This is a genomic window from uncultured Tateyamaria sp. (assembly GCF_947497045.1).
GTDB lineage: Bacteria > Pseudomonadota > Alphaproteobacteria > Rhodobacterales > Rhodobacteraceae > Tateyamaria.
Genome location: NZ_CANMEU010000013.1, coordinates 55,705 through 100,775 on the forward strand (window position 1 = coordinate 55,705; position 45,071 = coordinate 100,775).

The 45,071-nt window shown below is 54.4% G+C and carries 46 protein-coding genes and 4 pseudogenes (1 of these 50 running past the window's edge); 22 read left to right on the forward strand and 28 right to left on the reverse strand.

Going from position 1 to position 45,071, the window contains the following annotated elements; all coding sequences use genetic code 11:
* The 4 genes from Q0859_RS18940 to Q0859_RS18955 form a co-directional block, all read right to left on the reverse strand.
* On the reverse strand, nt 1–606 hold the 5' portion of the coding sequence (locus tag Q0859_RS18940; RefSeq protein ID WP_299154185.1) for a GntR family transcriptional regulator. It extends 159 nt beyond the left edge of the window; the window shows 606 of its 765 coding nt (coding positions 1–606); it begins with the start codon at nt 604–606; the stop codon falls past the left edge of the window.
* A 66-nt stretch (nt 607–672) separates the two neighbouring features.
* Complete coding sequence (locus Q0859_RS18945) at nt 673–1,980, reverse strand: TRAP transporter large permease subunit (RefSeq protein ID WP_299154187.1); 1,308 nt, start codon at nt 1,978–1,980, stop codon at nt 673–675.
* Nucleotides 1,981–1,989: 9 nt separating this feature from the next.
* Complete coding sequence (locus Q0859_RS18950) at nt 1,990–2,523, reverse strand: TRAP transporter small permease (protein ID WP_299154189.1); 534 nt, start codon at nt 2,521–2,523, stop codon at nt 1,990–1,992.
* A 50-nt stretch (nt 2,524–2,573) separates the two neighbouring features.
* A complete protein-coding gene (locus Q0859_RS18955; protein WP_299154190.1) occupies nt 2,574–3,554 on the reverse strand; it encodes a TRAP transporter substrate-binding protein in 981 nt (326 codons plus the stop codon).
* A gap of 306 nt (nt 3,555–3,860) precedes the next feature.
* Between Q0859_RS18955 and Q0859_RS18960 the strand changes: the two are divergent.
* The 3 genes and pseudogenes from Q0859_RS18960 to Q0859_RS18970 all read left to right on the forward strand — a co-directional run.
* A pseudogene (locus Q0859_RS18960) lies at nt 3,861–5,996 on the forward strand (type IV secretion system protein B4); the annotation flags it as partial.
* Nucleotides 5,993–6,160 (forward strand): hypothetical protein, encoded by a 168-nt coding sequence (locus Q0859_RS18965; protein WP_299154192.1) that lies wholly within the window; start codon nt 5,993–5,995, stop codon nt 6,158–6,160. The pseudogene Q0859_RS18960 and the gene Q0859_RS18965, both read left to right, overlap by 4 nt.
* A gap of 55 nt (nt 6,161–6,215) precedes the next feature.
* Nucleotides 6,216–6,836 (forward strand): annotated as a pseudogene (locus Q0859_RS18970) (lytic transglycosylase domain-containing protein); the annotation flags it as partial.
* A gap of 466 nt (nt 6,837–7,302) precedes the next feature.
* Here the strand turns inward: Q0859_RS18970 and Q0859_RS18975 are convergent.
* The 3 genes from Q0859_RS18975 to Q0859_RS18985 form a co-directional block, all read right to left on the reverse strand.
* Complete coding sequence (locus tag Q0859_RS18975; protein WP_299154194.1) at nt 7,303–7,920, reverse strand: LysE family translocator; 618 nt, start codon at nt 7,918–7,920, stop codon at nt 7,303–7,305.
* Nucleotides 7,921–8,148: 228 nt separating this feature from the next.
* Nucleotides 8,149–9,033 (reverse strand): DMT family transporter, encoded by an 885-nt coding sequence (locus Q0859_RS18980; RefSeq protein ID WP_299154195.1) that lies wholly within the window; start codon nt 9,031–9,033, stop codon nt 8,149–8,151.
* Entirely contained in the window at nt 9,030–10,487 is a 1,458-nt protein-coding gene (locus tag Q0859_RS18985; protein WP_299154196.1) for a PLP-dependent aminotransferase family protein, read from the reverse strand. The genes Q0859_RS18980 and Q0859_RS18985 overlap by 4 nt, the downstream gene beginning before the upstream one ends.
* A 60-nt stretch (nt 10,488–10,547) precedes the next feature.
* Here Q0859_RS18985 and Q0859_RS18990 point away from each other — a divergent pair, with 60 nt between their 5' ends.
* Nucleotides 10,548–11,213 carry a pyridoxamine 5'-phosphate oxidase family protein gene (locus tag Q0859_RS18990; RefSeq protein WP_299154199.1) on the forward strand — a complete coding sequence of 222 codons (666 nt, stop codon included), beginning with the start codon at nt 10,548–10,550 and terminating at the stop codon, nt 11,211–11,213.
* Nucleotides 11,214–11,233: 20 nt separating this feature from the next.
* Nucleotides 11,234–11,692 carry a GNAT family N-acetyltransferase gene (locus Q0859_RS18995; RefSeq protein ID WP_299154200.1) on the forward strand — a complete coding sequence of 153 codons (459 nt, stop codon included), beginning with the start codon at nt 11,234–11,236 and terminating at the stop codon, nt 11,690–11,692.
* Here the strand turns inward: Q0859_RS18995 and Q0859_RS19000 are convergent.
* A pseudogene (locus Q0859_RS19000) lies at nt 11,689–12,456 on the reverse strand (creatininase family protein). The gene Q0859_RS18995 and the pseudogene Q0859_RS19000 sit on opposite strands and share 4 nt — an antisense overlap.
* 19 nt (nt 12,457–12,475) lie before the next feature.
* Nucleotides 12,476–13,135, reverse strand: coding sequence for an MFS transporter (locus Q0859_RS19005; protein ID WP_366523232.1), 660 nt, complete (start codon nt 13,133–13,135; stop codon nt 12,476–12,478).
* On the opposite strand from Q0859_RS19005, the pseudogene Q0859_RS19010 reads away from it, so the two are divergent.
* Nucleotides 13,064–13,415, forward strand: a pseudogene (locus Q0859_RS19010) (IS30 family transposase); the annotation flags it as partial. The gene Q0859_RS19005 and the pseudogene Q0859_RS19010 sit on opposite strands and share 72 nt — an antisense overlap.
* Before the next feature lie 329 nt (nt 13,416–13,744).
* On the opposite strand, the gene ctlX reads toward Q0859_RS19010, so the two are convergent.
* From ctlX to Q0859_RS21560, 8 genes are all read right to left on the reverse strand, one after another.
* Nucleotides 13,745–14,674: a citrulline utilization hydrolase CtlX gene (gene ctlX, locus Q0859_RS19015; RefSeq protein ID WP_299154203.1), complete on the reverse strand. Its 930-nt coding sequence runs from the start codon at nt 14,672–14,674 to the stop codon at nt 13,745–13,747.
* Nucleotides 14,667–15,731, reverse strand: a complete 1,065-nt coding sequence (locus tag Q0859_RS19020; RefSeq protein ID WP_299154297.1) for an ornithine cyclodeaminase — start codon at nt 15,729–15,731, stop codon at nt 14,667–14,669. Before Q0859_RS19020 ends, ctlX begins: the two co-directional genes overlap by 8 nt.
* Before the next feature lie 173 nt (nt 15,732–15,904).
* A complete protein-coding gene (locus Q0859_RS19025; RefSeq protein WP_299154206.1) occupies nt 15,905–16,348 on the reverse strand; it encodes an Lrp/AsnC family transcriptional regulator in 444 nt (147 codons plus the stop codon).
* 141 nt (nt 16,349–16,489) lie between these two features.
* Nucleotides 16,490–17,170, reverse strand: a complete 681-nt coding sequence (locus Q0859_RS19030; RefSeq protein ID WP_299154208.1) for an ABC transporter permease subunit — start codon at nt 17,168–17,170, stop codon at nt 16,490–16,492.
* A gap of 5 nt (nt 17,171–17,175) precedes the next feature.
* Nucleotides 17,176–17,889 (reverse strand): ABC transporter permease subunit, encoded by a 714-nt coding sequence (locus Q0859_RS19035; RefSeq protein WP_299154300.1) that lies wholly within the window; start codon nt 17,887–17,889, stop codon nt 17,176–17,178.
* Between the two features lie 30 nt (nt 17,890–17,919).
* Nucleotides 17,920–18,708 carry a transporter substrate-binding domain-containing protein gene (locus tag Q0859_RS19040; RefSeq protein ID WP_299154209.1) on the reverse strand — a complete coding sequence of 263 codons (789 nt, stop codon included), beginning with the start codon at nt 18,706–18,708 and terminating at the stop codon, nt 17,920–17,922.
* 25 nt (nt 18,709–18,733) lie between these two features.
* Nucleotides 18,734–19,504 carry an ATP-binding cassette domain-containing protein gene (locus tag Q0859_RS19045; protein WP_299154210.1) on the reverse strand — a complete coding sequence of 257 codons (771 nt, stop codon included), beginning with the start codon at nt 19,502–19,504 and terminating at the stop codon, nt 18,734–18,736.
* A gap of 329 nt (nt 19,505–19,833) precedes the next feature.
* Nucleotides 19,834–20,040 carry a transposase gene (locus Q0859_RS21560; protein WP_366523230.1) on the reverse strand — a complete coding sequence of 69 codons (207 nt, stop codon included), beginning with the start codon at nt 20,038–20,040 and terminating at the stop codon, nt 19,834–19,836.
* Here Q0859_RS21560 and Q0859_RS19050 point away from each other — a divergent pair.
* On the forward strand, nt 20,009–20,371 hold the full coding sequence (locus Q0859_RS19050) for a beta-eliminating lyase-related protein (protein ID WP_299154211.1): 363 nt from the start codon (nt 20,009–20,011) through the stop codon (nt 20,369–20,371). The two genes, Q0859_RS21560 and Q0859_RS19050, sit on opposite strands and share 32 nt — an antisense overlap.
* A 156-nt stretch (nt 20,372–20,527) precedes the next feature.
* Here the strand turns inward: Q0859_RS19050 and Q0859_RS19055 are convergent.
* A protein-coding gene (locus Q0859_RS19055; protein ID WP_299154212.1) for an IS3 family transposase occupies nt 20,528–21,684 on the reverse strand; the annotation gives its coding sequence in 2 pieces (ribosomal slippage) (nt 20,528–21,432 and nt 21,432–21,684; 1,158 coding nt in all).
* Between the two features lie 126 nt (nt 21,685–21,810).
* On the opposite strand from Q0859_RS19055, the gene Q0859_RS19060 reads away from it, so the two are divergent.
* From Q0859_RS19060 to Q0859_RS19105, 10 genes are all read left to right on the forward strand, one after another.
* Nucleotides 21,811–22,338 (forward strand): aldo/keto reductase, encoded by a 528-nt coding sequence (locus tag Q0859_RS19060; protein ID WP_299154302.1) that lies wholly within the window; start codon nt 21,811–21,813, stop codon nt 22,336–22,338.
* Nucleotides 22,335–23,183 carry an amidohydrolase family protein gene (locus Q0859_RS19065; RefSeq protein WP_299154214.1) on the forward strand — a complete coding sequence of 283 codons (849 nt, stop codon included), beginning with the start codon at nt 22,335–22,337 and terminating at the stop codon, nt 23,181–23,183. The genes Q0859_RS19060 and Q0859_RS19065 overlap by 4 nt, the downstream gene beginning before the upstream one ends.
* 86 nt (nt 23,184–23,269) lie before the next feature.
* Nucleotides 23,270–23,647, forward strand: coding sequence for an NAD-dependent epimerase/dehydratase family protein (locus Q0859_RS19070; protein ID WP_299154216.1), 378 nt, complete (start codon nt 23,270–23,272; stop codon nt 23,645–23,647).
* 537 nt (nt 23,648–24,184) lie between these two features.
* Nucleotides 24,185–25,015, forward strand: a complete 831-nt coding sequence (locus Q0859_RS19075) for a hypothetical protein (protein WP_299154217.1) — start codon at nt 24,185–24,187, stop codon at nt 25,013–25,015.
* A gap of 409 nt (nt 25,016–25,424) precedes the next feature.
* Nucleotides 25,425–25,940 carry a hypothetical protein gene (locus tag Q0859_RS19080; RefSeq protein ID WP_299154219.1) on the forward strand — a complete coding sequence of 172 codons (516 nt, stop codon included), beginning with the start codon at nt 25,425–25,427 and terminating at the stop codon, nt 25,938–25,940.
* Between the two features lie 918 nt (nt 25,941–26,858).
* On the forward strand, nt 26,859–28,079 hold the full coding sequence (repA, locus tag Q0859_RS19085; protein WP_299154220.1) for a plasmid partitioning protein RepA: 1,221 nt from the start codon (nt 26,859–26,861) through the stop codon (nt 28,077–28,079).
* Nucleotides 28,076–29,083, forward strand: a complete 1,008-nt coding sequence (gene repB / locus Q0859_RS19090) for a plasmid partitioning protein RepB (RefSeq protein ID WP_299154222.1) — start codon at nt 28,076–28,078, stop codon at nt 29,081–29,083. The genes repA and repB overlap by 4 nt, the downstream gene beginning before the upstream one ends.
* A 256-nt stretch (nt 29,084–29,339) precedes the next feature.
* Nucleotides 29,340–30,656: a plasmid replication protein RepC gene (gene repC / locus Q0859_RS19095; protein ID WP_299154224.1), complete on the forward strand. Its 1,317-nt coding sequence runs from the start codon at nt 29,340–29,342 to the stop codon at nt 30,654–30,656.
* Nucleotides 30,656–31,054: an ankyrin repeat domain-containing protein gene (locus Q0859_RS19100; protein WP_299154226.1), complete on the forward strand. Its 399-nt coding sequence runs from the start codon at nt 30,656–30,658 to the stop codon at nt 31,052–31,054. Before repC ends, Q0859_RS19100 begins: the two co-directional genes overlap by 1 nt.
* Nucleotides 31,055–31,069: 15 nt before the next feature.
* Nucleotides 31,070–31,468 (forward strand): hypothetical protein, encoded by a 399-nt coding sequence (locus tag Q0859_RS19105; RefSeq protein ID WP_299154228.1) that lies wholly within the window; start codon nt 31,070–31,072, stop codon nt 31,466–31,468.
* Between the two features lie 48 nt (nt 31,469–31,516).
* Here the strand turns inward: Q0859_RS19105 and Q0859_RS19110 are convergent, their stop codons facing one another.
* Nucleotides 31,517–32,260 (reverse strand): hypothetical protein, encoded by a 744-nt coding sequence (locus tag Q0859_RS19110; RefSeq protein ID WP_299154230.1) that lies wholly within the window; start codon nt 32,258–32,260, stop codon nt 31,517–31,519.
* 10 nt (nt 32,261–32,270) lie between these two features.
* A complete protein-coding gene (locus Q0859_RS19115) occupies nt 32,271–33,380 on the reverse strand; it encodes a tyrosine-type recombinase/integrase (RefSeq protein ID WP_299154233.1) in 1,110 nt (369 codons plus the stop codon).
* 124 nt (nt 33,381–33,504) lie between these two features.
* Here Q0859_RS19115 and Q0859_RS19120 point away from each other — a divergent pair, with 124 nt between their 5' ends.
* Nucleotides 33,505–34,383 (forward strand): DUF1403 family protein, encoded by an 879-nt coding sequence (locus Q0859_RS19120; protein ID WP_299154235.1) that lies wholly within the window; start codon nt 33,505–33,507, stop codon nt 34,381–34,383.
* Between the two features lie 3 nt (nt 34,384–34,386).
* A complete protein-coding gene (locus Q0859_RS19125; protein ID WP_299154238.1) occupies nt 34,387–35,022 on the forward strand; it encodes an SMC-Scp complex subunit ScpB in 636 nt (211 codons plus the stop codon).
* Between the two features lie 40 nt (nt 35,023–35,062).
* Here the strand turns inward: Q0859_RS19125 and Q0859_RS19130 are convergent, their stop codons facing one another.
* From Q0859_RS19130 to Q0859_RS19140, 3 genes are all read right to left on the reverse strand, one after another.
* Nucleotides 35,063–35,980: a nucleotidyl transferase AbiEii/AbiGii toxin family protein gene (locus tag Q0859_RS19130; protein ID WP_299154241.1), complete on the reverse strand. Its 918-nt coding sequence runs from the start codon at nt 35,978–35,980 to the stop codon at nt 35,063–35,065.
* A complete protein-coding gene (locus Q0859_RS19135; RefSeq protein WP_299154244.1) occupies nt 35,961–36,791 on the reverse strand; it encodes a type IV toxin-antitoxin system AbiEi family antitoxin in 831 nt (276 codons plus the stop codon). The genes Q0859_RS19130 and Q0859_RS19135 overlap by 20 nt, the downstream gene beginning before the upstream one ends.
* A 217-nt stretch (nt 36,792–37,008) precedes the next feature.
* A complete protein-coding gene (locus tag Q0859_RS19140; protein WP_299154246.1) occupies nt 37,009–37,605 on the reverse strand; it encodes a DUF6088 family protein in 597 nt (198 codons plus the stop codon).
* 371 nt (nt 37,606–37,976) lie between these two features.
* Here Q0859_RS19140 and Q0859_RS19145 point away from each other — a divergent pair, with 371 nt between their 5' ends.
* Genes Q0859_RS19145 through Q0859_RS19155 form a run of 3 tightly spaced genes read left to right on the forward strand, consistent with a single transcriptional unit; the run spans nt 37,977 to nt 40,492 of the window.
* Nucleotides 37,977–39,278, forward strand: a complete 1,302-nt coding sequence (locus Q0859_RS19145; protein ID WP_299154276.1) for a nucleotidyltransferase — start codon at nt 37,977–37,979, stop codon at nt 39,276–39,278.
* Nucleotides 39,278–39,835, forward strand: a complete 558-nt coding sequence (locus Q0859_RS19150; RefSeq protein WP_299154279.1) for an SLATT domain-containing protein — start codon at nt 39,278–39,280, stop codon at nt 39,833–39,835. The genes Q0859_RS19145 and Q0859_RS19150 overlap by 1 nt, the downstream gene beginning before the upstream one ends.
* 39 nt (nt 39,836–39,874) lie before the next feature.
* A complete protein-coding gene (locus Q0859_RS19155; protein WP_299154282.1) occupies nt 39,875–40,492 on the forward strand; it encodes a hypothetical protein in 618 nt (205 codons plus the stop codon).
* 23 nt (nt 40,493–40,515) lie between these two features.
* On the opposite strand, the gene Q0859_RS19160 is transcribed toward Q0859_RS19155, so the two are convergent.
* The 5 genes from Q0859_RS19160 to Q0859_RS19180 form a co-directional block, all read right to left on the reverse strand.
* Entirely contained in the window at nt 40,516–41,094 is a 579-nt protein-coding gene (locus Q0859_RS19160) for a plasmid pRiA4b ORF-3 family protein (protein WP_299154285.1), read from the reverse strand.
* On the reverse strand, nt 41,091–42,671 hold the full coding sequence (locus Q0859_RS19165; protein ID WP_299154287.1) for an IS66 family transposase: 1,581 nt from the start codon (nt 42,669–42,671) through the stop codon (nt 41,091–41,093). Before Q0859_RS19165 ends, Q0859_RS19160 begins: the two co-directional genes overlap by 4 nt.
* A 54-nt stretch (nt 42,672–42,725) precedes the next feature.
* The gene (tnpB, locus tag Q0859_RS19170) at nt 42,726–43,058 is read right to left on the reverse strand and encodes an IS66 family insertion sequence element accessory protein TnpB (RefSeq protein WP_299154288.1); all 333 of its coding nucleotides are present in this window, start codon (nt 43,056–43,058) and stop codon (nt 42,726–42,728) included.
* Between the two features lie 17 nt (nt 43,059–43,075).
* A complete protein-coding gene (locus Q0859_RS19175) occupies nt 43,076–43,450 on the reverse strand; it encodes a transposase (protein ID WP_299154290.1) in 375 nt (124 codons plus the stop codon).
* 744 nt (nt 43,451–44,194) lie between these two features.
* The gene (locus Q0859_RS19180; RefSeq protein ID WP_299154291.1) at nt 44,195–44,971 is read right to left on the reverse strand and encodes an IS110 family transposase; all 777 of its coding nucleotides are present in this window, start codon (nt 44,969–44,971) and stop codon (nt 44,195–44,197) included.
* Between the last annotated feature and the right edge of the window lie 100 nt (nt 44,972–45,071).

Below are 45,071 nucleotides of genomic sequence, written 5' to 3' on the forward strand. Positions count from 1 at the left end.
GCGGTGCTGCTCGATATTTGCATCGAATTGCTCGTCATGAACGGAGGGCATGCCGGCCTCAAGTTTGTACATCATGACCAACAGACGCCTGACGTGGCGATGTGTCGATTGGGCAAAATCCATCAGAAATGAGTTGTTGATCGTCTCATACAAGCGCAAGTGAAAACGCTCGTTCAGCTCTGTGATAAGCAGGTAGTTGCGGGCCTTTACTGCTTCTTCGTAGGCGTCTTGGATGCGTTGCAGATCGGCGAGCAGACGTGCCGAGCTAAAGTTGCAAAGCGACGCAAGCATCGTCTCCGCCACTTGATGTGCCATCATGATCTCGCCAACCTCCTGCAAGTCGAGGTCTCGAACGAATTTACCACCACGGTCTGGGATAATCGTCACGAGACCTTCGGCTTGAAGCCTGTTGATGGCTTCACGCGCCGGCGTCCTACCGAGTTTGAACTGTTCTACGAGCATACGTTCGTCGATGCGGCTGCCTTGGGGAAGAGTCAGGTCAATGATCTTCGAACGAATGAGGTCGACCGCTTCGTCCGTCTGAGACGGCTTACGTATGATCTTCTGTGCAACCTGATCACGCGAAGAAGGTGTAATTTCGTTCATAGTTTCCTCAATTCTTAACGCTTGTAGCTAGGGCCGGATGACTATTAGTTCACTTGGGTACATCATTTACCGCTGCCCGGCCATCACCTCGGGCAGCCAAGTCGCAATGTTGGGGAAGGCAATCACTAAAGCGAGGGCCAACACCATCATGAAGAACATTGGCACCGCAGCCTTCGAAATAAATCCAATATCGCGTGAAGCCAGACCCTGTAGGACGAACAGATTGAACCCGATTGGCGGCGTGATCTGAGCCATCTCGACGACGAGTACGATAAAGATGCCGAACCAGATCATGTCGATGCCTGCTATTCTGACCATCGGCTCGATAATTGCCATCGTCAGGACGACCGTGGAAATACCGTCGAGGAAACAACCCAGGACGACATAGAAAAGCGTCAATACCAGGATCAGCGCGAGCGGCGATAAAGACCACGCCTCGATCAACTCAGCGAGTGCCCTCGGTAGCCCAGTGAAGCCCATCGCCAGCGAAAGGACGGCGGAACCGGCGAGTATCAACGCAATCATGCATGACGTTTGGGCAGCACTGACAAGCGAAGTCATGAAGGACTCGCGTGTCAAAGTTCTCTGCGTGAGCGAGATCAGCAAGGCTCCTACGACTCCTAGAACGGCAGCCTCTGTTGCTGTCGCCCAACCTAGATAGATTGACCCCAAAACAAAAACGATAAGACCAATGGCTGGCGACAGTTCGGAGAGACCACGAAGCTTGGAAATGCCTTTTTTGTCCGCGTCAGTATCGTCGAACTCGCTGCGATTAATGAGGCTCCAAACCGCCAGATAACCCATGAATAGGCACGACAGAAGAATGGCTGGAAGAATGCCTGCCATAAAGAGCTTCGTGATGGATTCATTCACGGTGACGCCGTAGATAATGAGGATAATCGATGGCGGCATGAGCAACCCGAGTGTACCGGCGCCTGCAAGCGTTCCAAGGATCATCTTCTCTGGATATTTCCTTTGTCGCAGTTCCGGGATCGACATTTTGCCGACGGTCGCAACTGTGGCTGCCGACGATCCGGAAATTGCGGAGAAGACCGCACAGCCCAGAATGTTGACATGCAACAGGCCGCCGGGAAGCCGCCCAACCCAAGGGCTCAAGCCGGAGAAGAGGTTCTTTGAGATATTTGTGCGGAAAAGGATTTCGCCCATCCAGATGAACATTGGCAGCGCTGTGAGTGTCCATGATGATGCGGAGCTCCAAACGGTCGTTGCCAGAGCATCGCCAACTGGACGTGACGTGAAAATTTCAAGAGTTATTCCCGCTGTGCCCGCGAGCGCAAGACCAACCCAAAGACCGCTTCCAAGGAGCGAAAGCAGTATGACGAGCACAACGATGATGAGGAGAAGAGACTCCATTACTACAACCTATTCTATTGGATCGTCGACCAGTTCACCTACCGAAGCTGATGGCCCTTGAGCGACGGAACGAAGAAGTCCGTGAAAGCAGGCCAGAGCAAAAACGGCGCTACCGACAACGAGCGATGATTGCGGGACCCAAAGCGGGGTGGCGTCAATGCTTTGGCTCTTCTCTCCAAACTCGTATGACAACAGTGTCATCTTCGAAAAAGACAGGGTTGCCCATGTTGCAATGACCGTTGCCGCAGCTAGGCACCAGAGTTCTAACCCGTATCGGACTCTGGGACTTGCAAGGCTTAGGAAGAGAGAAACCCGTATATGTTTCTCATCGGCAAATGTTGATGCCAGCGCGAAAAATGTAGCTGCAGCCATGCAGAACCCAGCATATACGTTCAGACCTGGAATGTAGATCTGCAACGCGCGCGAGCCGATGCTAACCAGCACCAAGATGGCGATAGCAAGTAAGAAAACGGCTGCAACATAGCCCATCAATCGATAGATTGGATTGAAGAGTCGATCAAAGATTTCTACCAGTCTGGTCAAGGACGCCCCCCCTTGTTGTGAGGGGGGGCTTAGCGCCCCCCCAACGGTATTTAGTTGCGGTACGCGTCAATGATAGCGGTGCCGTTTTCGCCCGCACGCTCCAGCCATTCTTGGGTCAGCTGTGTACCAAATTCGGGAAGCGCGGCAGAGAGCTCTTCGGACGGCTGCGCTACCGTCATGCCGTTTTCCGAGAGTGTGCTCTTGGCAGATTCCGCGAGTTCAGTTGCAAGTCTCCAGCCGTTCCTTTCGGCCTCAGCGGCGGCCTCTTCCACTGCCGCCTGCACATCAGATGAAAGATTGTTCCAAACCTCAAGATTGACCACGACGACGTTCTTCGGGATGGCCGCTTGGACGTCGGTGAAGACTGGGATGTACTCCCACATTGAACGGTCAACGCCGGTTGCCGCGGATGTCATCATGCTATTTACAACGCCGGTCGCGAAAGCATTCGACATTTCAGCGGCTTCGATCTTCGTCGGCTGAGCACCCATCAGTTCAGCGAGGCGTGTCGTCATTTGATTGGTTGCTCGGAACCGAGCGCCGTTGAGATCATCCGCCGAATTGATCGGGTCCGCTGAATAGAGACCCTGCGGCGGCCACGGTACGGCATAGAGAAGCTTTACGCCCATGTCTTCGAGCGCGGCTTCAACGGTCGGCCTCGATGCTTCGTATAAGGATCGTGCGTCCTCAAATGAGGTGGCGAGGAATGGAATCGCATCGACCTCAAGCACCGGATTTTCATTTCCCAATGCAGACATGAACCGCTCACCAATGGCAATCTGGTTGGTGCGTACGGCGCGGAAAATCTCATTGCCCTTGTAAAGCGATCCACTCGGGTGGGTCGTAATGGTCAGCGCCCCATCGGTCTTCTCTTCCACGAGGTCGGCGAAGAGTTGAGCGTTTTGTGAATGATAGTTGGAAGCGGAGTAGGCAAGAGCCATGTCCCATGCTTCTTGTGCAGAAGCCAAGCTTGCCGGCGCAGAAAGACACGCGGCTATCGCCGCCGCAGATGCAAAACGTGTAAAATTCATCGGTTCCTCCATGTTGATCTATAGCTCAATATACGTTATGGATATTTTGTCAACACTCGCATCCTTGTTGCGAGCCAGTAGCTAGCGGCTCTGCTGCACAGGAAAAGGAATGGGCCGATTATATATTTAGATTTCAATCACTTCAGAGTTTGCCTCGCAGCAAATAGTAGTTGCAGGTGTTATTGGACCAATCGCAAAGAGCGGCGATCTCAAAACGAGTAAAGCGTCAATTCTAGATTGCGAGTTTTGCCGGGAATGGGACGTCTTTTTCGGGACTGTTAGTTGGATGAAGGTGATAGCGCGGTGAGACTAGGGCCGGAGTTCAGCTACTATGTCCACAAGGTCTCGAAGGCGATCACGCCGGACCTCGAGCCCGTGCGCGAGGACAGTTTCGCGGGAGAGGTGGATCGGCTCTGGCGCTCAAAACTCAAAACCAGCGGTCTGCGCGACAAGACCTTGACGCTCACCGTCATTCACCGACCGCCCCCGAAAAGCGTCCTGCCCTTCCTGAACCACGGCGCGCCGAACCGACTGAAGGAAGCAACCGAGAGGCGTTTGCGTCGTCTAGGCGAAGCTGTGACTGTGTTCCTGTCCGGCCTGACGGAGTTGAACCCGCGCGTCCTAACGGCCGAAAGCGGCGAACTCATCGGCTTTCTGGGGGCCCTCAACACTGGTCAGGAACTGCCGCTGTACCCGGCCAATACTTATGGCTTTCTGTCCTTCAACGTCGCCAACACCCGCGTGACGTTTCAAGGGGATCACTTTGAGCTCTCCGAAGGCGTCGTCGGCCATCGCTACGGCAAGAGCTTCACCATCGGGGAATACTCAGAGGCGACCTCCTGCACCATGTTCGACATGCTGAACCTGCCGGTCGACATGATCGTCACCCATTCCTTCACACCGATCAATTCGAACCTTATGGCGGGTCGGATCAAGCGGCAAAAGCGCCAAATGCAGGCCAGCCAGGACGCGGCGCTGTCGCTCATGGAAGCGCTTGATATCGCCGCCGATGATCTCGAGGCCAAGCGCCAGAGCTTTGGCGAGCACCACATGGTCGTGACGATCTTCTGTGACACGCTGGACGAATTGCAGACACTCAGCGCGGAAATCGTCAACGCGGCCGCCGCCGAAGGCGTGAAGATGATCGGTGAACGGGTCGCGGCCAAAGCCCACTACCTCAGCCAGCATCCCGGCAACCAGCCCAAGCGCGTGCGCGCCAGCGCGATCACCAATCGCAACTTCGCGGATCTCGCGGCGTTTCATCGGACGCAGCTTGGCAAGCCTGCTAAGAAAACGCCCTGGGGTCAGGTCATCACCTACCTGCCCACGCCTGAGCAGAGCGCATACCGGTTTTCCTATCACGAGCAAGGCAGCCCCGAGAAAGAACCGACCAGCGGGCATACCCTGATTATGGGTCGGCCCGGGTCGGGTAAATCGGTCCTCTCAGCCTTTCTCATGACACAGGCCCATCGAGCAGGGGCGCGGATCTTCGTCTTCGATTATCGTCTCGGTATGGAGATGGCGGTCCGCGCCAATGGCGGGCGCTACGCGTCTTTGAAAGCTGGTCAACCCACCGGCCTCAACCCGCTCTGGACCGAGACCGATGCGCGCGGCACGGCTTGGCTCTCGGACTGGCTTGCCACCCTGCTCTACCGTGCTGACAAGCCGCTCACGCCTGCCCAGACCAACCGCATCCAGGAAGTCGTGCGTCAGAACGCACAAGCCACAAACCCCGGCTTGCGCAACTGGCGGGATTTCGCGTCACTGTTCGTGTCCACCGACGATGGCGGCGATCTGCACCAGCGTCTTCTCGAATGGACCGAAGAGGGCCGCTACGGCTGGATCTTCGGACAGACGCTGGAAGACACCTTCTCGCTTGAAGGCGATGTGGTGGGTTTAGATCTGACCGGCATTCTCGACAGTGAGGCCGAGAAAGAACGCATGGCCGTGCTCTCCTATCTCTTCCGCCGGGTCGAGCGCGAGATCGAGGATCGCCGCCCCACGATCATCGTGATCGACGAGGCCTGGAAGGCGCTCGACAACGCGTATTTCGCCGAGCGGCTGTCGAACTGGCTCGTGACCGCGCGCAAGCAGAACACCGTCGCGGTGATGATGACGCAATACGCCAGCCAATTGGAACGCACCCGAACCGGCAAGACCATCGTCGAGGCGGTTCCGACGCAAATCCTCCTTCCGAACATCCGCGCCCATGCGTCCGATTACGCGATGCTGAACCTCTACGAGAAGGAACTCGATGTGCTTCTCAACACCGGCAGCGACAGCCGCCTTGCGCTTATCCGCGATGACCAGGGCTCTATCGTCGTTGACGCCGATCTGAGCGCCCTCGGACCCAATCTCACTATCCTCGGCGGCATGGAGAAAGGCGAGGCCCTCGTTGGCGTCGATTACCGCGACCGCCCGGACTTCTGGAGACTCTCATGATACGCATTTTGTTGCTCATTGCCACGCTCGTCGTTTTGGCCTCTTGCGCCCAGTACCAGGAACCGCAGGCCAATTGCTTCACCTTCCTGGCCTCGACAGCCCCTGCCGCGCCAGATTGCATCTTCACACCCCTTGGCGCGCCGGGGGGCGACATTGAAGTCTAGCCTGCCCCATATCCTGGCCCTTTGCTTGCTGCCCGGTCTCGCCCTGTCCCAAGGTGTGCCAACCAATGACAGCGGGCTGACCGCACGCGATATCATTGAGACTGGTGATCGCGAGGCCGACCTCGCGGTCCAGGCCGACAAGCTCTCTGTGCGCGATCTCATTGCTGAGATGGAACGCGAACAGCTGGAAACCCTTCAGCGCGTTCTCGATGCCCAGACAAGCTTTGGCGGTCAAGGCCTGCCGGCCATGGCCTCGGACCTGGAGAGCGGCAGCGGCGATCCGACCCGCTCCGTCGAGGCCGTCTATGGCAATGCCGAGATTGATCCCAACCCCGGCGGCGCACAGATGTTCGGCGACGCCGCGGAAAACATCGAGCAGCTCATCATCCGCGTGGCCCAGGAGACCAGCGGTTTTGCGGGCGTGGTCCGCGCGGGTCTCTCCCCGGTTCAATGGCGGGCACTGTTACAAGCGCTCATCTGGCAGGAAAGCCGCTTCACCATCGGAGCCCGCTCTCCCGTTGGAGCCTTTGGCCTCACTCAGATCATGCCCGGCACCGCTAGCGATCTCGGCATCAACCCAGAATACTATGACAGCCCCTACCTGCAGGTGCATGGCGGCGCGCGATACCTAGCGGCCCAGCTCAACACATTCGACGGCAATGTCATCAACGCGCTTTGGGCCAATGGGCGCATTGTCGGGCTTGGTCATCTACGGAGCTTACGCGTGGCTGTTTTCAACCGGGATCGCCGTCCGCGGCTACTCTCGCTTTTCGCAATTGTTCGAGGGTGTTTTTGCTGCGGCGTTTGGGGCAATGGGTGCAAGTTTAATTTGGTCGGGAATCTGCGAGGCAAGAAACTAAGCGGTCTTTAACTCAGACCCAGCGAAAGCTGACTCTGTCCTTGGACGGCCTAGCTTGAAGGTCCGTTATGAACGTGATGGTTGAGGGCTGACGAGCAATAGTACGCTGAAAACGCCCATCGTGACGCCCGACACCCTCTGCATGACCGGAAGGTTGTTCGATGAGAAACGTGATGCAAAACGACCCGCCGGAGCGTAGACCAAGATCGCAATCGCTTCCAACTGAAAGAATTTTACGCCTAGCATCGCTTAGCTCTGCCAGTAGGCATCAGACACCTGACCGCTATGAACGCGTCGGTTGGGGACTAACTAACAAAAACACTCCAAAGACCAACATGGTGACTCCCGATACGCGTTGCATCGCTGGCAGCTTTCCAGAAGCAAAGCGGGATGCAAAGTGGCCTGCGGACGCGTAGACGAAGATCGCAACAGCTTCCATGATTAGAAATCCAAAGCCAAGTGCGGCATAACTCTGCCAGTAACTATTAACGTCAACAAACTGCGGGAAAAATGCGGCAAATATCAGGATAGCTTTTGGGTTGCTCAGTGCAACGAGACCTTCTGCTCTGAAAGCTTTGCCGAGCGACGAGGCTGATGCATTCGACATCTCAAAACTTATGCTCTCAGCGCTCCGCCAAAGAGCCACACCCAACCAAATTAGATACGCAGCCCCAATGACCTTCACAAAGGTGAAGAGCGTCGCTGATGCGGTTAAAACAACGCCGAGTCCCAACGCACTGACAAAAATCATCGGAACAAAAACCAAGAGCCTACCAAACGCTGCCTTTTGGGCAAAAAGCGCGCCTGCTCGTGAGCCATGCGCCATCGCAAGCAGGTTATTTGGCCCAAAAGCAAGGTTGAGTGCGAAACAAGCCGGGATGAAGATTAGCCAATCAATCATGTTGGAGTACTACCTTGGCTCTGCATTGGTTCCCATCGGATCAGCTCAAATGGGCTCTTAAAAAAAACGATTGAACCCGCTCTCAGTTCGTCTGTCGATCTCTCCATAACCCAGATGGGGATAGATGGACAGGTTTTCCGCCATCTTTTCATTCGTGTAGAACCTGAACCAGGTCGCTCCAAGGTGCCTGGCTTCGCACTCCCAGATCTAAAAGCGATCCGAGTTCTATCATCGCCGCGTGTTTAGGACCAAGCTGCAAATGATCAGACCGCCACCAACCAAATGGTAGGTCTCAATCGTCTCCCCTAGCATTCCGATGCCAAGTATCCCGCCAAATAGAGGCACAAGATTGTTATAGGGCGCTGCGGTGCTCGGGCCGATCCTCAATGTACCCCAGTTCCACAGAAAGAAAGCGAGGATCGATGGGAAAATAGCGAAGTACACCATTGACCAAGCCATTGATCGGCTTTGAGGCAAGGGCATGGGGTCCCCCGACAACAACGCCAAAGCAATGAGAATTGCGCTCCCCAACACAATGATTGTCGCGAGAAACGGTAGCTCGCCTAGTGCCTTTGGTTTGACGGGCAGTGCAACGCAGTAGCCAGCCCAAGACGCCGCCGACACAATTGCCCAAAGGTCACTTTGCGCCATGCGGAATGTTGTCAGTGCATCGAGGTCTCCACGAAAGACGATAACCACAGCGCCGGAAAGTCCGATTAACACCGCGCACGTTCCAAGCGGGCTCAATCGCTCGCCCCAAAACACACGCGCCAGAAGCATGATCAAAACAGGCGTCACGGCCAAGTAAAGGGATGCGTTGAGGGCAGTGGTATGTGCGACAGCAAGGAACAGACTAGCGGGATAGATGACGACCCCTAATAAGGAAATGAAAGCCAGGCCAACAAAGTGCTGACGTAAATCGGAGAAAACTTGTGCTCTACAGACAGCCAGGTACGCCGCAAAGACAATCGCGCCCGGCCCCCAACGCCAAAGTGTCAGCCAAAGTGCAGACCCTTCGTTCAATCCAAAACGGCCAACGGCATACGACCCCCCCCAAGCAAGGCAGGCCAGCAACAGAAATAGATGCGCCGTCAAATTGGTATTCTGGGTCATTGCATTCCGTTTCGACTGAATGACCAAAGTATATCCATGAGGCCTGACGCTGCATGGCTGAGCGCCGCTTCGTTAAACGCAGCATAGCCTAATAGAAGACCTTCGGGAGGGTCGGGCAGCACACTGAATGACGACAGTGCTTCGACTTGTAGTTTGCCGGATTTAGCGGCTGTGCTGATTTCTATATCGCTTGCCGCCTGAGAGAGTTTTGCGGTCAATGGCGTGCACAGGTGCATCCCGGATGGGTCTGCTTGCAGGTCCAATAGGTCTGAAACAGGTGCCAACTCGGCAAGGAGATGCTTTTGTCGTGCACCATATATACGCCTCATTCGGCGTAAATGGATCGCGAACTCGCCGCTGTGCATGAAAGACGCAAGCGCGGGTTGGGGCACAAGCGACGCTCGCGCACTAACTCTATGAAGGTATGATCGGACAACTGCGAGGCTCTCAAGAGGAACAACAAGGTAGCCGATCCGTAAGCTCGGGCTAATCAGCTTTGAAAAGCTTCCAAGATAGACTGTGTGTCGCAGTCCATCGAGCCCGGATAAAGATGGGAGTGGTTGCCCGCGATATCGAAATTCGCTGTCGTAATCGTCCTCCAGAACAAGTCCATTTTCTTTTCGGGCCCAATCCAGCAGCGCAGCCCGACGCGACAGAGGAAGGCTTGTACCCGTCGGATAGTGGCGTGATGGCGAGACGACAATTGCGGTCGCACAGGCGGGGATACTGTGTGCATCTAGTCCTTCGGGGCCAACTCGTATCGGGTGCGCTGTGCTGCCCGTATCAGATAGCGCGCTGCGCATCTTAGGCCAGCATGGGTCTTCCACGGCCACGTCTCGGCCGCCGCCCAGCAGACCGATAAACACCAACTCAAATGCCTCTCGTGCGCCGGACGTGATGACAATCTGCTCGGGATCGCAAATCATCCCACGCCAAGCATCCAAGTGGTCGGCAATTGCCTCTCTCAGCGGATACCACCCCAAGGGATCAGGTGTCGCCAAAAGCCGGGGCTCCGGGTCATTCCACGCGCGTTCAAGATGCCCCGCCCACTGCTTGTGGGGCATTAGAGAGTGATCAGGCAAGCCGGTTTGAAAGGAACGTATGGGCTGCGGTTCAACCCGTGCTACGGCGCGTTTCGCGCTTAGTGGCCGGGTTGCGAGATGGCTGATCTCATTGGCGACGAAAGTACCACTGCCCTGGCGCGCAATGAAAATGCCTTCGCTAGTCAATTGATCATAGGCGGCTTGCACCGTCGTGCGCGAAATCGACAGTTCTTGCGCCAAGACGCGACTTGCCGGAAGTCGTGCGCCCGCAACAGTGGGTGAGGATGAAATAATCCCCCTCAGCGCTTCTATGAGCTGCGCTTGCAAGGATGACTTTTGGTCCGATTCGAGCGAAAGACCATAAAGGGCACGCTGAAAATTGGCCTTAGAGGAAATCGTTATATTGGACATTTATCTACATCCAATATTGTGGCATCCCCTGAGATGCAAGCCTAAAAGAAAGTGCCCTCCATGACCGACACACTTGCCATTACCGAAAAATCGCGTCTGCGACGGATGCACGAGCGTGGGCATTTTGACCGTCCCACCATCAACACAATCCTGGATGCGCAACCGATGTGCGGCGTCGGATATGTCATTGAAGGCACGCCTTTTGTCACGCCGACGCTGCAATGGCGCGAGGGCAATCACGTGTATTGGCACGGCTCATCTGCCAGCCGCGCTTTGCGCCAATCTCGCAATGCAGATGTGTGTCTTTCGGTTTCTATCCTCGATGGCTTTGTATTGGCGCGCTCAGGCATGCATCATTCGGTAAATTCACGCTCCGTGACGCTCTTTGGTACAGCCTTCAAAGTTGAAGATCCGGACGAGAAGCTGCAAAAGCTCACACATTTCGTGGATGGACTGTTTCCCGGACGCTACGGCTCTCTACGTCCTGATCACGCACAAGACCTTAAAGCGACAATGGTTCTGTGCATGGAAATATCGGAAGGCAGCGCGAAGGTCCGCACCGGCGCTCCATCTGATGAAGAAGAAGACTATGCCCTGCCCATCTGGGCTGGCGTCATTCCTGTGAAAACGACAGTCGGCGAACCTATCCCGGACCCTCGCAATCTGGACGGCGTCGCGATACCGGAACATGTGCGTACCTTTCGATACGGCAGTACGCGCTCATGACATTTTATCGGTGAGCTACAATGATCGAAATCCATATGCGATCCATCAATTCCGATGATCGAAAGCAATGGGAGGAGCTGTGGGCGGCCTATAATGCGTTCTACGGTCGCGAAGGCGAAACAGCCCTTTCCGCGACGGTTATTTCCATCACCTGGGAGCGATTGCTCAATCCAAAGGAGCCAGTGTTCGGTCTTGTCGCAGAGAAAAGCGATGCGCTGATTGGCCTCGCGCACTTTGTCTTCCATCGTAATCTCATCCAAACCTCTGATACCTGCTACATGCAGGACCTTTTCACGGCTCCAGATGCTAGGGGATCAGGGGTTGCCCAACGTCTTATCAAGAAAATTGGCGAAACTTGCAGGAAACATGGGGTGAGTGACATTTACTGGCACACTCACAGCGACAATGTTGACGCGCGCAGACTGTATGACCGCATCGCAACCAACACAGATTTCTTGGTGTACCGGGTCAAAGTCTAGACCAGATCGAACGTTCCCGCCGTCGCAGCTGCGACCGCTTTCGCCCCTTCTGTCAGCAATGCTTCGCCCTTCTCTACGGACGAATTTTTTGTGATGCCGTTCACTCCGGTTTCGGAAAGCTGGTCAAAACGAAGGAAGCTGTAGATGTCCCGATCCTTTGCGAAAGCAAATTTGACGCTAGGCTCATTCAACATGGCATCTTCGTCAATTCTACCTCTCGCCAGCACCAACATCATCGAAGTTTCCGCTTCGCCAGCGTGCAGGACATTGTCCTGATCTTCCAAGATATCCGAATATGCCGCCGCGCAGTCAGAAAGGTGACAATAGGTCAGTCCATGAACCGGGTGAGTCAGCTCACGACTGAGTGTTCCGACAACGATCCGGAGTGCATCAACGTTACCGCCATGACCATTCACCAGCATGATACGTGAGAAGCCGTACCGCTGCACCGCCTCACAGACGTCATGCACTAATGCGGAGAACGTCTCAAATCAGACCGAGATCGTCCCCGCATAGCCCATATGATGCTCCGAGAGGCCGCACCAGATCAATGGAGCAACCACGGTCGGGTATGTGCGCCCGAGACGTCGTGCTGCTCGAATGCAAACTTCTTTGGCCAACCTAGTGTCTGTTTCCACAGGAAGATGGGAGCCATGTTGTTCGACAGTTCCCACTGGAACAAGAACGATCGCATTTTTTGCTGACAACACTGCCAGTTCGCCCGAGCGTAGATTACGCCACATGAGCGGGGAAAAATCATTCATTGATTGGATCCCTCAACCGCTATTCAGTCGCAAACGTATGGGCTTTTTGGCCGCGTTCACCTTCATAAGACAGTTCTCTGTAGCTTCGAACACCCCGTAGACCCCTGAATAGTGCTGCGAAAAAAGATGCGGTATATCCGAGGACAACAAAGAAGATCCCGGCTTGAGGTCCAAGGCTACCTGCCAATAGCCCACCTGCCAGCGCTCCAACTGGGCGGATGCCATAAATCGCAGTTTGAATGACCGCATTGACTCGACCCAAGCGCTCGGAAGGCGTCACCAGTTGTCTGACGGAGTCTTGCGTTACCAGCCACATCGAATGGCCAAAACCAAGCACGAAGGTGCAGGCGTATAGAAAAACAGGCGCGCTGCCAGTCAGGATCATTGCCATCCCTAGAACTGCGATAACGCTACTTCCCGGGCCAAATAGCAGTATGACGTTTGGTCTAATGTGGTCTGAGAACCGTTTCATTGTCCAGGTGCCAAGGATAGACCCGAGCCCGAATGCGGAAAGACTTATACCGAACGCACCTGGGTCCATTGCATAGATGTCCCGGATAACCGGAACGAGAACGACGATCAAAGCTGCGAAGGCAAAATTCCAGAAGATCGCACATCCAAACCGATCATGGAGGCACTGATCCAGGGACTGGCTCCCCTGCCCGCCGACGCACGTCAGTCGATCACATTCGACCGTGGCACCGAGTTCTCAGCCTGGAAGCGTCTGAAAGACGGCATCGATGCTGACGCCTGGTTCTGTGACCCGCAGGCACCGGATCAAAAAGGCACGGTCGAGAACACGAACAAAAGGTTGCGGCGGTATCTCCCCAGATCGACCGAACCGACGGCACTGACAAATCGATATTTGAGGTCGATTTGCCGCCGCCTCAACGCAACGCCGAACGCCCGCTGAGGTCTTCGAAACCAAGCTGATGGAGATCCACAAACGATTGGAGTAGAACGACATATCAGGAACTGCACTTCAGCGTGAGTTGACACGATAGCCCTAAACATGCTTTGCAAGTGCCGGAAACGTCTCACCGTAGTCAGTCCACAATGGAGGACTGAACTATGAACAGACTGCTTTTTACTTTGGCGATGCCCGCGATTTTTGGGGTAGCATCCTTCATCGCATCAACAGCTCCAGTTCAAGAGGTCAATTGCGGGAGAGTGTGGAATGCTACGCTAAGCCAAAGCAGCCATTAATTCATCGTGCAGCGAAGCTCCCGGCGACAAAGATCAAGTCGCGGGACTTAGCGGCATTTAGCTGCGGCTTCGCCAATGACCGCTAACGGCTCGCGAGATGTATACCAGCAATCATGCACCTGACTGACCCACCGGCCATTTCGATGGTGTCGACGTCTAGTGGCAACAGTTCGCAGTTTTGTTGGATTACCTCCTTCTGCGCAGGCTCGAGAGAGGCCTCCGCCTTTTTTGAAAGCGCCAATACCCTTCCGTCGTTGCCTTGAAGCTCGATTGCGTTGCCGGCGAAGTCCGCGATCTGTTCCTCAGAAATCGCTACGACCTGCTTTCCGGAAGCTTCAAGGCGATCCCTCACTTCGTCCCGCCGGTTTTCGGGAGAAATGAGATCGAGACCCACGAGCGCAAATTCTGTCGCGATGCACATGAGAACATTTGTGTGGTAGATAGCACGCCCAGACTTATCCGAAGCGTCAAACACCATCGGTTCATAGTTGAAATGGGTGCAAAAACGCTCGAGTGCGATTGGATCAGTGCGATTCGAGCGAGCCGCATAGACAACACGATCAATGTGATCGAGGACCATGGCACCCGTTCCTTCCAAGAACAAGTGGTCCTGTTCCAAACCTGAGTAGTCAATCACCTCCTGAACACGATACTTTTGCTTCAGTAGTTCAATTACGTCCTGCCTGCGCTCGGACCGCCGACTTTCAGCAAACATCGGGTAGATTGCGACATGTCCACCTGGGTGAGTGGAAAACCAATTATTCGGAAACACTGAGTCAGGTGTGGTTGTCTCTTCATCCTCAAAAAGATGAACAGTAACTCCTCTCTCACGAAGCTCATTAGCAGCACGAGTGGCCTCGAATCGCGCTTGTTCGGCGATCTCATTGTGATTATCGTCAGGCGCCTTCTGAAACGCGTTGTCGGCCGCTGTCTCACCGTTTGGGTGAAAGTGATGTGGCCGGATCATGATGACAGACGATGGTGCTTGCGCGCTGCGCTTGATCTTAAGCATCAAAGAGCCCCTTTTTTTTTGATCGCACGACCATCCCATACAAATCACGCGGGTCATCCGGATCTGCAATCAGATCCAGCTGCTCGAACTTATCGCTCGTCGACAATCGATCCCGAATGAAACGAAGTGCGGAAAAATCTTCAATTGCAAACCCAACACTATCGAAGAGGGTAATTTGATCTGAACTGGTGCGTCCGGGCTGGATGTCAGCCATGACCCGCCAAATCTCAAGAACAGGATGATCTTCACCCAATTGTTGTATCTCACCTTCGATGCGTGTCTGCGGAGGATACTCTACATAGATGTCGGATCTATGCAGAATATCAGCATGCAGTTCGGTCTTCCCTGGACAGTCGCCGCCGACAGCGTTGATGTGAACTCCTGATCCTACCATATTGTCGGTCAAGATGGTCGCGTTTTGCTTGTCTGCTGTGCACGTCGTGATGATTTGAGCTCCACGAATGGCATCTTCTGGAGTGTCAAAAACCTCAATCTCGAAGCCGAGCGATGCAAGATTTTTTCGACACTTCCTTGTCGCGGTAGGATCGACATCAAAAAGATGTAGCTTATTGATACCGCAAAGCTTTTGAAATGCTATCGCCTGAAACTCTGATTGGGCACCATTGCCAATCATCGTCATGGTGGTGGCGTTCTTGGGTGCGAGGTAGCGGGCAGCAAGGGCAGACATAGTTGCGGTGCGAAGCGCTGTCAGAATAGTCATTTCCGAAAGCAGAACTGGATATCCACTGCTGACCTCTGATAGGACCCCAAATGCAGTCACAGTCTGCAAGCCCTCTTTCATGTTCTTCGGATGACCATTCACGTATTTGAACCCATAGAGCTCACCATCGCTGGTGGGCATCAGTTCAATGACGCCAACATCAGAGTGCGACGCGACACGAGGTGTTTTGTCAAATGATTGCCATTTTCTAAAATCTTGTAGAATGTAGTTTGCAATACCTTCGATCGTCTCCGCGATCCCGTCAGTGGTTACGATATTCATCATGTTTTCGACGCTTACGAAAGGTACGACGTTCAAGTTTTTATGTTGTGGCATTACATTCTCTGGGCTATTGATTTTCCAGAATACTATCAATACCAAGTGACAGTTTGTATCTCAAGAAGTTGCAATATTTAGCGGCTTCCGCGACAAACTGCCGGATTCAACTGGCGAAGCGGCAGATGAAAGACTCCGGGCAAAAAGTTAAGCGCTGTTTCATGGAATACACGTCAGACTGAACTGAGCAAAATACTTGTTTCGCTATTTGTCACACCATCAATTTGGCGGACGTCACGGAGAACGCGATCAAACTCAGACAAGTTAGGCGCAACAATCCGCGCGACGAGATCCCACGTCCCATTCGTCGTGTGAAGTCTTCGAAGCTCTGGAATTCCGCGAAGCTTCTTGATGACATCTGACGTCGACTTTCCCATGACTTCAATTGACATCATGGCGTGTACACCATCGTCATCATAGTCCTCGCGGGTGCGGACCGTGAATCCAAGCAATCCGCCGCTTTCCAACAATCGGTCAAGCCGGTTTTGTATGGTCCCTCGCGACACGCCGAGTATTTCAGCCAGTTTTGAAAGCGATGCCCTTCCATCCTTTCTCAATATAGAGATTAATTCCCGATCAAGATCATCGAAGATATGCTTTGAAGGTTGATTAGTCACTGACAGACTCCCTCTTTCCAATGACTGTTGGTTAGCGCCAAACCCGGCAGTTTGCGCAAAGAGGCATGACGTTGTGCCAGATTGTTTCCGTTTTGCCAATGCTTGCCTCGATTGTCAATTTTGCTCACCGCTGTAGAAGTCTCATCTCATGAAAGCTGCATAACGGTTTTCGAGAAGGCGCGAGACAAGGGTGATCATCATGATCAAGACCAGATAAATCGCACCAGAAACAATGAATCCTTCAACGACCAAGTAGAATGAAAGGTTCATCTCACGGCCAACGCCTAGAACGTCATTGATGGCGATCACGCTGGCGATCACAGAACTATGTACCAAGAAGATGACCTGATTTGACAAAGTTGGGATAATCCGTCTGACCGCACCTGGCAAAGTTACATTCCAAATCACCAACGCCTCTGACATTCCATAAGCCCTTGCAGCTTCTACCTCCCCCCTCGGTACAGAAAGCAATGCGCCACGAAGTATTTCAGCGAGATACGCTGCTAGATTTATGGAGAAGCCGAACAACAGGCAGATCTCTGGATTCTTCAAGATTGGCCACATCCAGCTTTGTCGTACAGACTCAAATTGACCAAGCCCATAATACAGGAGATAAATTTGAATAAGGAGTGGAGTGCCACGCATCATGTAAGAGTAAGTGTCCGCTGCTTGGGCGAGGAACCGAATGCGATAAGTTTGTACAAGAGCAATAGGTACCGACAGAACCGCTCCAAAAAATAACGACACGGCAACGAGACCACAAGTCACGAGCGTGCCTTCGAGAAATTTTGGAGCGAACTCAATTAGCATTTCAGGTGTCATGTGATTTAAGGCCTACGATAGTGTCGATTGAGGGCCTTCAAGCCAACTTCCGAGATCAGCGTCAAACCAAGATAAATCAAGAACGCAGCAAACAAGAAAACGAAGGGCTCTCGTGAGGTTCTTCCCGCTTGTTGCGCAGTAAAGGTGAGATCCGGTAGGCCGATGATAGACACCAAAGCGGTAGTCTTCATCAAAATGAGCCAATTGTTAGTAAACGATGGCAGAACCAATGGAACAAATTGTGGCCAAACAATTTCGCGCAACCATACAGATGGCCTCATCCCATATGCTTTTGCCGCATCGATTTGGCCTTTGGGTATGGTTAGATATGCTGCTCTGAAGGCTTCTGCCATGTATGATCCGAAAATAAATCCAATTGAGAACGAGCCTGCAAAAAACTGATTTACGTTTACGCGGTTCCAAAGTCCGGTGCTGTTGCCAATTGAGTTGAGCAAAACCTGTCCACCAAAGAAGATGATCAACATGAGTACGAGATCTGGGACGCCTCGAATAAGCGTTGTGTAAGTTGTACCAATCGCACGAAAATGTGCGCTATCACTCATTTTCAAAGTGGCACCGATCGCACCGAAAACCACTGCAAGGGCGACCGAAGTCAGACTTAAAGCGATAGTGATCCAAACGCCCTTCATTAAAAAAGGAGAGAATTCGATTAAGCTATCTAACATGCTGCAGTTTTCCAGAAAAATGGGTGGCGGCATCGCCGCCACCCGAGGTGCGCCAGGGAGAGTTTAATCTTGGCCAAAGATGTCGAAATCGAAGTATTGGGCGTTGATGCGCTGATACTCCCCACTTTCGCGGATGGCGTCGATTGCGGCGCTGATGCGTTCGCGAAGATCGTTGTCACCTTTGCGAACGGCTATGGCTTCACCTGCACCAAGGATTTCTGGGTCACGATAGTCTTGACCGATCATTGTGAAGCCGTCGGCTTCATCGCCTTTAAGCCAACCATCTGCCACCAAAGAACTCGTGAACGTCGCATCAATGCGTCCGGCTGTCAGGTCCAACCAGACCTCGTCTTGTGTCGGGTACGCGCGAATGGTTGCATCTGGAAAGCGCGCCTCGATCAGGTCTTGATGGGTCGATCCACGCTGTACCCCAGTAGTTATACCATCAAGACTACCTGTGTCATCAATCTCGGTCCCCTCGGCGGCCACGAAACGGCTGGGCGCGTTCTGATAAGTTCGGGTGAAGTCGACAACCTGCTGACGTTCTTCCGTGACTGACATTGAAGCAAGGATCGCATCATAGTTTTCTGCGACGAGACCAGGAATGATTCCATCCCATGCCTGCTCGACCCATGAACATTCAGCGTTCATCTCAGCGCATAGCGCTGCACCAATTTCATAGTCGAAACCAGTGAGAGAGCCGTCGGCGTTCTTATAGATGAACGGCCGATACCCTGGGCTAGTCCCCCAACGGATTGTCAATTGCTCCTCAGCAGTCGCAATCGTTGGAGCAACGCCTCCGGCACTGGCGAGAGCCAAAGCAGCAAGAGCGGATAGTGTCAGTTTTTTCATCATTTTTCTCCCTGATGAAGAGTGTTTACGGCCGAGTGTGAGCAAAAAATTCGCCCCACCTGCCGCTCCGTTCGCCCGTAAACATGTCGTTGGGCGATCCTTGTTTTTCGATCTTTCCTTCACTGAGAAAGAGAATGCTGTTGCTGACGTCGCGGGCAAAACCCATTTCATGGGTAACGACCAACATCGTCCGCCCTTCATCCGCGAGTTCACGCATAACTTTGAGAACCTCGCCGACTAACTCCGGGTCCAGCGCTGACGTTGGCTCATCGAACAGCATTGCCTTGGGCTCCATAGCCAGAGCCCTGGCGATTGCTGCACGTTGTTGCTGACCCCCGGAAAGGTGGGCGGGGTAATAATCTTTGCGATCGTAAACGCCAACACGGTTCAGATATCTGTGTGCCGTTTCTCGTGCTTCAGACTTCGACTTTCCGAGAGTTTTCATCGGCGCGAGCATCACGTTTTCTTCAACGGTCAGATGCGACCACAAGTTGAACGACTGGAAAACCATAGCCAGCTGCGATCGAAACCGTTCGACTTGACGCGGATCAGTAACACGAGGTTTTTGCCTTGGTTTCGCCAGTAGTGTCAGTCTTTCGCCATTAAGTGAAATCTCACCCTTGTCTGGCATCTCGAGTAGGTTGATGCAGCGCAGGAAGGTACTTTTCCCAGAACCGCTAGAGCCGAGGATCGAGATAACATCTCCTGCCTTGGCCTCAACTCCGAGCCCCTTTAGCACTTTGTGGCTACCAAAAGATTTTTCAATTCCGCTAACGGTGAGAACAGAATCACTCATAAGATGTTGGCCTCGTAAGAGGTCGGCATGAACACGTTAGCCCTATACGAGCCATACTCCGGTCTTGTGTTGGTTATCGGCAAAACCTTTTCTCCCTTCCTCCGCGAACCTCCTCAAGCTCGCTCCCTCGAGAGCAAGGCTATGAATGGGGCGTGTCAGAAGAAATGTGCAGGACTAGCAAATTTGAACATTGAAATAGTCAGTTTTCACACTCTTGTTGTACAAACAGACATTGCAAAAATGATTGCCTTGTTTGTAATCCGCTATCTGATGCGACGAAGCCTGACTCCCACTTCGCCAAGACGTCAGCAGAACTTCCAAATACCGCATCACGCTGCGTTTCGATTTTCCGCAATCCAAAATGTGAAAAGATTGGCCTCCATCCCTCGTCGCAAAAAGCCGAGGTCGTGTCGGCCCGCATGAAGACCCAGCCAGGACCTTAGTTGCCCTGGGTTTTCAAACCGTGTGATATCACCAATCCCTCTTGCTACAACGGTTGCAGAGATGGTCGCATTTACTCCGCGCAGCGCGCGCAAGGCGTCACCCGTTCTAAGGTATCATGAATTTGGCACGCTGGAACGTTACTTGGAAGATAATGGCGCCAGCGTTCCCTGTGTGATGACCACAGTCACCAACAACGCCGGAGGCGGCCAGCTGGTGAGCTTTGAGAACATCCGTGGCACCGCGGAACTCGCCCGTCGGTTTGACAAGTCCTTCTTTATCGACGGTCGCCGGTTTGCTGAAAATGTGTGGTTCATCAAGCAACGGGAACCCGACCAGACGGATCGAACTATTCCCGATATTGTCCGTGATTGTTTTGCATTTGCCGATGGTATGACAATGAGCGCCAAGAAAGATACTTTTTAGAAACACGGGCGACTGGTTGGCTTTGAACGACGATAACTTGGCAGATTAAGCGCTTGGCCATTTGGTCCGAACAGAAGGTTTCCCGACCTAAGGCGGCTTGTCGGGGCGCGATTAAGAGGTGCGGGCGCAAGGTCTGACTGAGGTGCCCTTAGTTTCCTAGACGCCTGCCTCGTTCATTTTCTGCTGTTTCATTTCATAGTCAATCGGTGACAGCATGCTGTTGTTCGTATGCTTGCGTGTTGGGTTATAGAACATCTCAATGTAGTCGAAGACGTCCTGCCTTGCAGCGTCGCGCGTGGTGTATGTCCGCCGTCTAATGCGCTCCCGTTTCATCAACTGGAAGAAGCTCTCGGCCACAGCATTATCATGGCAATTCCCACGGCGGCTCATGCTGGCGTCCAGATTATGTTTGTTGAGAAAAGATTGCCACTCTTTGCCAGTGAACTGTGAGCCTTGATCAGAGTGGATCATGACCTTGTGCTTTGGCTTGCGCCGCCAAACAGCGCTTAACAACGCCTGCAATGCAAGATCAGATGTCATGCGGGACTGCATGGACCATCCAACGACCCGCCTTGAGAACAGATCAATGACGACAGCCAGGTATGACCAACCTTCGTGGGTCCTTATGTAGGTAATATCGGTCACCCAAACCGTGTCAGGCGCATCAACCTCAAATTGCCTGTCCAACGTATTGTCTGCGACGATGGCTGGCTTGCCGCCATAGCGACCTGGACGGCGTTTATAGCCGATCTGCGCGGCAATACCTGCAAGACTGGCCAGACGTGCCACACGGTTCTCGGAACATGTCTCGCCCTGATCGCGCAGATCATCTGTTAGCTTGCGATACCCATAGACCTTCCCGCTGTCTTTCCACGCTTGACGGATCAACTCTGTTTGCCGTGCATCTTCAAGCGCACGTAGGCTTAACGGTTCCTTAAGCCATGCATAGAACCCGCTGAAATGCACAGCCAACACACGACACATCGACCGCACCGAAAACTCCGCACGGTGAGCCTCTATGAACGCGTACTTCACTGAGACTCGCGCGCGAAGTACGCGGTCGCCTTTTTTAAGATGGTCCGTTCCTCGGTCACGCGTGCCAGTTCTCGCTTCAGCCGCCTAATCTCCGCTGCCTGTTCCGCAACCTCTGATCTGACACGCGGAAACTTCGCAAACTGAGCCTTCCAAGTGTACAGGGATTTGGTGCTGATACCCAACCGCTCAGCAACTTCTCTGACCGGGTATCCACGCTCAACAACCTGCGCTACGGCGTCCTGCTTGAACTCATCCGTAAACCGTATTCCCTTACTCATATCCGTCTCTCCTTGCTTCCAAAATTACCAAGCAAAGCGTCTACAAATCTAGGGGCACCTCACTACGTCCATGATCTCGGCGAAGCGGGTCTCGGCACTGATGATCCACTCATAATAGCCGATTTTGTGAAATCCGGATATCGCGCCTTGGAAGACTTGAAGAAAGAAGGTTCGATCCGAGCTGTTGGTCTCGGCGTCAACACAATCGGTATCTGCGAAGACTTGCTGTCGAAAATTGATCTCGATGTTATTCTTTTGGCTGGGCGCTATACGCTCCTCGAACCATTTCAAGCGCCGCCCCTTCTGGAAACTTGCCGTCAAAAGGGCACCCAACTTGTCATTGGGGGTGTCTTCAACTCTGGGATTATGGCGACTGGTCCTGTTGAGGGGGCTCATTACGATTATGGACCTGCTCCAAGGAGTGTGCTCGACCGGGTCGGGGCAATACAAGAGATCTGTGATCGCCACGATGTTCCATTGGCCGCCGCTGCTTTTCGGTTCCCGGGGTTGCATGAAGCGGTGGCTTGTACTCTGGTCGGAACGGCTAAGCAGACCACGCTTTCACGCAACTTGGCACAGTCCAAATTGCCCATACCTGAGGCCGTTTGGACCGATCTGGCAGCAGCCGGCTTACTTGATATGGGTGCATCATGATCATTGATGCCCACCAGCACTTTTGGACCCTCGCTCGAGGTGACTACCCGTGGCCAAACCTAAGCGTCTCTCCCATATTCCAAGATTTTGGGCCGCAGGATCTAGAGCCTCTGCTCAAACTAAGTGGAGTGGATAGAACCGTGCTTGTGCAAGCGACAGCAACGGTGCCGGAGACTGAATTTCTCTTGGACCTTGCAAACTATACCGACTTCGTGGCCGCCGTTGTCGGATGGGTTCCCTTGGATCATGAAGATGCGAAACTGACGATTGATCGTTTGGCACAGCATCCAAAATTCCGCGGCGTGCGGCCAATGCTGCAAGACATCAGCAATACTGCATGGATTTTGCAACCAAACGTCTTGGATGCGCTGCGCCATGTTGCCAGTTGTGACCTTTCCATGGATGCGCTGATCCAGCCGCGCCATCTCCCTGCTATTCATCAATTGCTGTTGGAAGTACCCGATCTTCGGCTCGTGGTTGATCACGTGGCCAAGCCAGAAATGATCTCCGGCAAGCCTGATACTTGGTGGAAAGATGGTATGAGCAAGCTTGCTGCCCACCGAAATTGCTATTGCAAACTCTCTGGCATGGTGACGGAAATTGGTTCCAACTGGACCGAAGATCAGCTCGCACCGTTTCTATCTTACGTGATCGAAGCATTTGGCACTGATCGCATTCTTTGGGGAAGTGATTGGCCAGTTCTAAATCTGGCAAGTGACTATCAGGCTTGGTCAAGCGTGTTCGACCAGCTCTTAGAGCCTCATGCAGCAGTCATATCAAAACGTTCCTGTTCCGACACTACCGCTGCCTTTTATCGCATCGAAAGCAGAGCTAACGCCACCTGAAATCGAAGGAGCGTTGGTAAAAATAGACAACACTTGACGGTCACCTGATCCGTTGCCGATCCAACAATAACCATTGGGAGCAAACGATGGGCGAGAACAACACTATCCTAGTTGTAGGCGGGGCAGGCTACGTAGGATCTCACACGACTATCTCACTGAACGACGCCAGCTTCGAAACAGTCGTCTGTGACAACTTTTCAACCGGTCATCGTGTAGCGTGTTTTGGTACGCATCTGGATGAAGGTGATCTGGCAGATCGCGTGAAGATCGAAGAGACGATGAAGCAGTTCAACGTGGCTGGCGATGTTCATTTCGCGGCACTGATTGAGGCCGGCCAGTCGGTTGCAACATCTCTGCCCTACTTTCAGAACAACGTTGCCGGTAGCAGTATCAATAAAATCGTTCGCGATGCATGGGTATACGCCATTCGTAATCATTGGTTTTTTAGAAGGGTATGTTTATAATCCACTGATTAATAATGTTAAATTATACATCAAACCCCCAGAAGACGCATGCTATCTCAAGGAGTTGTTCCGGCGCATGGCCGCTTTTGTCGCGGGTCGGCCTGTTCGCGCCTATAGTAATACTCTGTGCCCCGAGCGGAGCAAAATTCGCCTTAAGAACAAATTTTGAATGAAGGCCGCACAGAAAGATGGCGTGCGGTAGACTATTTTTCATTGAGGAAACGCCCCAAAATGAACAGCCAACCAAATTGGGAGGGGCGTACAGTCGCCCGAATTCGGAATTCAGAAACATTGGAGGCCGTTGGGTTCCTCATTTTGACCGACGAAGGCAGTGTTGCACGGCTTTGGGTTCGTCCCATCCCCAAAACAATCATCGTGGATGCAGTAGCAGGAGAAGACATTTCGGGACTGGATTTGCCATTCTGATGCTTTGGTCTGTTTCGTTGACGAACGTTACTTCATAAATATACGATAGTAGCAAAATATATATTAACGTGTCATGTTTGAAACTGTTCTCTGGACCGCGAGGGTGCGCGCATGAAGACTACCGCTCTTGTTCTAACAACTGTCATTGCACTGATCGTCGCCTCGCTTCCTGAGCGCGTGCGCGCTCAAATTTACCCCATTGATTGTGCCATCCTTCTTTGTCTTTCCGGTGGATGGCCCGCGTCCGTTCCTTGCGCCCGGGCACGTGCAGAGTTCATTCGGCGCATCACACCTTGGCCGGTGGAACCGCCTCTGCAGATCTGGCGCTGTCCCATGGGTGCGTCGTTTGAAAGGGATCCGAACCAGGACACACCTGCGCGTCTCTACGACATCGTCTTCTGGTCATCCCCTCCCCTGCCCCGTCAGAGCTTCCCAGTCGGCCGGTATGCTGAGCAAAATCACGTCGGCGGAATCGGCCATGATCCCTCACAATTCGCATTCGGGCCAACCACGCCGTTAAGCGAGACCAATCATCGTCCGGTCGCGGTCAGGCTATTTCCGGCGGTTGTTCGAACCTCAGACAATGCCCCTTCGCCACTCCCTGATGGATTCGCCATCTACTTGGCACAGGACCGCGCCGACATCGACATTAGCGCGCCAGAGTTTAATTTCGTCCGGTCTATTCGGGTCTATGATGTTCGGGCGAGACAATATGAAAATGGAAGTGACGGAGACTGCAATCAATATCAGTCTGTCCGTTTCGGGTCCTATGGCACTCAAGGCGACTATCGTTGGTCGAGGTCCTCCGTCGCCGCTCTCCCGGCTGCTTTCGTGGGCCTGGAAAGATTTGGTAGCCACTGTCCTTCAATCTCTGTCCGCGCGGTGTTTGTGGATTGGAGGGACTATGAAGGCAACTATGGCTGGGAACGTGTAAATTATTAGGCTGCAGTGGTATCTGGCTAGCTGTAATCGTTAGAGCTGATTGCACTGCATTGTACCGCAAGTTGACCAATCCACACACGCCATGCCGCGGGCACCAGCAGCAAACTTCTCCTACAAGTGAGGGAACCGTTGGTTCCCCCACGCAAGCCGTTCCGGTCTGTGGGGAAAGGGGTGTCCCCGACAACGGTCCCTGCGGGCTGCGTTACCGGGTGATCCCCCTCCCCTCTCCCCTATGACCTTCAGGCTGGCGTGGGTCCCTCTCCTGCCCTCGCCGGGCGGCAGGGTTTCAGGAGAAGGGCCGCGTGCCGCGGTCCTTTCCAGAATCTCCGCCTGATATTGTCCGGGGCAGTGGTGGGTGGGTATGAAGACCCTGGGGTCTGTGCCGTAAGTTGGAGAAAAGGTAGCCAACATGACGAAGCTCACAAGATCCATGCACCGGGTCTGGAAGTCGGCACAGCTCTATATTGGGTTCCATCGGGATCCAGAGGGTAAGCTTCGCGATGCCCCAAAGGTCTGGCCGCCAAAAAATGCGCGCGCCACCATTCACGCCGATCCCAAAGAGCAAGAGGCCTTTGTCATGCTCAAGAGCGTTGATGGAGACGACGCACAAGACGTGCAGATCAAACTGCGTCCCGACATCATCGTCTTGCGCCGAGGCTGTTCCGACGCCTGGGACGGGATTATTGCCGATCAATACTCCGTCAAAGTGAAGGTTGGAGGAGTCTCAATCCGCGTGAATTACGATGGATCGATTGCCCGCGAAGATGGAGACAGTACAACCTGGGTGGAAGCCGATGGCGGCGTCCTCAAGAAAACGGAATTCGTCGAAGCCGCGATGTCGCCTGACGGGTCTGAGCTCACGAGGCGAACACCGGACAATCTGACGGCCATCACGCAATCAGGACTTGTCTCAAAGGATCGCTAGCGAGGGCCCGTCGGGTGGTTGCTCGCAGATGCCGACATAAATCCGAGGTCGCAAAGCGGTAACGCACCCTGCTCCAGATGCAAGCCGCGGACTTCAGATCTATGGGACAAGAAAAGGCGCCATCTCGGGAGGAGAGATGGCGCCCTATTCTTGCCGGACGTGCCGCGGGAGGAGGTGCAGCTACATTCGAAACTTGCAGCGACTTTCCGGGAAGAGGATGGAAAGCCAACTGCCTATAGCGCTAACATAAGCGCTTCGCTGCACTGCAACAATAGCTTATGCTGCAATGCAGCTATGCTCACGATGCAATGCTATATTTTAGGTGCAAGTGATATCTTTCTGCCGGATTTCTGTGCATCGTATGCACAGCAGCAACTGGGTGTTGAACGATCAAGCCCCCCTACCCTTTCATCCAGCCAAAAATACCCTAAAGTGCGGGAAGCAATCGTAACTGTGGACACTCTCGAAGAGACGCGCTCATCGAACCACCAGGGAATCGCTGAAAGAATCGGCGGGAGAAGGATCGTTTTCGCGCCGACTGGTATGAAGCGAGTCGCGGAAAATTCCAGGCCTTTTGCCAAGTTAGAGTCTGTCTTGAGCTGCTGCTGGTCTAGATTGATGCTGGGTGAAGATCTGGAAATTATGCTCTAAAATCTTGCGGAGATCAGTGGCCGTGAAATCCGGTCTCACACGAAAAGGTAATCTTAACAGTGCTTTACGACATTTAGGTGAGGTCTTGGTGCATAATCCTATAAGGTATTGTGGCACCAGTTTGCAAAAGCGCAAGATGTCGTGGTTACGCTCAATGGTTGCCTGTCGGCGCGCATCAGACCTATTACTAGACGTTAGGTTACCATTCATGTAACTATCTGACGCAAAAGGTCCGTCAAGAAGCCGATTTACCGTCAGAGCAGAGAAATGCCAGCAGATACACTAAACACCGTCAGCACGGCTGATGAAGATGCCGCAGAAAAAATAGTAAGACATGCGGAGATGCTTTCCAAGCAACTGCAGAGTCTCAGGGAACGCATGTACCCCCCGCAAGCTCAAAAGAGTCTGCGGCGTTTCATGACGCCCGAAGTCTCTAAACTGACCGGAATCTCGGAGTCATCGCTGCGCACCCTATCGATCGAGGGAAAGGGTCCTACCCCAGACCGGTTGGAGAATAATCACCGCGCCTATACGCTTAGCCAAATTAATGAGCTTCGGGAGTTCTTCGCGGAAAAGAACTCAAACGATGCGGTTAACTACTTGCCTCGCCGGCGCGAAAACGAGCATTTGCAAATCCTTGCCGTGGCGAACTTCAAAGGCGGCAGTGCAAAGACCACGACGAGCGTACATCTCGCTCACTACTTGGCCCTTCAAGGGTATCGCGTTCTGGCCATCGACCTGGACCCTCAGGCCTCGATGTCTACGATGTTTGGTGCTCAGCCAGAATTTGATGTCGACACCAACGAAACCATCTATGCGGCGCTTCGATATGACGAGCATCGCAAGTCGATCAAAGACGTCATTCGCTCCACTTACTTCGCAGGACTAGACCTCATTCCAGGCAATATCGAAGTCATGGAATTTGAATATGACACGCCGCGCGTGCTCGCTATGAAAGAGTCGTCAACTGGCTCGGTTTTTTTCGAACGGCTGAACGAGGCCATACGGGAGGTTGAGGACGACTATGACGTTGTTATCCTCGATACCCCCCCTTCCCTCGGCTATCTGACCCTCGCTTCTCTCTATGCTGCGACGGGGCTACTCGTGACAGTCCATCCAGCGATGATGGACGTCGCCTCCATGAACCAATTTCTTTTGATGATGGGAGACCTGGTCGGAGTGATCAAAGATGCTGGTGCCACGATGGACAAAGATTTCATGCGGTATCTCATCACGCGCCATGATCCAAACGATCAAGCGCAAGCGCAAATCGTCGGCCTGTTGCGCCATCTCTTCATCGAAGATGTGCTCATGCCAACTGCGGTGGAAAGCACTGCTATCGAAGCAGCGGGCTTGGGCAAGCGCACCATCTACGAGGTTGAGCCAGGCGAAGTGCAGCGCAACACACTTAAGCGCGCCCGTGAATCTATGGACACGGTCAATGAAGCTTTGGTTGGATTGATTCAGTCGTCATGGGGGCGGTCATGAGTAAGCGAAAGTCAATCGTCTCTGCATTTGGCGACATTCGAAGCACAGAAGGTGCGCGGTCACCGGATGTCAAGGACATGCCTGCTGATGACAAGCCGAAGACAAATCGCGTCGCTGCGGGCATCATCGGAACGACGCAGCGAACTCTCACACAAATTCGCGAAGAGAGAGACGCTCTCCTGGCTCAAGTGGCCAATAGTAGCCGTGTCATTGAGCTTGAGCCGTCGCTCATAGACGCATCCCCGTTCAGGGATCGTCTGCCAGACGATGACGACAGCGAGTTTGAAAACTTCAAAACAAGCATTTTTGAAGAAGGTCAAAAGGTCCCGATCACGGTCCGCCGGCATGGCGAAACGCAAGATCGCTTCCAGGTCGTGTACGGACATCGCCGTTTGCGCGCGCTCAAGGAACTTGAGCGGCCAGTTCTGGCTATCATAGCTGACTATTCTGACAGGGACCTGGTGATCGCTCAGGGGATCGAGAACGCGAACCGGCAGGATCTTTCGTGGATCGAAAAGGCTCTCTTTGCAGAAGAAATGCAGTCAGCGGGTATCAAACCGAAGGACATCAAGGCGGCTTTGGGAATTGACGATGCAGAAGTTTCAAAGCTCAGAAGCGTTCTAAAAGGCATTCCAAAGCCAGTCATAGAAATGATTGGACGAGCGCCTTCTATAGGGCGTCCGCGCTGGTTAGAGTTGGCCGCATCGATTAAAGGACGGTCTGATCTCAGCAAGATTGAGAGAACCTTGTCAGCTGACAAGGTTTTGAAGATGACGTCCGACGAACGGTTTCTAGCGGCGCTGGTGAGTCTCACGGCCGCTGGACCCACAAGAGCCCCTCATAAACAAGCCAGTCTGGACCTCGGCGAGGTGGGCTCAATGACGGTCGGCGCGAAGTCAGTGAAGATCAATTTGGAAAAGAAGCATAGTGAAGGCTTCTCCAAGTTCCTCGAAACAGAAATCGGTGAGCTTGTGGAACGCTACAAGAGGAGCCTTCTGGAGTGATCCGCAACCTTGTCAGCTGACAAGGTTTTAACCTGGTTCGTGCGGACAATTCAGAGCGAACCAACAATGAAACGAGCAGATAAGAAGGAATATACTGGCAAAAGAAAAGCCCCCAAGCAAAGGGCCTGAGAGCTAATCCAAGAATAGTTTGGTCGCTATCAAGATAGTTCTCTGATGAATCACTGTCAACGGTGAACGCTCCTGAGCGAACGGAATTCTTTTGCCTTCTTTCGAGCAGAGGAGGTCAAGAAACATCATGACACATACAGGTTGGCGCAAGCCGACACCGGGTCTTCTGATTGCAGAAATGCATGCAGAAGCCGGTGAACAGTTATCTATACCCAAGTCAAAGGCCGTTGCTGCTGTCAAACGCGTTGCAGCATCACTGGGGCTCAGGACGGGGGACATTGTGGTCTTGGATACGCTGTGTGCGTTCACGCAAGCGCAGGATTGGGAGGCGGGCAGGCGGCCGATCGTCTGGGCGTCAAACGCGTACCTCGAAGAAAAGACAGGTCTGGTCCTGCGAAGCCTACAGCGACATGTGCGGCGGCTCTGTGAGGCTGGCATCATCGCGATGAAGGACAGCCCCAACGGCAAACGCTACGGGCGCAGAGACGACGATGGATACATCGTTCAGGCCTATGGCTTTGATCTCGCACCACTGGCAGCCCGTGCAGAAGAGTTTGAGGTGCTTAATGTGCAGCAGATTCAAGAGCGCGAGGCCTGTGCGGCCCTCAGAAGCCAGATCACGATCAGCCGGCGTGTCGTCCGGGCCAAGATCGAGAAGGCGCGTGAGAGCCAGCTGAGAGGCCCGTGGCGTCATCTCGAGGCAGAGTTCGCAGAACTGCTCCAGAGCCTTCCAGGACGGTCTGCGGCGCTCGATACGCTGAATTATGTCTCTGACCTCTTCGCAGCATTCAAAGAGCGGATCGAAGAGGCCTTCACGGCTGCCTTTGATTGGCCTGAGCAATCTGATGCCCAAACGTTTTCTGAGGAGGTCGTAACAAGCGCTGATGTAGTTCCTTCTACATCAAATATGTCACCCAAGGATGACTCAGATGACATGCACTTACTAACTACAAATGAACTTCATCCAGTAAAGAGTAATTGCTTTGAAAAAAAGCACGCGGCAGGCGCAGCGCCTAAAGAGCCAACCGATGAGCCTGTGGAGGGGGCAGGGGATGTTGATCTCGATATCAACTGGAGCACCCATACCCGAAAACGCAAATCAGACGTAGATATGCCGATGATCATGATCGCATGCCCGCAGTTTGCCGAGATGGCACGATCGATGGAGAACGGATATCTCAAGGATTGGAACGATTTCCACCGCGCGGCGGGCAAGATCAGACCGATGATTGGGATTTCAGAGGATGCCTGGGGCGTTGCAAACAAGGTGTTGAGCCCACCAATTGCAGCGGCGGTGGTCGCTCTGATCTTCGATAAACAGTCGGAAGGGCAGATCCAGTCGCCCGGCGGCTATCTCCGTGCCTTGGTTGAGCGCGCACAGGCTGGCGAGCTGCACTTGGACCGGACCTTCTTTGGCCGGTTGAGCGAGGCGAGGGCGGTTTGATGCCAAAACGAAACAAGCCAAAAGCACGAGAGACAGTTGATGAAATCCTCCAGCGGCTTTCTGAGCGGATGTTCCCCGCGCAGATGGGTCAGGAAAAGGTCACCATTGAAAGCCGGGAAGCGGACGGTGATGGCGTATTGCACAACCTGCTCTATGGCAAAGAGCGCTATCCGGTGTTGGCGCTCATCGAGGCAGGCGCAGATGTGAATGCGATTGGCAATCTCGGCTACGCTCCGCTGCACGTTTCTGCCTTCAGGGATGATGCCGAAATGATTCAGCTGCTGCTTGATGCTGGGGCTGATCCCCGGGTGAGATGTGAAATCGGCAAGACGCCATTGGATGCAGCAGTTGATCTTGGCTGTTTGGATGCCGCCAAAGTCCTCAAGAGTGCGAACTAGCCAAGGTTTCATGATATGAAAACTCACTACAGAAACACCGATCTGGACCTACACTCGCGCACACGCCTCGATGATTTGAACAGGCACCTTGAGGCTGCAGGATTGGTGGTGCTTGGTCACCACCAGGACGGGCAGGGCGATTGGGTCGCCGTTTTGGAAATCATCGGCGAGGAAGATGATCGATTTCACGTGAACGTCGACGCCACAGTTGTGGCAATGCTGGATGTTCTAGAGCAACTTCCGCAATCGGAACGGCAGATGTTCGACCAGTGCACGCTGAAGGAGTTCAATGCGGCCTATGATGTTGGGGATAAACCACTCGACTTCAACGAAGGCCTGAGCGCTGCGACGATATCAAGAATGGCCGCCCTCAACATGTCGCTGAGGATTACGCTCTATCCAGGCGATGAGTGACGCGGATTGTGCAGGTGTCGCGTAACTAATTGATTAGAAATGGAAATACTACTGCACCGCGGCTACCAATCGCCTAAATCCTTCCAAATGTTCTTCGACCTTTGGCTTCTGGCATGTGAGGCACCAATGCCATTTCTTACCCTTTAGAAAGAGCTCATGCGGTAGGTCACCGCATTTTTTGCACGGTTTGGCATAGCTGGCGTTTGCTTGCGGCAAGTCCATCAGCTGGTCCATGTACCATTGCTTCGATTTTGCGATCCTTGCTAGTTCCTCAGGTGGCACCTTCAGCGTCGACAGATTTAGCTTCTTGACCTTTGAAAGCCGTGCAATGGCTCCAAAATCCAGACCATCGCCCTTGATGTTCACCAAACTCAGTTCGGTGAGGGGTAGTCCTTCAAGCGGCGCCAGGTCATTGATTTTTTGGCCGTCACCATATCCACCATCAATGATCAGATGTTCCAAGTCGCCAAGGGCCGAGAGACCGGTGATATCAATCGGTGAGCCATTTTCCCTTAGATAGACCTCCTTGAGATTTTGGGCTCGCTCAATGCCGGTCACTGACTTCAGCTTCGATGAATGCCATACGGTCAAGCTGTCCAGCGTCTCTGGCAAAGGGACGGGTGTGAGATCCGGAGAAGAAAGCCACCTGAGCTCCAGGCTCTTCAAGGGAAGATCTGCAAGACCATCCAATTTGCCGAGCTCTGCTTTCCGGATATTGTGTATCGTCAGGCCTTCCAACCCGGCCAGGCTGGATACATCGAAATTGCACGCCTCAATCGTTTTGCTGTTCAATCTTAGTCCCTCATAGCCCTGCCGCCTTCGTCAAATTTATCCTAAACCGATCCCGTCGCCGCTGGTAGCGTCTGGTCATCTCAGCCGACGCATGGCCCAGCTGCTTCTGAACATGGCGTTCATCTGCGTCTGCGTAGGACGCAAGGCCCGCGCGCAGGGAATGGCCGGAGAACAGGGCGAGACGGTCCTTTTCCGGGACATCACTTCGGATCCCCGCATCCAACATCGTCTTCTTGATCAGTCGTGCGACGTGTTTGTCTGACAGCCTGTCCTCTTGGACCTTGGAATTGTCTCGCAGCACCCGCCGGAACACCGGCCCATGATCGATCTTGGCGTAGTGCAGCCATTGCGCCAGCGCGTGCACAGGACAGGAGTCGTCCGAAGAGCCGCGGCCAATCGCAACCTCCTTCCACCCCGTCTTGGTCTGCTGAATCACGATGGCCCCTTCATCTTCAATCTCGATCCATCCTTTGCCGTCGATGGTGTCGTCTCGGTTCACATCCAGCGCGACAATCTCTGACCGCCGGAACCCACCCGCATAGCCAATCAGCAGGATGGCCCGATCTCGCAGATCGCGTAGGCTGAAGGACAAGGTGCCAACCATCTGGAGCAGTTCGTCCGGCGCAATCGGTTCTTTTTGCACAGCTGGTTTGGCATGTGCACGTTTGATGCCGGCGAGGACCGTCGCGATATGGCGATCTTTGCGATCCAAAACCTCGCCACGTTGCTGATAGGTCCAAACGAGGCCGGACAGGCGCCGCTCAATCGTCGAAACCGCGAGGGCAGGGGCAGCGTCCTGCGGTGCCGCAAGCTCCGTGATGTAGAGGCCGATCAGCTGCGGGTCCGGTGTGAACGGATCGGCGCCGCGCCGTCGGCACCAGCTTGCAAAATGCTTCCAGTCGGCCAGATAGGCTTTGTTGGTGTTCTCGGCCGTCGCTTGTGCGGCATAATCGCGTGCGGTTTCGACCAGCCGTTCAAGAGAGCCGGAGGCGGCGACAGAGGCAGGAACTCCGATTGCGTTCTCGACGGAACGGTCTCCCTCGTCGCGCTGATCTGCGTTTGCCGGGGCAGCAGGGTCTGCGCGCGATCTCTCGTCGTTTTGGCTTGGTTTTATGGGCATATTGGCAGGATATGTCTTTACGTCCGATAATGCAAACTTATTGGACATAGAATAGACCTGTAAGGTGGGGCGGTTTATACAGTATATGGTAGCGGAAAGCGCCGTTGTACGATAGTCTTGTGGTATGACCTATGCCGCTGACATCTTTGACACGCTACCGCGATTGCCCCCCTGGGTCACCTCCGGCCGTGCGGAAACCCTTGAAGATGTGGCGTTTTTGTCAGGGGCTGCGCTGAGCCATCTGCATCTTGTGCTGAACCGGGAGGATGCCCCCCAGAGCTTGCTCCGAGGGCGTCTGGCGCTGCGCGCGGCGGAGGCCAGCATGACGCATCAGGGACGCCCGGAGCGGGTTTCAGAGCTACGCGATGCGGTGGCGTTTCTGCAGCCTGGTGACAGCCCGGGCCCTGCTGGGGAGGTTTACCTGTCCTGGCGACGGGCCATCGAAAGACCGGTGTCAGTCAATGCGCTTCACCGCGCGTTGCCTGAACTTCAGCCGGAGCAGATTGCGACCTGGCTCGACGCGGGCCAGGGGGCGCCGATCCCTCGTGCCGCAGCCGTGTTGCAGGCCGTGGTCGAGGAGCGACCTCGCGATCTCGAGACAGCGTTTGTCTTGGCCGACGCGGCTTTGGCAAAGGCCCTCAGGTGGAGCCATGTTCTACCGCTGCTGGCGCTCGGTCTCAAGCGGGCCGATCTGCGGAAGACTGGCGCGGAACTGCGCCTGGCCTGCCATGGCGTGATCTTGGCGGCTGCGGTCCAGGCGACCCGGGAGGCCGCTGATTTGGCCCGACGTGCAGCGCGCTTGAAAGTGGTCGGGCCAAAGCTCCGGGCGAAGGGCGCGGACGAGGCCGTTCGGCTGTTCCTGGGCCAGGATGCTGTCGCGCCGGCGGCGCTGACGTCGCTCCGGTCCGATCGCGCCGCAAGGCGGTTCTGCGACCGGCTGGTTGAGCTCGGTGCGGTGCGCGAACTGACTGGGCGCGACACCTTCCGACTCTACGGGATCTGAGCGATGGCGAAGGACCACACCGAAACCGACCTCGACAAGGACCTAGAGGACCTGCCGCCCGATCTGCGCTGGCGCGAATGGATGCGCCGGATTGAAGCTGTGCTCTTCGCCAGCGCCTCGCCGGTGCCGCGCGAGGACCTGGCGCGCGTGGTGGGGCAGGGGGCCTCGGTCGATCTCTTGATCGACGACCTTATGGCTGAGCTCGAAGGACGCTCATTTGAAGTCGCGAAGGTCGGACACAGCGTGTCAGGCAAAGGCGGCTGGATGCTCCGGACCCGGCCAGCCTATGCGGCGGCGATCCGGACCGCAGCGGATGTCGGCGACCAGGATCTCGATCTGCGTGAATACGACGTCGCCGTGCTGGCGGCAATCGCCTATCACCAGCCGATCACCCGCGACGGGCTCAAGGACATCTTCGGCAAGGACATCAGCCGCGACTTGATCGGGCGGCTGCATGCGCAGGGGTTGATCGGGACAGGCCCACGATCCCCGCGGCGCGGGGCGCCCTATACTTATGTGACGACGGAACGGTTCCTCGTTGCCTTCGATCTGGAGACGCTCCAGGACTTGCCGGACCGGGAGCAGTTGAAGGATGCGGGGATCACAACCGCTGCGGAGCCTCGAGCCAAGACAACCTAGCAACGGTTCAATCGCGACGCACCATCAATCGGTCGAAGAGTCAGCCGAGGAGTTTCTCCAGCTCTTCCCTCTGCTGGGCGTGTTTTCTCGGGTTGTCCTGGATCAGTCGCTTCAGGTTGAGAAGCTTCCAACGCACTGCGGGAAGCTCAGAAGCCTGTGGTCGATCTATGGCATAGAAGTCCGGGGTGCTATCCTGCAAGCTTAGCAGGAACTGTTTAGAGCTTTCGTCGAAACGGGATTGAATGTCCGCGATCAGTTGGCGGCGTGTCATCAGGAGGTCATCAAGTTCGACAGGTGATTTGGTCATGCCTTCGAACTCACGGACGTAGGGCTGGTTGAGATCTATGAGATTGGGGTTCAGCAGCTCATGTGAAGGACGTGATGAACAGGCGACGTAGATCAAGAAGGTCCTGAACAGATTGTCTGTCAGGCCTTCGTGCTCATAGAGCAGCTTCACGTCGAAAAGGTCGCGCGGGTGCTGGCGATCGACTGCGGCATGTAGCTTGCCGCCGAACAGGTCTTCGAACGAAACGATTTGCATTTCTGCATACCCGAACGCGTCGGCCACCGCCTCGGAGACTGAGCGGATTTCGGGGTCATGGACAACGCCCCGCGTGACCGGCGAGGTTTCGATTTTGATCTCGGCACCCCCCAGACGTGCGAGTACGCGTGTGGCACCGCCCCCACCACCCAGAATTCGTTGAGCTCGCGCGCCGTTGATGCCTCCTTCGATTGAGGCAGCGATGCGATCCATAGTTTCGTTGATCTCGACGAGGCTTTCAGTGCGCTCTTTGATCGGCAGGTAGGTCAGATCGATATCAACCGAGAGGCGCGGCAAATCGCGATAGAACAGGTTGATTGCCGTGCCTCCTTTGAGCGCGAAAATCTCCTCTTTCGCGACATGAGGCAGGACGCGTACCAAAAGAGCGACTTGGGCTTCATAGGTCTGACGTGCCATCTTCGACCTCCGTTCTCACAAACTCCTCCGGTACCATAATGCGATACTGTGGGTGAATCTTCCCGCCCTTGACCAGCGCACGGTCGCCTGCCCCAAGGTCGAAGGCTTTGGGGTCGAGGCGTTTGCGCCACGGGTGATCGTGGCGATCCGCAAACACAAAGAAGAGTCGCCGAACCTTGATTTTGGTGCAACTCAGTAGCAGCGCCGAGAGCAGTTTCGGGCGCAGCGTCGTCAGGCCCTCGAACATCATATCGACGCTGTGAAAACTCCCATGATCCGGCAGTTCGTCCATGGCTTCCATGACAGCTCGTTCGGGGGCAGACATCCGCAATTGCCACTCCCAAGGCAGGGCATTTTCTGACTTGCCGATGTTCTCTTTGAGACCAAGTGCCGGATCAGTGAACAGCGTTGTTTTGCGTGTCTCGATGGGGGCGTCGAGTGGGAGTTTGCCCAGCCACTTTGGTGTGGCATCGCCATAAACCCAGACAGGAGTATTTTTGCCAAGACGCAGGTAGTGATCATAGCCCTGTTGAGAAAGCGCAGTGGTGCCACCAATGTGGACCTCGTGGTTCATGATGTGCTGCATTGAGAGCAGGCAGGCATTCCAAGGTATGGTGTTTGATCCTGACGTGTTGGGGACAGGGCGGCGGAAGACGCCGCGATGAACGCGCTCAAGCCATCCACGTTTCACGTAGTCGCGAAAGGTCTCGTAAGCGACACCTTGGCCAGTGAGCCAGGCGGCATCCACAAGATATCCTGGTGGCACCGCCTCGAGAACTTTCTTCAGATTTTGCGATCTTCCAGCGCTCATGACGCTTTAGATGCCATTTTTTCAAAGAGATCACAATAGAGATCCTTTGAAGAGTCGACTTCTTCGGTGTTTATAACGCTGAAAACTGGAACTCAGCAAAAAGAGGAGTGGGATCCGAATGTCTGCCAGACATGCGTGATAGCCGGAGAAATCCGATGTCAAGGATGGAAAGCGTCGCCAGAGTTCTGGGCTGTTTCGTTCGCGAAGACGTCCATGCTCAGGCGTGCTCCACGATCTGCTGCACGACGGGATGCATCCAGGCAGGGACACGTCGGCTCTGCTTTGAGAGCTGCGCACGATCCTTTGCATCCAGCGCACGTGCAATCTTGCTGATCACACGATCATCCACGCGATCCTTGCCGACATAGCGGAGTGCCTGAAACACAGTGCCTGTTTTTGACCCGGCGCCGACCAATGTCTTCGGAGAGGCGTTCCGAAACTGGATGACCTGCCGCCCGATCTTCTTCGTTCGTGTCGGCCCGTCGGTCATATAGGTCGGGTAGGACGGGACCTGGGTGGATAGACCCAACTGGTTCGCCGCCATGGCAGGGGAGGGTTGTAGAACCTGATTGTCCTTCCGCGCTACCGCGCGCGCAATATCGTCGGCGGAGGGGGCCAGGAGCCCGAAACGGAGGTTTTGCTTGGGATAGTCGTAGAGCCCACGCGTCAGGCGCCGGATCACACCCTGATCCGCCAGACGTGACAATCCCTGATCCACGCTTGCGCGCGATCCGATATCGAGGAAGTCCGACGGCGCAAAGATGGCGCCTCGGCCCTTCCCAACAATGCGTTGCTTGATTTTCGACGTGATCATAGTTCAACTCCACGTCAGAAAATAGGGCATGTTTTTCTGACATCAAGACGGAGGGATTCCGGCAGGAAGCGGCGGATTCCGGTCATTCGCCGCACATGCGATATCAGGGTCTCAAAAATAGAAAAGCCGACATTCGGTGGTGCGCGTGCTGTAGCTAAGTTGTTTTTGGCAAGAAATTAGCACTCAAGCTCGGGAGTGCTAAATGTGTAGAACTTGTTCTTGTTTTGTGCTAGTTTGTTTATGGCGACGGGTGCTTTGATGCGAATCGCATGAGACGCTGCATCTTGATGAAAGTACAAAAGACGCCACCAAATAATGTGGCGCTAACCCGTTACGCAATATTGAGGCTGCCATCGAAAAGGACAACAAACATGGGCATCGGAGAAGACTTTGAGGAGCTGTTGGACAACCTTCAACTTTCGAACAGTGACACGATTAGCCTAAGGTACGGAGAGGTAACCTCGGCTCTCAACAAAGAGTTTCGAGACACCGATTCAAAGACCGCAAACAGCCTTCGAGTTGGATCAATCGGCCGATTTACCGCGATCGACGGCGTGTCCGATCTCGACATGATATACATTATGCCTTCATCCAGTTGGGATGATTACAAGGACGGCGGACAGTACAAGTTATTGAAAGCCGCAAAGGATGCTATCAGCGCCAGGTACCCTACGACAACGGTCAAGGTTGATCGTTTGGTAGTGAGGGTTCTCTACAAGGACTTTCACATCGAGGTCCAACCCGCCTTCGAGTTGGCAGACGGCAGTTTCAAATACCCGGACACAGTCGGTGATGGCTCTTGGAAAATCACCAAGCCTCGCGAAGAGATCGAAGAGATGGTCGCGTCAAATAATCGAAAGAACAGAAACCTGCGGCGGCTCTGCAAGATGGCCAGAGCATGGAAGAACAAGCACGGCGTGGCCATGGGAGGACTGTTGATCGACACGCTGGCTTACAACTTTTTGGAGTCGACCGACGTCTACGATGAACGCAGCTATTACTATTACGACTATATGAGCCGCGACTTCTTTGAATACCTTTCTCACGAAAAGGATCACGATTATTACTTAGCGGTTGGTAGCCGGCAGCATGTGAAGGTGAAGAAGAAATTCCAGAGGAAAGCCAAGAAGGCGTACGAGCTTTGCCAAGCTGCCATAAATGCTTCCGGACAAAAAAATGAGCGTCAAAAGTGGCGCAATGTCTTTGGAAAGGCCTTCCCAGCTCCTGTGAAGCTGGAGCAACAAGCTCATGCTCATGTTTTCCGAAATACCGAAGAGTTTGTGGAAGACCGGTTCCGCGTGGATGTTCGGTTCGACCTGTCTGTCGATTGTCGGGTGTCGCAGAAAGGCTTTCGACCGTCCATGTTGACCGAGATGCTTTCTCGGCATATCCCATTGCTCCGCAACAAAGACCTGCTTTTCGTTGCCGATACTCGACATCTTCCGCAAGGTTGTGAACTTTTCTGGAAGGTGCTCAATCGTGGCGTAGAAGCGGAATCGCGGGATGAAATTCGCGGCCAGATTGTGAGAGATGACGGTTCTGGCCAGAAGAGTGAACGGACGTCATTTGCAGGCGATCACTTCGTTGAGTGCTATGCTGTTCTGCGGGGAGTAGTGGTTGCACGTGGTGGAACGGTTGTACCTATCAACTGGCGCCAGGCGGAGGCCGCTTGATGCCAGAAAACGGATTGAACACGCAACTCGAAAATCAGATCCGTGAGTGTTTCGGTCGTGTGGTCTACAGCCATAAAACACACTTAAAAATGGCGGATCGGTGTGCGGCCAGAATGGCGCAATATAAGGTGGCACAGATTGCTGTCACCGCATTGACAAGTTCAGGTGCGGTCGGGGTCGTTGTCTTCGATGATTTCCGATTGAAGTTGGCTACGGCCCTCCTATCGTTTTTGTCACTATTCATCGCGGCGTACTTGAAGAACTTCGATCCGGGTGGAACGGCGCAGAAACATCGGGATACCGCTTCGAAGTTATGGGGAATCCGAGAAAGCTACTTTTCACTGATCACAGATCTACCTGAAATGGAACTTGCAGATGCACGTACCAAAAGGGACGAGCTTCAGGAGCTACTGGAACGCATATATGCCTCCGAGCCACAAACGGACGGCAAAGCGTTCGCCGCCGCGCAAGATGCCCTGAAGAACAATGAAGAGCTTACCTTTTGTGCGGATGAGATTAACTGTTTTCTTCCCGCCTCACACCGAAAGTCTGAGTGAGCTGCATTGTCATTTTAGAGTATTAAGGAGTAGCGATTGTTGACTATTTTTCCTGACCCATTTCCGTGGGCGTCTGTTGCAAGCACCCTGTTGACTGTGTTCCTCAGCTTCGGCGGCTTCGTTATTGGGATACGTGCTGGGAAAAACAATCGGGATCGCGGCTTCCTCAGAGATACTTACAAGTCTATTTACACCCACTTGAGGATGTTGAAAGAGAGCATTGCGTTAGGTAAGCCCATGCAGTGGGACAGTTTTCGAACCGAAGGGAATAAGTACATCCCTCCTGTAAAAGCATTGGAGCTGGACGGTACGATCAATGCACTGCCAGATGGATTGGCCAAGTCGCTCATTGACGTCGAGCAAACCACACTTTTTAACAATTGGCAGTGGAAGAAGATGATCGAAGATGGTGTCGGTCCGGAAATCAAATCGGCGATGCATGACAGGATCGACGGCGAAGGTAAGTCACTAGAAAAACGGCCGTACAGGCAAGTTAGAATTTCTAGTCTCATGTTGCTTGATTCCAACCAGACCGCCGAACTTGCCGAAGGGCTGGAAACTGGCGACATTGGCTTGGGAATCGAGTTTTCGCTGCAGGGCGGCAGAACCGATATGCTTCACGCTTACCCTGAAACACTAAAGTCAGGAACACTGTAAGCGTTGCGCTGGCCCCACCTTGATCAATTGGAGCGCTTTCCCTTTGGCTTCCACCGCTTGGAGAGTTTGAGGACTTCGAGGCGGAGTTCGTCGCTGTCGGGGATGTTTGGGTCGAAGTCACCGCCATACCAGGTCTTGAGATCGGCATGTTCCGGGTGCTTCGGATCGCCCATGGCTTCGAGGAACGCGTCGTAGCCGGGTGCGCCGCCGACGTCTTCGGGCGGGCAGCGTCCAGCGATGTCTGTCAGTCGCGGGTAGAGTTCGCCGGGGGCGGGCTCGCTGATCTTGCCGATCTTGATCTTGTGGTCCCAGCTGTCGCCGAAGTCGTAGAGATAATTGATCGTGCGAGTGCCGGTATCCTCAATGACCTCGACCAAAGTGGTCTTGTTGGCGGGCAGGTCTTCGCTGCCGAAGTCCGGGTCGGGCAGCCCCCATGTCGCGCCGCCTGCTTCGAACATGTAGAGGTGCGAGTTGGTCCAGCCCATTGCGGCTTGGATGGTCAGGTGGAGGCGGTCAAGGCGGATATTGGCGGGCACTTGCAGGGCGCGCGTGACGGCAGGCTCGATGTATTCAAGCGTGGTCTTCAACTCGATGATGCTCATGGCCCCGCTCCGGCATCAGTCCCCCCTGTCAGGCCTTTGTAATTCCACGGCAGGAGGGCGTCGATATCGGATTGCTTGTGACCTTGAGCAATGGCGATCAGCGTCGCGGTCAACCATGCGTGGGGATCGACGGCGTTCAATTTGCAGGTCTCGATCAGCGAGGCGATCATCGCCCAGTTCTGTGCCCCGGCATCATGGCCTGCGAAGAGCGCATTTTTGCGGCTGAGGGCAATCGGGCGGATGGTTCGTTCCACAGCGTTGGAATCCAGCTCAATCCGGCCGTCTTCCAGGAACAGGATCAGCCCGTCCCAGTATTTGGCGATGTATTTCTGGGCCTCGCCAATCGGAGATTTTGCCGACACGCGGGCGCGGTTGGCCATGAGCCAAACCTCGAAGGCTTCGATAACGGGCTTTGAGCGCTCCTGCCGTGCTGCCCGGCGCGCGTCCGGGCTCAGGCCACGGATGTCCTTTTCAATGCGGTAGAGCTTTCCAATCTGCTTGAGACCCTCATCGGCAATTGGCGTGGTGCCGGTTTGGGACACTTCGTGAAGCTTGCGCCGCGCATGGGCCCAGCAATAAGCAAGTTGCACGCCCTGGGTTGGTCGCTTCATCAGCCGATTATAGCCTGCATAGCCATCGACCTGCAGCACCCCGCTGAAGTCGCTCAAGATTTTATCCGCATATTGGCCGGATCGCCCCGGCGCATAGGTAAAGGCCACACCGGGTGGCGCATTGCCGTCCCACGGTCGATCGTCACGCGCCAAGGCCCAGAAGTATCCCGTTTTCGTTTTGCGCCGCCCAGGATCGAGTACCGGCGCGATAGTTTCATCCATGAAGAGCTTTGTGGACTGCTTCAGGTTGGCCAAAAGCGCGTCATAGACGGGCTTGAGTTCAAATGCGGCCCGGCCAACCCAAGCCGCCAGCGTCGAACGATCAAGATCAATGCCCTGGCGACCATAAATCTGTGCTTGCCGATACAAAGGAAGATGATCTGCGTATTTGCCAACGATGACATGCGCCACTGTCGCTTCCGTCGGCATGCCACCCGGGATCAGATGCGCCGGTGCCGGGGCTTGCACGATGCCGCTTTCGCAGGAACGGCAGGCATAGCGTGGGCGGCGCGTGACGATCACGCGGAACTGCACAGGCACGATATCCAGCCGTTCGCTGACGTCCTCGCCGATCACATGGCGCGCGTGACCGCAATCACAGATCGTGTTGTCCGGCGCGATGATCTCTTCAATGCGTGGCAGATGTTTCGGCAGTGCCCCCCGGTTCGCCTTGCGCGGGCGGGATTTGCCGCTGATCTGCCTGTCATCGGCATCATCTTCCGCATGCAAAGCTTCCTGAGCGGCCTCAATATCTTCCAGTGCCAGTTCATACTGTTCCGGGCAGGCCTTTTCAGACCGCGCACCGAACATGGTGCGTTTGTAGTCTGCGACGAGCTTTTCCAACTGGATGATGCGAGTTTCCTTGCGGTCGATCACGCCTGCCTGGATAGCATTATGCTCCTGCTGCGCACGAATGATGGCCTTCAGGGCATCAATATCATCAGGAAGATCAGCCGTCGCAATCATAGCGCTGACCTACCAAATCGAGGGATCAGATGCCCGCCCAATCAACCGCCTGATTCACTCTGCCGCAGTCGGCGCGCGCGCGGCCAAAGCCTTCACCTTCCGCCAGTCGAGACCGGCAAAGAGGGCTTCAAACTGAGCGTGATTGAGCGACATCAGCCCATCCCTGATCGCAGGCCAGGTAAAGGTCGTTTCCTCCAGCCGCTTGTAGGTCATCACCAAACCGGTGCCGTCCCAGTAAAGCAACTTTAGCCGGTCGGCACGCTTGGCGCGGAAGACAAAAACCGTGCCGGTGAACGGTTCCTTGCGCAGCTCATTCTTCACAAGTGCTGCCAACCCGTCATGGCCCTTGCGGAAGTCGACAGGCTTAGTCGCAATCACGATCCGCACCCGGTTCGACGGAAAGATCATAGCGTGCCAAGCGCCCGCACGATTTCCGCAACCCGCGCCGCTGGTGTTGCCGCGTCCAGACGGATGACAACATCACCGGACACGATCTCAACCGATGACATCACGGATTCCGGTGGTTCGGGGGCCGGAGGTTCAAAAATCACTGGCGCAAATTCAGCACCCGCCAAATCAGGTACCAGCAACTTGCCATCCTTCGCCAACCGCCGCCATGACGACAAATGGTTCGGGCGAAGATCATGCCGCCGCGCAACCTCATTCACCGTCGCGCCCGGCACAAGCGTCTCCGCAACAACCTGCCCCTTGTACTCATCCGACCAACGCCGCTTGCCAGATGGGCCAACCATGACCTCCATCCGGCAAATCTCCTCCATATGGTGCTCTATATGGCCTCCCAAATCCGCCTCCATTGCCAAACTACTCTAAGCAACGGACTCGCAGATCACGCAATCATCAGGAAGATGGGGTCAAAGCAGCGCTTACGGAACACTGCCTGATTTCGTGAAAGGGATCAAAGAGCTCAGCTTGACTTCTGACGAGGCGAGGGGCTTGGCGGACATCCACAGAACCAAAGTGAAAGAAATCGAGAGCCTTATGGTTTTGGTGGCAAAGAGGATCAAGGATCCGCACCCCTTTTGGTCATCTGTGCGACAAGCGCTGCGAGACCCGTTCAGTTGAATGGCGGTTCACGTACATTGACCGCTACTCAATGATTGATTGCGAATGTCTGCAATACTGAATGCAATCGCAGCTACAAGCTAAGTTAGCGGATGGCGGCTTTGGGCCGTCCTCATCCGAGCCTTCAGCAAATACCGCTCAGATGCTGCGTCAGCCCCGACGGCAGCGAAGAGCCCACTTTGACCGATGCTGCGGAGCGCGTGAATGTTCTCTATCTGCGGCCGTTAATTCAAGGGTGTCTTTCGGTCTCATCGGGCTCATGGTTCTCTCCGAGGTCGGCGGTACCGCCTCATAATGGCGTCGGGGACTGGTGCCTCAAAATGGTCCGCTGCGAGGTCACCTAAGTTCAGGCGCATCGACATTCGACGGCGAGGTCATCCGGCCACCGTCCCGATGGGACGTCTGTACACCCGGACGGGCGTATTCGGTTGGTGGTTATCTCATGCAGGCAGCTGCTCTTCGGTCCAAGCGAAGGTTGTGCCATCACGCCAGATGCGGATCATGATGACAGCCAGTTTTCGTGCCGTGGCAACGATGGCTTTCTTCATTCCCCTCCGCGCGACTAGCCGCATTGCCCATGCTTTGAGTGGTGAGAAGCGCGCGACACGTTGGATCAAGATGTTGGCCGCTTCATAAAGCAGTTTGCGCATGGCTCCGTCACCGCGTTTTGAGATGCGCCCTGACCAATCCGTTTCTCCAGATTGATATCTCCGCGGGGTTAGGCCCAAGTAAGCGCCCACATCCGTTGCTTTGCCGAACCGCCCCACATCATCAACTGTTGCGATGAAGCTGAGGCTGACAATTGGACCGACTCCGGGAATGCTGGTGAGACGCCGTGCTAAAGGTGAGTCCTTGGCGAGGCGCTGCACTCTTGCGTCGATCGCTGCGGTTTCAAGGCAGACGGTTTCATGCACGACGATCAATGAGGCGAAGATCATCTCCAAGCTTGGAACGCCTTTGATGGCCAACCCAAGCTGATCGCGGAAGCTTTTTCGGCTGTAGCCCGCATTAACGGGACCAAGCCGGACCCCATAGGCCTTCAGAAGACCCCGGACTTGCCCTTCGATATCCATCCGGATGCGGATCAATCGCTCCCGCGCTGACAGTATCAGGCGCAACTGATCGCTCGCCTCACTCTTCACATGCACTTCACCATACCACCCTGTGCGAGCCAGTTGGGCCAAACCGACGGCGTCTGATTTGTCAGACTTGTTCATCCGCGCTGACAGCACTTTGTGAGCTGTCCGTCATCAAATGGTTTGAGACAGATGGCGGTTTGACTTTGAGGAGTCGTCGCTCATCTGGGCTTAGTTAAGC

Coding starts and splice junctions, on each gene's coding strand:
- Q0859_RS18945 (WP_299154187.1), bottom strand. CDS start 1,980: ATGGAGTCTCTTCTCCTCATCATCGTTGTGCTCGTCATACTGCTTTCG.
- Q0859_RS18955 (WP_299154190.1), bottom strand. CDS start 3,554: ATGAATTTTACACGTTTTGCATCTGCGGCGGCGATAGCCGCGTGTCTT.
- Q0859_RS18965 (WP_299154192.1), top strand. CDS start 5,993: ATGATACGCATTTTGTTGCTCATTGCCACGCTCGTCGTTTTGGCCTCT.
- Q0859_RS18975 (WP_299154194.1), bottom strand. CDS start 7,920: ATGATTGATTGGCTAATCTTCATCCCGGCTTGTTTCGCACTCAACCTT.
- Q0859_RS18980 (WP_299154195.1), bottom strand. CDS start 9,033: ATGACCCAGAATACCAATTTGACGGCGCATCTATTTCTGTTGCTGGCC.
- Q0859_RS18985 (WP_299154196.1), bottom strand. CDS start 10,487: ATGTCCAATATAACGATTTCCTCTAAGGCCAATTTTCAGCGTGCCCTT.
- Q0859_RS18990 (WP_299154199.1), top strand. CDS start 10,548: ATGACCGACACACTTGCCATTACCGAAAAATCGCGTCTGCGACGGATG.
- Q0859_RS18995 (WP_299154200.1), top strand. CDS start 11,234: ATGATCGAAATCCATATGCGATCCATCAATTCCGATGATCGAAAGCAA.
- ctlX (WP_299154203.1), bottom strand. CDS start 14,674: ATGCTTAAGATCAAGCGCAGCGCGCAAGCACCATCGTCTGTCATCATG.
- Q0859_RS19020 (WP_299154297.1), bottom strand. CDS start 15,731: ATGCCACAACATAAAAACTTGAACGTCGTACCTTTCGTAAGCGTCGAA.
- Q0859_RS19030 (WP_299154208.1), bottom strand. CDS start 17,170: ATGACACCTGAAATGCTAATTGAGTTCGCTCCAAAATTTCTCGAAGGC.
- Q0859_RS19035 (WP_299154300.1), bottom strand. CDS start 17,889: ATGCCGCCACCCATTTTTCTGGAAAACTGCAGCATGTTAGATAGCTTA.
- Q0859_RS19040 (WP_299154209.1), bottom strand. CDS start 18,708: ATGAAAAAACTGACACTATCCGCTCTTGCTGCTTTGGCTCTCGCCAGT.
- Q0859_RS19045 (WP_299154210.1), bottom strand. CDS start 19,504: ATGAGTGATTCTGTTCTCACCGTTAGCGGAATTGAAAAATCTTTTGGT.
- Q0859_RS19050 (WP_299154211.1), top strand. CDS start 20,009: ATGGTCGCATTTACTCCGCGCAGCGCGCGCAAGGCGTCACCCGTTCTA.
- Q0859_RS19065 (WP_299154214.1), top strand. CDS start 22,335: ATGATCATTGATGCCCACCAGCACTTTTGGACCCTCGCTCGAGGTGAC.
- Q0859_RS19070 (WP_299154216.1), top strand. CDS start 23,270: ATGGGCGAGAACAACACTATCCTAGTTGTAGGCGGGGCAGGCTACGTA.
- Q0859_RS19075 (WP_299154217.1), top strand. CDS start 24,185: ATGAAGACTACCGCTCTTGTTCTAACAACTGTCATTGCACTGATCGTC.
- Q0859_RS19080 (WP_299154219.1), top strand. CDS start 25,425: ATGACGAAGCTCACAAGATCCATGCACCGGGTCTGGAAGTCGGCACAG.
- repA (WP_299154220.1), top strand. CDS start 26,859: ATGCCAGCAGATACACTAAACACCGTCAGCACGGCTGATGAAGATGCC.
- repB (WP_299154222.1), top strand. CDS start 28,076: ATGAGTAAGCGAAAGTCAATCGTCTCTGCATTTGGCGACATTCGAAGC.
- repC (WP_299154224.1), top strand. CDS start 29,340: ATGACACATACAGGTTGGCGCAAGCCGACACCGGGTCTTCTGATTGCA.
- Q0859_RS19100 (WP_299154226.1), top strand. CDS start 30,656: ATGCCAAAACGAAACAAGCCAAAAGCACGAGAGACAGTTGATGAAATC.
- Q0859_RS19105 (WP_299154228.1), top strand. CDS start 31,070: ATGAAAACTCACTACAGAAACACCGATCTGGACCTACACTCGCGCACA.
- Q0859_RS19115 (WP_299154233.1), bottom strand. CDS start 33,380: ATGCCCATAAAACCAAGCCAAAACGACGAGAGATCGCGCGCAGACCCT.
- Q0859_RS19120 (WP_299154235.1), top strand. CDS start 33,505: ATGACCTATGCCGCTGACATCTTTGACACGCTACCGCGATTGCCCCCC.
- Q0859_RS19125 (WP_299154238.1), top strand. CDS start 34,387: ATGGCGAAGGACCACACCGAAACCGACCTCGACAAGGACCTAGAGGAC.
- Q0859_RS19130 (WP_299154241.1), bottom strand. CDS start 35,980: ATGGCACGTCAGACCTATGAAGCCCAAGTCGCTCTTTTGGTACGCGTC.
- Q0859_RS19135 (WP_299154244.1), bottom strand. CDS start 36,791: ATGAGCGCTGGAAGATCGCAAAATCTGAAGAAAGTTCTCGAGGCGGTG.
- Q0859_RS19140 (WP_299154246.1), bottom strand. CDS start 37,605: ATGATCACGTCGAAAATCAAGCAACGCATTGTTGGGAAGGGCCGAGGC.
- Q0859_RS19145 (WP_299154276.1), top strand. CDS start 37,977: ATGGGCATCGGAGAAGACTTTGAGGAGCTGTTGGACAACCTTCAACTT.
- Q0859_RS19150 (WP_299154279.1), top strand. CDS start 39,278: ATGCCAGAAAACGGATTGAACACGCAACTCGAAAATCAGATCCGTGAG.
- Q0859_RS19160 (WP_299154285.1), bottom strand. CDS start 41,094: ATGAGCATCATCGAGTTGAAGACCACGCTTGAATACATCGAGCCTGCC.
- Q0859_RS19165 (WP_299154287.1), bottom strand. CDS start 42,671: ATGATTGCGACGGCTGATCTTCCTGATGATATTGATGCCCTGAAGGCC.
- Q0859_RS19175 (WP_299154290.1), bottom strand. CDS start 43,450: ATGGAGGAGATTTGCCGGATGGAGGTCATGGTTGGCCCATCTGGCAAG.
- Q0859_RS19180 (WP_299154291.1), bottom strand. CDS start 44,971: ATGAACAAGTCTGACAAATCAGACGCCGTCGGTTTGGCCCAACTGGCT.